We start from the raw sequence: 57,409 nt of genomic DNA on the forward strand, positions 1-57,409 counted from the left end.
AGCGGTGATCTTGCCGTCGAGACGGGCGCGTTCCGCCTCGATCTCGCGGCGTCCCATGATCTTCCTGGCACTGGCCACGGCGCGGAATTTCGACCCATCCAACGCCACCAGGCGGGCGCTGAACAAACCGGCATCGCGGCAAATCAGCACGAAAGCCCGGCAGGCACCGACGATCGCCGGCCCGTTGTCGCGGCGGAAATCGGCGATCGTCTTGAAATCCGGCGCAAGCTGACGCAGCAGCCACATCGTCTCCACATCACGCCGGCATTCCCGCTCCAGCCGCCGGGATGAGCGCACCTCGTTAAAATAGCCGCAGATGTAGAGCTTCAGCAGATCACGCCGATCGTAGGGCGGACGACCTGTCGAGGCCTCAACCGCTCGCCTGAAGCCGAGCTGCGCAACATCAAGCCCATCGACAAAGGCATCGATCACGCGCACCGCGGCATCTGCGGCAACGTAATCCTCGATCCGCGCTGGCAATAGCGACCTCTGACCCCGATCAGTCCCTGAAATATATCCCATGAAAATGGCCGCATCGTTTCCAATGCGGCCACTTTAATTGATTTGGCGGACTTCTCACACAGGCTGTCAGCGGGCCGCCTTTTCATGTCGTTCTATTCTTACTCAGTGAGCGCCGGCCTTGGCGTAGACGGAACGCTTGGTGAGATAGATCAGGATCGAGAAGATCAGCAGGAACACGATCACCATGAAGCCAAGATGCTTACGATCTTCCAGATGCGGTTCCGAGGTCCACATCAGGAATGCAGAAACGTCGCGCGCATACTGGTCCACCGTCTGCGGCGCACCGTCATCATAGGTCACCTGTCCGTCCGAAAGCGGCTTGGGCATGGCAAACGTCGCCGCCGCATCGAAATACGGATTGTAGTGCGAATTCTGCGGAACCTTGAAGCCAGCGGGCGGTTCTTCGTAGCCGGTCAGCAGCGAGTAGATATAATCCGGGCCGCCTTCCTGATACTGCGTGAAGATATCGAAGATGAACTGCGGGAAACCGCGCTCGACTTCGCGTGCCTTGGCAAGCAGCGACATGTCAGGCGGCACGGCACCGTTGTTCGAGGCCGCAGCCGCTTCGTCGTTCGGGAACGGCGAGTTGAAATGGTCGGACGGAACCGCCTTGCGGCTGAACATTTCACCCTGAGGGTTCGGTCCGTCCTGCACTTCGTAGTTGGCTGCGAATGCCTTAACCTGCGCCTCCGTATAGCCGAGATCTCCCAGCGTACGGTAGGCCACAAGCTTCATCGAGTGGCAGGCGGAACAGACTTCCGTATAGACTTTGAGACCACGCTGCAGCTGGGCCTTGTCATAGTAGCCGAACGGGCCGGAGAAGGACCAGTGCTGCTCGCGCGGTTCCTTCAGTGGATAATGCGGTGTCGCGGCTTCTGCGGCAGGCTTCGTTTCCTCGGCAACGGCAGCGACCGTAGCAGCGCCGCTGATAAGCGTGAGCGACAGAAGGCCAACAATAAGTTTCTTCATCGTTTTCTTCCTCTATCGCCGGTTATGCCTGAACCGGAGCGGCAGCTTTACCGCCCTGCTTCTCAAGAACCGCTTCCGTGATGGAATTCGGAACACGCTTCGGTGTCTCGACCAGGCCGAGCACCGGCATGATGACGAGGAAGAACAGGAAGTAGAACAGCGTCGCGAACTGTGCTGCCGTGGTGTAAATGCCCTCCGCCGGCTGAGAGCCGAGCCAGCCGAGAAGAACGGCATCGGCGACGAACAGCCAGAAGAACAGCTTGTACCAGGGACGATAGACGGCGGAGCGAACCTTCGACGTATCGAGCCAAGGCAGGAAGAACAGCACAATGATGGCGCCGAACATGGTCAGAACGCCACCGAGCTTCGAGTCGATCGGGCCGATGTTGAAGGTGATCGAGCGCAGCATCGCGTAGAACGGCAGGAAGTACCATTCCGGAACGATATGGGCCGGCGTCTTCAGCGGGTTGGCCGCGATGTAGTTGTCGGCGTGGCCGAGGAAGTTCGGCAGGTAGAAGACGAAATAGGCGAAGACCAGCAGGAAGATGGAAACGCCAAGCGCATCCTTCAGCGTCGCGTAGGGCGTGAAGGGCACGGTGTCGGTCTTCAGCTTGACTTCGACGCCGGTCGGGTTCGTCTGGCCGGTTACATGCAGCGCCCAGATGTGCAGGATCACGACACCGGCAATCATGAACGGCAGCAGGTAGTGCAGCGAGAAGAAGCGGTTGAGCGTCGGATCGTCAACGGCAAAGCCGCCGAGCAGGAAGGTCTGGATCCAGTCGCCGACCCATGGGAAGGCCGAGAAGAAGCCGGTGATGACGGTCGCGCCCCAGAAGGACATCTGACCCCAGGGCAGAACGTAGCCCATGAAGGCGGTTGCCATCATCAGGAGGTAGATGATCACGCCGAGGATCCAGAGAATTTCGCGCGGCGCCTTGTAGGAGCCGTAGTACAGGCCGCGAGCGATGTGCAGGTAGACGGCGACGAAGAAGAAGGACGCACCGTTGGCATGCATGTAGCGCAACAGCCAGCCATGGTTGACGTCGCGGACGATCTTTTCGACCGAGTTGAAGGCGATCGCGGTATTGGCCGCGTAGTGCATTGCAAGCACGACGCCGGTCAGGATCTGCAGGACCAGCATGACGGCCAGCATTGCGCCGAAGGTGTAGGCGTAGTTCAGATTGCGCGGGACCGGGTACGCGATGAAACTGTCATAGACCATACGCGGCAGCGGAAGCCGCGCGTCGACCCATTTTTCGAGCCCTGTCGATGGCTCGTAAGACGAATGACCACTCATGATTCAGCTCCCCCTCAACCGACCTTGATCTTCTTATCCGACGTGAACGCATATTGCGGTATGGAGAGGTTCTGCGGCGCAGGCCCATGGCGTATGCGACCGGCGGTATCGTAGACCGAACCATGGCAGGGACAGAACCACCCGCCATATTCCCCTGCCTGACCAAGCGGGATGCAACCGAGATGGGTGCAGACGCCGATCATGACGAGCCAGTTTTCCTTGCCCTCGCCCGCCGAACGGGCAACGTCTGTTGCCTGCGCATCAGCCGGGAGATTGGCATTGCGAGCAACCGGATCCTTCAGGTCCGAAAGCTGCGTGCCCTTGGCATCGTCGATTTCCTTTTGCGTGCGGTTACGGATAAAAACGGGCTTGCCGCGCCATTTCACCGTCAGGGACATGCCAGGCTCGAGGCTCGACACGTCGACTTCGATGGATGCAAGAGCAAGCGTCGATGCGTCCGGCCGCATCTGATCGATAAACGGCCATGCAACCGAAACCGCGCCAACTGCGCCGGCCATACCTGTCGTCAAATAAAGGAAATCGCGGCGCGTAGGCTCGCCTGTGGATTCACTTGTCGTACTATGCTCGCTCAACGCTGCACATCCTCTTCCCGCAAAACCACGGTGAAACCGCGGTACCCCTCTCACTAACGGCGAATCAATGCGACCATAATTCCGCCATAGATTCCTCCGTAACCCGCTGCGTTCTAAGCTTGATCGCAAATTATGTCCAGCCTTGGCAAGCTTAGAGGGCACAATGTCGCGGCAAAACTGCGCTATTGCGTCGCAGAGTGGCAACGCAAGCATTCCTGTCGTAGGAATGGGAAGCTAAGTTCATGAAAAACCATGAATTTCACTCCACACCAATTTTTCTCCACATCGCAAAATTGACAACACTTTCTGTGCTGCACCGCAGGAAATGTCGCGATAGTCGCGATTTTATCACTCCGCAGGGCTTAATTCTTACCTCTTAAAACCGAATGGATTTCCCCGGCGATTTGTGGAGGATTGCAGTCGGACCTTACGTCGGGAAAATATCGAAAATCAGCACGAGAACGTCCCATGAGGCACACGGTTTATTGCGTTCTTTGCGTTCTTGCCACGCTGGCTTTGGGCATCATTGCGGCACGTTATGTCGCCGATCTCTGGGTACTGGGCTTTTTCGAAAGCCTGCAGACCCATATAAGCCTGTTTGCGATCATACTGGCGCTGATCGCATTCCTCTTCAAACGCCACTGGTACGCGATGTTCCTGACGGTGGCAGGCGCCGTGCTGGCGATCCACTCGGTGTTCATGCTGCAGGAATACGCAACATCCTCCCTCGTCGCGTCGGCGGAGGCGGGCGGCGGGCACTTCAGGCTGCTATCCTTCAACATCGAGGACAGCAATTTTGAAAACGGCACCCGTATTACCGACCTCATCGTTGGCTCCAATGCCGATGTCGTGGAAATTTTCGAGGCAGGACCGATTTTCTCGGAAATGGATCGCATCCTCAAGGTCTATCCCTACCGCATTGGCTGCGGCGTGATGACCACCGATTGCGATTCCTTGATACTGTCAAAAAGACCGTTTCAGACCCAGATGATGCGCAGCCTTGGCAGCCTATGGGACAATCGCTTCATTCTGGCCACCATCAACATGGATGGCCAGCCGGTGAATTTTGCCTCGGCTCATCTGAGCAAGCCCTATTTTGACGAGTTCCATCAGGTCGAGCTTGGTCTCCTCGCGGCAGCCCTCGAGGATGTGAAGGGACCATTGCTTCTCGCAGGCGACTTCAACGCTTCCGTCATCACGCCCGACATGCGCGACTTTCTCGCCGCGACCGGTCTGCGTCATGCCTTTCCGGAGCCGGCAACCTGGCCGATCGCAGCAGGAGCCTATGGCATCACCATCGATCACGTCTTCGCCCGCGCCCCGCTGCGGCTGATATCCGTGACGCAGATCCGCGATGCGATGGGCTCGAACCATTTTGGTCTGATGACGGAATTCAGCGTTCCTCGCCATCAATAAACATGCATGCCGCGATCGAGTAGGGCGGATGCGATCAATCCGAATCCGCAGCAATGAAGCCGCCGGACTGGCGCGCCCATAGCTCGGAGTAAAGGCCGCCACGAGCGATCAGCTCTTCGTGGGTTCCCTCCTCGATGATTTCGCCCTTGTCGACGACGATCAGCCGGTCGAGCTTGGCAATGGTCGAAAGCCTGTGGGCGATCGCCAGAACGGTTTTGCCCTTCATCAACCCGTCGAGGTTGGATTGCAGCACGGCCTCAGCCTCGGAATCCAGCGCCGACGTCGCCTCGTCGAGCACGAGAATGGGCGCATCTTTCAACATGACGCGCGCAATGGCGATACGCTGACGCTGGCCGCCGGAGAGCTTGACGCCGCGCTCACCGACATGAGCTGCGTAAGCCACGCGTCCCTTCTGATCCTCCAGAGCAGTGATGAACTGGTCGGCCTCCGCCTGCCGCGCCGCTTCCACCATCTGCTCGTCGTTGGCATCCGGACGGCCGAAAAGAATGTTGTCGCGAATGGATCGATTGAGAAGAGCCGTATCCTGCGTCACCATGCCGATGGCGCCCCGCAGCGATTCTTGCCGCACGCCAGCAATATCCTGGCCATCGATCAGGATGCGGCCGCCTTCGAGATCGTAGAAGCGCAGGAGCAAGTTGACGAGCGTCGTCTTGCCCGCCCCGGAACGGCCGACGATGCCGACCTTCTCACCTGCGCGCACACTGAGAGAGAAATCATCGATGATGCCGCCGCCGCGCCCGTAATGGAAGCTCACATTCTCGAAACGGATTTCGGGACCGCTGATCGCCAGATCCTTGGCCGCAACCCGGTCAACTAGTCCGATGGGTTCGGAGATCATCTCGGCCGAGTTCTGGATCGTACCGAGATTGCGCATGATGGCGTTGAATTGAGACATCATGCGGCCGAAGAGCATGTTCAGTCTCAGAACCATGCTGAGGGTGAAGGCGACGCCGCCGGTTGAGATCTCGCCAGCCAGCCAGAGATGCACGGCGAGCGCGCCGATCGTGGTGATCATGACGCCGGAGAGCAACGCAAGCGACGAGCGCACGCCGGTCAGCAGCCGCGTAAACGGCATGACGGCGGCCTGGAAGCGGTCGAAACCCCGCCGGATATAGTCGTCGTTCTGCTCCTCCCGTCCGAAGAGCTTCAGCGTCTGGATATTGGCATAAGCGTCGACCATGCGCCCGTTCAGCATCGAGGATGCCTCAGCGGCGTTGCGCGCATGCTGCCGGATGCGCGGTACGAAGTGGCGGGCCAGCAGCGAAAAGACGCCGATCCACACCGCAATCACCAGCGCCAGCCGCCAGTCGAGCCCACCGACGAGCGCGATCGTGGAGGCGGCATAGATGATGATGAACCAGACCACCTGCAGTAGCGACACGACGAGATCGCCCGTCGCCTGCCCCGCCATCCAGACTTTGGTGACGACGCGGCCGGAGAAATCATTCTGGAAGAATTCGACCGACTGCCTCGCCACATGCCGGTAGGCCTGCCAGCGCACGAGATTGAGAAATCCGGGAACGACCACCTGCTCCTCGACCAACGCGCCGAGGCTGACGATCACGAAGCGCACCACGAGCACCACGAAGACCATGCCGAGAAGTGCGCCACCGTGACCGGCAAGCAGCCCGGTCCACCCCTCGTCCGGCTTCACCTTGTCGAGGATATCGACCAGATGACCGACAAACCAGAACAGTGCCGCCTCCAGCATGGCAACGGCTCCGCCGAGCGCCGCCATTGCCAGGAACGGCCCCTTCGCTTGGCCGACATAATACCAGATGAAAGCGCCAAGCGACCGCGGCGGGCGGAGATCGCCGCTGCGGTAGTAGGGATCAATCCACGTCTCGAACAGACGGAACACCGAACGAATGAACATGGAAGCGATATAGGGAATTTCCGGAGGCCCGGAAAGTAAAGGCAGGAGCCGCGGAAGGTTACATTTTCGTTAGAATGCCATGGCTGAGGGTTTCGATTGAAGCTCGGCGCGAGATGGCGGCGACGCGCAATTTCATTCAAGACCGAAGAACACGGCAGCTCGATATTGCTCGAAACGATCATCGAGTGAGAACCATGCCCGCCATTTCGTCTCAAGCTGACCCGACGTATTCACCTCACCCGTCGCCAATCCCCTGCTCTCCCGTGGGAGCAATCGTATGAGCATGGAGTTTTTGATAACGACTCTCATCATCGTGGCGTCTCCGGGCACCGGAGCAATCTACACCCTCGTTGCGGGATTATCGGGCGGCGCCAGAGCGAGTATCGTCGCCGCGTTCGGCTGCACGCTCGGCATAATCCCGCATTTGCTTGCCGCAATCAGCGGGCTTGCCGCGCTCCTGCACACCAGCGCCTTGGCGTTTCAAGCGCTCAAATGGCTCGGAGTCGCCTATCTGCTCTATATGGCATGGTCGATGTTTCTGGCGCGAGGCATGTTGCGCGTCGACGGCGCGCCGACTGACAAGGACAGTCGGCAAGTGATTGGCTCGGCAATCCTGATCAATCTCCTCAATCCGAAACTGTCGATCTTCTTCTTCGCCTTCCTGCCTCAATTCGTGACGCCGGATCAGCCTAACCCCGTTGCGCTGATGCTGAAGCTCAGCCTGATATTCATGGCGCTGACCTTCATCGTCTTCACAGGATACGGCGTGTTTGCCGCTTACCTGCGACGCCACATCGTCTCGAATCAGACCGTGCAGTCGTGGATGCGGCGAAGCTTCGCCACAGCGTTCGGGGCACTCGCACTACAACTCGCTCTTGCAAGCCGTTAGCCCGCAGCGTCGTCTTCCCGACGCCTTGGTTCCGTTTTGGATACTGGGAAAATAGCCGCTAAGGAAAAACGGTAACTGGGGCGCCAAAGCGCCCCAGTTGTTCAGTCCGTTATTGAGCAGCCGCTTCGGCCTCTTCGTGATCGGCGATGAAGCCGCCTGACTGGCGACTCCAGAGCTCGGCATAGATGCCGCCATTCTGGGCCAGCTCCTGGTGCGTGCCCATCTCGATGATCCGGCCCTTGTCGAGGACGACAAGGCGGTCCATCTCGGTCAGCGTCGACAGCCGGTGCGCAATCGCGATCACCGTCTTGCCATGCATCAGCGCGAAGAGGTTTTCCTGGATCGCCGCTTCCACTTCGGAATCGAGCGCCGAGGTCGCCTCGTCGAGCACCAGGATCGGCGCGTCCTTCAGGAAGACGCGGGCGATCGCGATACGCTGCCGCTGGCCGCCTGAGAGCTTGACGCCTCGCTCCCCGACCTGCGCATCGAGCCCCGTGCGGCCATGCATGTCGACCAGGCCCTCGATGAACTCCCACGCATTGGCGCGCTTGGCCGCCCGGATGACATCCTCATCAGTCGCGTCGGGGCGACCATAGGCGATGTTGTCGCGGATCGAGCGATGCAGCAATGACGTATCCTGCGTCACCACGCCGATCATCGAACGAAGGCTGTCCTGCGTGACGCCAGCAATATCGTGACCGTCGATTGTGATGCGGCCGCCTTCCAGATCGTAGAAGCGCAGCAAGAGGTTCATCAGGGTCGTCTTGCCGGCGCCGGAGCGGCCGACCAGACCAACCTTTTCACCCGCACGGATATCGAGGGACAGGTCTTCCATGACCCCCTTCGCCTTGCCGTAGTGGAAACGAATGTGATCGAACCGGATCGCACCCTGCTTGGCAATGATCGGCGATGCTGCCGGCTTGTCGATAATGTCGTGCGGCTTCGTCATCATGCCCATGCCGTCATAGACCGTGCCGATGTTTTCGAAGAGCGCCGAGACTTCCCACATCACCCACTGCGACATGCCGTTGACGCGCATGGCAAGGCCGATGGCAATGGCGATGGAGCCGACCGAAATCGTACCATTGAGCCAGAACCAGATCGACATGGCCGAGACGATGAACAGCGCCGCGCAGTTGTTGAAATAGACGCTCGCGTGGAACAGCGTCACCTTCCGCATCTGCTTGTGCACGGTATCGAGGAACTCCTCCATGCCGGCCCTGGCATAGGTCTCCTCGCGACCCGCATGCGAGAACAGCTTTACTGTAGCGATGTTGGTGTAGCTGTCGACCACGCGGCCCGTCATCATCGAGCGCGCATCGGCCTGCTGCGACGCGATCTTGCGCAGCACAGGCACGAAGTAGGAGACGATCGCCACATAGACGCCGAGCCAGAGCAGGATCGGGAACATCAGCCGCCAGTCCGCCGCCGCGATGACGAGGATCATCGAGAGGAAATAAGCGAACACATAGACGAAGACGTCGAGGATCTTCATCACCGTCTCGCGCACGGCAAGCGAGGTCTGCATCATCTTGGTGGCAACGCGGCCGGCAAACTCGTTGGCGAAAAAGGTCATGCTGTGGCGCAGCAGGAAGCGGTGCATCTGCCAGCGTGCGATCATCGGATAATTGCCGAGCAGCACTTGATGCATGATGAAGCTGTTGAGGATCGCCGCAAACGGCAAGCCGATCAGCACCATCGCGCCCATCCAGAACAGTTTGTGCCATTCCGTCTGCAGGAAGGTCGCCTTATCCGCCTTCGTCAGCCATTCGACGATATCGCCGAGGAACTTGAACAGCGCTACCTCGCCGACTGCGATCGACGTGGTGAGGATACTCATGGCGATCAGCCACGGCAGTGCAGGTTTGGAATAGTGCCAGCAGAATGCAAAGAGGCCCTGCGGAGGCGTATCCGGCACCTCGCTCGGAAATGGATTTAGTCGGCGTTCAAACCAGCCAAACATTGAAATGCTCCAAAGACTCGACCCTGTGACCACCCGTTGCGCCCAAAGGTCGCAGATTCATATGGTGGTCGGGCGATAAAACAACGAGGCTATGCCAGCCGCGCAATGACTCAAAAGGGGGGAATGCTTGCGAATTCGCGCCTTGTGGCGCTCTCAGCGGGTCCGAAAAAAGGCCGACAGGAGGCGCATCGTCACAAACAAGATATCCATCATGAGCCTCCTTCGTTCGCAAGTTGTAGAGCGCTTGTCTTTTAGCGCGGCTTTTCTTTTTTGAAAAGAGGAATATGCCTGAAAAATGGGCGAAGCCCTTCAATTCTGCTGATGGAACGCATCACGAAAATCGACAAATCAACAAAAATCGGAGACAAATCCCGGCGATTTCGCTAGAGCGGATGATCTTAGGCCGAATTGACCTAAGATCATCCGCTCTAGAATCAAAGAAGTAGAGCATGATCTCGTCCGAAAGCCGCGTGCACTTTTCGGCATCATGCTCTAGTTGCAGCACATGACCATGCTCCGCATCGCCCTATATCAGCCCGACATCCCCGGCAACACCGGCACGATCCTGCGGCTCGCCGCATGCCTCGGCCTCGGCGTCGACATCATCGAGCCGGCCGGCTTCGACATATCCGACCGCAACCTCAAGCGTGCCGGCATGGATTATCTATCAGCCGTCACCCTGACACGACATGTGAACTGGGAGCGTTTCGAGGCATGGCGCCTGGAAAGCGGTCGCCGGCTGGTGCTGGCCTCCACCAAAGCGGCGCAGCCCTATACCGGCTTTGCCTATCGCGATGACGACGTGCTTCTTTTCGGCCGCGAAAGCGCCGGCGTCCCCGATCACGTCCAAGAAAAGGCCGACGGCCGCGTCCTAATTCCGATGGTCGAGGGCCAACGCTCCATCAACGTCGCGATGTCCGCGGCGATGATATCGGGAGAAGCACTGCGACAGACGCAATGGTCGCCGCTGCCCCCGGGGTCGAATGTCGCACCCCAATAGGCGTTGGCACGCCGGATAAAGTGTGAGAAGCTTGGTTTTGGAATGCTCTAACTCAGGCAGCCTTGGCGAGGTGACCCCATGTTCCAGACGGCATTCACACTTTCCCTTACGCAGTTCGCACGCACATTGAGCCTCCCCGAGCGGCTGCAGCGTTCCCCTGCCCGCAATCTTGCGCTTGAAGGCCTCCGCCAGCGGAACCTTGCGCTGGATGCCCTATTCTACGACATCAAGGTGATCACGCCGGAAGAGGCCTTCTACATCAGCGACTCGCTGGCTGCCGAAGGCGCGATCATGATCGTTCCGCCAAGCGGCGGCGCGGCGATACGCCTTTGCGAAACGGTGGATGAGTTTGTGTTGAGAGGCGGTGACAAGGTGCGAGCGCTCGCTGTCGCCGGCATCGGCGGCTCGGCACTTGGCGCTGCCGCCTTCGCCCGCAATGTCGCCGATGCGGTGCAGGGACCTGTCGCTGTCGTCGTCTCCGGTTACGGCATCGCCGATGCCATTACCGAGGCATTCGGAGGGCATTTCTTCTTTGGCCACCTAAGGGGTCTGCGCCCGTTTCTGGAAACACTGGACGATCTCGCCGGACGGCCCAAAGTCGGGGCGTATGGCAAGGCATCGGCAAGCCGCACCAGCCTGGCGACGCGCACCGTGCAGGCGCTTCTTGCAGACGAGCGTCTCTCTTTCGATTTGTTGGTTGGTCACTCCAAAGGCAATCTGGTCCTCTCAGCCGCCCTGCACGACCTGTCCAAGCAGGCGGCAGCTCGAATAGCAGCGCACGCCGCGACTGTAAAAATCGTGACGATCGGCGCCCGCATCGCGATGCCACCGGCCTTCACCGATGTGGTCGACGTCATGGGCGCATGGGACTGGTTCGGCGAAATCAACTCGCGCCCGTTCATCGACGCCGATCGGCGCGTCCCCCATGCCTGGCATCATACGAATACTGACTTGAACGGGCATTTGCCCGTGACTGCGACACTCAAGGAAATCCTGGCAGCCTCCCCGTCTCTCGCCAAGCGGCAAGTCGAGGAACGCGGAACCGAAACTTCTCCGGAACTGCCGGCCACGGCGGCTGAGCCCGCCGCTTCACTCTCTTCGATCGGCCCCAAACCGCGACCCGCGACGATCGAAGAGGTCAAGCAGGCCTTTGCCGCCGGTGCTGGCGCGGCAGCGAACACATCGCAGATTGAATCAGGCTCCCCCGAAGAGTTGCGGCCGCCTCAACCGCACTGAAACGCGCAGTGCGCAAATATTGATCCAATATGTCGCAAGCGACTGTGGACTATGGCTTGAGCAGGCGTATAATATTTAGCCGGCAAGCAAAATCGCCTCGTATTAAAAAACAGAATTAAGCGCTGAAATTCATGCCTTTTCAGTAGGTTATTATCGCTTTCGGAATCACTTCGGCATGGTGGCATGAGAAAGACCTAGAAGAAAATGGAATCCACCATCGTCATGATCAATCTGTTCGGCGCCGTCGGCCTGCTGCTGTTCGGCCTTGCGCAGGTGAAGGATGGTGTGTCTCGGGCATTCGGCGCACGCCTGAGAACCGGTCTCGCCAAGGGAACGCGCAGCGGCCCGCGCTCGTTCGTATCTGGCTTCCTCGCGACGATCGCATTGCAAAGCTCCACCGCGACAGCGCTGATGATAGCCTCCTTCGTCGAACGCGACCTTGTTCTGCCGAGCATGGCGCAGATCGTCCTGCTCGGCGCCAATGTCGGCACGGCGGTCACGGCATGGATTGTCGCGACCGGCATCGAATGGCTCTCTCCCCTCATCATCCTGATCGGTATCGTCCTTTATCGACGCGCCTCCACCTCGCAGCAGGGCGCAGGAGCCGCGCTCATCGGCATCGGGCTCATGCTGCTGTCGCTGCAGCTTCTGAGCCTTGCCACGGCTCCGATGCGGCAATCGGCAGCACTCGGCGCCTTCATCGGGCTGCTCGACGGTGCGTTGCCCGTCGCGCTCATCTTCTCGGCGGTGCTGGCCTTCGTATCGTCGTCCAGCCTTGCCGTCGTCGTACTGATCCTCTCGCTTGCATCTACGGGGATATTGTCACCGGCCCTCACGGTCGTCCTCGTCCTCGGCGCCAATCTCGGGGGTGCCGTTCCGCCGCTCGTTGCGACGCTTTCCGGTCCTGCGACCGCCCGGCGCGTCACTCTGGGCAACCTGATCGTGCGCGCCATTGGCTGCCTCATCGTGCTTCCTCTCGCAGGCTATATCGGCGACTGGATGCAAAGCCTCCACTTCTCGCCGGCCAAACTGCCGGTGGATGTGCATCTGCTCTTCAATATAGCCCTGGCCATTTGCGCATGGCCCTTCTCCCGACTGCTGTCGAAGACCATGCTCAGGATCGTTCCCAATGATCCGCAGACCGACGATGGGCCGAAGTTCCTCGACCAGCAGGCCCTTCAGACGCCGGTCGTGGCGCTTGCCAGCGCCACGCGCGAGGTTCTCGCTGTCGGTGACCTTATCGAGCGCATGCTCATCCGCACGGAAAATGCCTTCAACAACAACGACCTGGTGCCATTGAAGGAAATTCCGGTTCTGGAAAAGCGCGTCGACCGCATCCAGCAGGAAGTGAAGATCTATCTCTCGAAACTCGGACGTGACGGACTGGACGATGAGAATGGCCGCCGCTCGATCGTCATTATCGACTATGCCATCAACCTCGAGCATATCGGCGACATCATCGAGAAAGGCCTTGCCGAACAGGTGACGAAGAAGATCGACAAGGGCCTGACCTTCTCGGAAGACGGATATCGGGAGCTTCGAAGCCTCTTCAGCCTGACAGTCGACAACCTGCGCATCGCCCAGACCATCCTCGTCACGCGCGACTTCAATCTTGCGAGACAGCTGATGGAAGTGAAGGTGGATGTGCGCAGGCTTGAGAAGCAATCGTCCGAGCGCCACCTCGAAAGACTGCGCGACGGTCGCGTCGACAGCCTGCAGACCAGCTCGCTGCATCTGGACATGCTGCGCGACCTGAAACGCATCAACGCCCACATCGTCTCGGTGGCTCATCCGATCCTGGATGAAAGCGGGCTGCTGATCGAAAGCCGGTTGAGGAACACGCAATAGTCATCGCGCAGGCTCATTGCCTGTCGCAGCAAACGATCACTTCGTCCGTTTCAATCCGCCGACGGCAAGCGCCGCATGGTGAATTCGATACGGTCGCCCTCGATCTGACGCCAGCTTTCGACTTCGGTCCAATAGGCGGCCTTCGGAAATTCGTCGAACCATTCGCGTGCCTTGGCACGTGCATCTGGACGACTGAGACAATAGGTCTCGCGAACGAAATCGCTCTTTCCTCCGGCTGGATGCTCCTGCCGGTAGCGGAATATTCTGCTTCTCAACCCATCAAGGGGCGGCGGTCCGGGTATCTTCATGATCAAACCTCGCCTTTGAGAGGGGGAACATAATACCGCACCGGGAATTTGGCGAGTCGATTCTCCTGCGACGTCGCTGCACTGGCTGCGCCGCAGAGTTGCTGTTATTCACGATCACGATACATAGGGTGCGAATCGTGAGCCGCCGGCCGCTCGCACCATCGGAGAGCATGAATGGAACGACCCAATCTTCCCAAAGGACTGCCTGAGGATATTGAAGCAAAGAAAGAGGCCGCCCGAGCCTGGTTCGAGAGCCTGCGCGATGCGATTTGCGCCGAGTTCGAGAAGCTGGAAGACGAGCTTGCCGGACCTCTTTCCGATCAGGAACCGGGAAGGTTCGTCGCGAAGGATTGGCTGAGGGAAAACGGCCAGGGCGGCGGCGGCCGTATGTCGATGATGGAAGGCCGCGTTTTCGAGAAGGTCGGCGTCCACACGTCGACGGTCTATGGCGAATTCTCTCCCGATTTCCGTAGCCAGATCCCGGGTGCAGAGGAAGATCCGCGCTTCTGGGCTTCCGGCCTGTCATTGATCGCCCACCCGGTTAACCCGAACGTGCCGGCCGTGCACATGAATACCCGCATGGTGGTCACGACGAGCCATTGGTTCGGCGGCGGTGCCGACCTGACGCCGGTGCTCGACCGTCGGCGCACCCAGGAAGATCCCGACAGCGTCCTTTTCCATCGCGCCATGCAGATCGTCTGTGATCGCCACGACGTCGCGGATTACCAGCGCTACAAGACCTGGTGCGATGAGTATTTCTTCCTGAAGCACCGCAACGAGGCCCGCGGCATCGGCGGCATCTTCTTCGACTGGCTGCATTCGCCGGAGGAAGCGGGCGGCTGGAACGCCGATTTTGCCTTTACTCGCGACGTCGGGCGCGCCTTTTCCATGGTCTACCCGCGCATTGTCCGCTCGAATTTCAACGAGACTTGGACCGAAGACGAGCGCGACGAACAATTAATCCGCCGCGGGCGTTATGTTGAGTTCAATTTGTTATATGATAGGGGTACAATCTTCGGGCTTAAGACGGGCGGCAATGTCGAGTCGATCTTGTCGTCCATGCCGCCGGTGGTGCGTTGGCCTTAGAGCGTATGCTTCCTTACGGAAGTGCAAAGGACGTTCTAAATCTCTTAGTCTACGCATCAGGCTTTCCGAAAATCGATTCCGATTTTCGGGCAGATGCTGTAGGGCGTTCAATATAAAATGATCAGATAAGCCCTGAAATCGGCGGAGTGAGTGCCTAGGTTACGTAATGCTCGTTTCAATCGGAGGAGGTTGTAATGGCAGTACAGAATCAAGTCACGGAAGTTTCCAAGGAAAAGAAGCTTTCGCGCACAGTCGATAGTCCGGAGTTCGTTGTCCGGCTAGCGGAGGATATGCGGGTCCGCAGTGGATCCGATTTACCCCTGTCCTGCTTCATCGAACAGGTGAGAATGCAGCTTGCAGGCAAGTCACCACGCGACATCGCTCGCATGGAGGCCGATCGTTCGGCCAGACAAGTGCCTATCACCGGGTATCAGTCGTCCGACTGCTTTAAATCCTGGGCCATGCCGGACTAACATCCGAAGGAGCGCGTCCGACAGGCCAAGGGCTATGCCGGACAAAGAAACCTTTCCCTGCCCGTTGCGTTTAACCTTCATGCCGAAAGACGTGAAGGTTAAACGCCGTAGAAGAATGAGGAGGAAGATATGCGACTGTTCGAATGCGGTACATTAGTTCCCGGCTGCACATGGCACACGCGGGCCAAGGACGATGCCGAAGTGGTTCGTCGCGCCGTCGAGCACTTGCGGGACGCGCATGGCGAAACAATCGTCCGGGAAAACATGATCGACAATATCAAGGCACGCATTCGCGACGAGGCAAATGCGGCCTGATCGGCACCTTGCCGTCAGGCGCTTGCCAGATCCTTCAGCCGGGCGAGAAGCTTCGCCCGGTCATCCGTAAAGTTTCCTTCGAGCCATTCCTGCTCAAGCTTGCCAAGCAACTCTCCGACACGCGGGCCGGCGGTGACGCCGGCGGCCAGCGCATCCGAGCCACGGAGCGGAAAGGCAGGCTTCTTCCATTTCGACGCGCGCTCTAGCAATTTGCCAAGCCTGGCAGAACGGGCCATTTCCTCAAAATCCCCTTCCGCCTTGCCGCGCGCAACAGCGAGCGCCAGCTTCAGCCGAACCGTGACGCCGATTGGATCGTGGCGATAGAGCAGCCGGTCGAATGCGGCCTCCGATATATCATCCTTGATAGCGGGCGCGCTTGCCCAGGCCTGCATATGGCCTGCTTCGGCCTTCGAAAGGCGCAGCCGCTCTGCCAACTTCGCAAGTCTGCCTGCGTCCGGCGGCACGATGGCGGCAAGCCGCAGCAACGGATCGGCGACCCAATCGAGCGCCTGCTCCGTGGCAATCAGGGCCGGAATGGCGTCGATGCCCCATTTTTCCGTTTCCGGCAGAACCTCGGTCAGCACACCCACCTGACGCATCCAGAGCAACGCTCGACCGGGATCCCCCGCCGAAAGCAGCTTCTTCATCTCTGACCAGACGCGCTCGGCCGACAATGTCGCGATCTTCGATCGGGCGGCGGCGCAGGCGCGCAGTCCGTCAGCATCCGGCCGGCCGTTGCCATAGTGGGCGAAGAAGCGGAAGAAGCGCAATATGCGCAGATAATCCTCGGCAATCCGCGTTGCGGCATCGCCGATGAAGCGGATATTGCGGCGCTCCAGATCGGCAAGCCCGTCAACGAGATCCACGACGCTACCATCAGCAGACGCATAGAGCGCGTTGATCGTCAGGTCGCGCCGTTCCGCATCCGCCTGCCAATCCTCGCTGAAAGCTACGATTGCGCGCCGTCCGTCGGTTTCAACATCGCGCCGCAAAGTGGTGATCTCGAACGGTGTGCCGTCGATGACGAGCGTGACCGTTCCATGAGCGATGCCGGTCGGCACGGCCTTGATTCCAGCCACCGCGGCTCTTTCGACCACAGTCTCCGGCAAGAGTGACGTCGCAATATCGATATCGGCGACAGGCAACCCCATGAGACTGTTGCGCACGGCTCCGCCGACGACGCGGCCTTCGCCGCCATCGGCATTCAGCAACGCCAGCACCCGCTGCAGCGCCTTATCACGAAACCAGGGCTCGGCGGCGACGGAGGTCATGTGTAAAGCCTTTCATAAAGCGTGCGGACGATGCCCGCCGTAATGCCCCAAATCATGCGCTGCCCATAGGGCATGCGATAGAAATGACGTTCGGTTCCCTGCCAGAGCATGGTGTCAGTCGTATGGTGGTTTGGATCCATCAGGAAGGAGAGCGGCACCTCGAAGGCGTCTTCCACCTCGGTCGGGTTCAGCGCCAGATCGAAACCCGGCTTCACCACCGCCAGGATCGGCGTGATGCGAAAACCGGTCGCCGCCAGATAATGCGGCAGGCGCGCTACGGGCTCGATGAAGATATCCGCAAGCCCGATCTCTTCGCCTGCCTCGCGCACGGCAGCCATTTCCGGCGAAGCATCCTCCGGGTCGATGGCACCACCCGGAAAGGCGATCTGGCCGGAATGCTTGCGCAGGGTCGAGGTTCGTAGCGTGAAGATCACCTTGGCGTCGGCGCCACTATCGACAACGGGAATGAGAACGGCGGCATCCTTCAGCTTCAGCCCCTCGACCTGCAATATGGTTTCGGGATTGAGGCGATGGTCGCCGTGATCGCGCCAGGCAAGCTCGACCGGGCCGCCGCTCTGCTGGAGCGCACGGCGCCGAAACTCATCTGCGGAATAGAGAGGGAATTCGCTCATCGCGTCAGCGCATCCAATTCGGCAACCGGCATGATCGGGAATATCGAGCCGCTGGAGCGCACGCAGAACATCTCGCGCCCGGCGATTTCGACGGGTTCACCGAGTTCGACGAGATCATACATGACCGCGCGCGTCACCAGCGCGTCAAGCCGCCCGCGAACATGCAGATAGGGCTTCAGCTCGTCGTTTTCGCCGCGGATGACGAAGCGGATCGGATGATCCCTGCCCGCTTCGACGACATCGCCGACATTGGTGCGGAAGGTCAGCACGCGCCGGCCGTCACGCTCGGTCACGCTCATCTCAACGGCGACGAAGGGCGCATCGACCACCCGGATGCCGACCTTTTCCACAGGCGTGACGAGATAGGTCTTTCCGTCCTCATCCTTGCGCAGGACGGTGGAAAACAGCCGCACCAATGGCGCACGTCCAATCGGCGTGCCAAGATAGAACCAGGTTCCGTCAGGCCGGATTTCCATGTCGATATCGCCGCAGAATGGCGGATTCCAGCGCTCGACGGGCGGCAGCCCCTTTTTGCGGCCGCCGCTATCACCGGCGGCGCGCGAAATCAGCGCTGCCAAGCTCGCTGCGTCGCCCGTTGCCCTGATTTCCTCGGTTGCCATTCTTCCGTCCCGGTTGGCGGTTAATCACGAATACGACAGTTTCTCACGAGATAGTCATTCGAAACGCGCTTGTCAGCCATGTTCGTGGCGATAAGCTGTATTGATTATGGGGCAAATGTGTAAGGTCTGCGAATCGCGCGCACCGTTTTTCTGCCACTGGAGACGCAAATGGGCATGATCAAATCGACCGAAACGAACCTCGACGAGCAGGCCATCGTCGCTGCAGCCGAAAAGGCGCTGGGCGATATTGCCGCCGTTCGCCAGGAGGTGTCGAAGGTCATTTTCGGTCAGGAAAGCGTGGTGGAGAATACCCTGCTTGCCGTGCTCGCCGGCGGTCATGCCCTGCTGGTCGGCGTGCCGGGCCTTGCGAAGACGAAGCTCGTCACCACGCTTGGCGCAGTCCTTGGCCTTGCCTCCAATCGCGTGCAGTTTACGCCGGATCTGATGCCTTCGGACATTCTCGGCTCCGAAGTCATGGACCAAGATGAAACCGGCCGCCGCTCCTTCCGCTTCGTCAAAGGTCCGGTCTTCGCGCAATTGCTGATGGCCGACGAAATCAACCGCGCCTCGCCGCGCACGCAGTCGGCGCTGCTGCAGTCGATGCAGGAATATCACGTCACCATCGCCGGCCAGCGCTACGATCTGCCCGCGCCCTTCCATGTGCTCGCGACCCAGAATCCGCTCGAGCAGGAAGGCACCTACCCACTGCCGGAAGCCCAGCTCGACCGCTTCCTCCTGCAGGTCGATGTCGGCTATCCGGAACTTGCCGATGAGCGCCGCATCCTGCTCGAAACCACAGGCCTGAGCGAAGCGACGCCGCAGGCCGTCATCGATGCTGCGCGCCTGCTGGAGATCCAGCAGCTGATCCGCCAGATGCCCGTCAGTGACGGCGTGGTCGATGCCATCCTGTCTCTCGTACGTTCCGCCCGTCCCGGCCAGGGCAATGCCTCGACCGACAAGCATGTCGCCTGGGGTCCCGGCCCGCGCGCAGGCCAGGCCATGATGCTTTGCGCCCGTGCCCGCGCGCTGTATGAAGGCCGCCTTGCACCGTCGATCGACGACGTGCATGCGCTTGCAGAACCGGTGCTCGAGCATCGCATGGCGCTGACCTTTGCTGCCCGCGCCGAAGGCATGTCCGTGCGCGATGTCATTGCAGGGCTGGTAAAGCAGTCGAGAACCTAAGCCGGATGTCGAGGAGAGTATAGCGCGTGGCATCCATCGGACAGATCGTCGGACCGACTTCGGGCAATGATGCGCTCTCCCGAGCCCGCAGCCGCGCCGCTCTCGTGCCGGATTGCCTTGTCGAAGCCAAGCGCATCGCCAATACCGTGATTGCCGGCTGGCACGGCCGGCGCAAACGGGGCATCGGCGAGAATTTCTGGCAGTTTCGCCCCTATACCGAAGGCGAGAGCCTTTCGCGCATCGACTGGCGACGCTCGGCCCGCGACGATCATACCTATATCCGCGATCATGAGTGGGAAGCCGCTCATACGATCTGGCTTTGGGCGGACCTCTCACCATCCATGATGTATAAATCGACCTACGGCCACGTTTCCAAGGAAGGCCGTGCGCTGGTGATCATGCTGGCACTTGCCGAGATCCTTTCCCGTTCGGGCGAACGGATCGGTTGCCCCGGCGTCATGGAGCCGGTTTCGACCCGCAATGCGGCCGAACGATTAGCTGCGGCCCTGATGCATACGCCGCTCGAAGGCGGCCTGCCGCAGACGGCGATGATCCGTGGCTGGAGCGATATCGTGCTCATCGGCGATTTTCTCGATGATGCCGACAGCGTCATGGGCAGGATCGGGCCGCTGGCACGCCGCGGACTGCGCGGCCACGTCATCGAGGTCGCAGATCCGGCCGAGGAAATCTTCCCCTATAACGGCCGCACCGAATTCAGCGATCCTGAAACCGGCTCGAAGCTGATGGCCGGTCGCGCCGAAAACCTGCGCGAGGATTATCAGCGCGCTTATCTCGCCCGCCGCAAAAATCTCGGCCAATCGCTGCGCAATCTCGGCTGGACCTTCATCAGCCATCGCACCGATCACCTGGCGTCGGAAGCGCTGGTGGCCGTGCACATGTATCTTTCCGGCATGCCTGCACGAGCAGCGTCGGGAGGGCAGCCATGAGCGGACTTTCCTTCGCCTTCGCTTCGCCCGCCATCCTCGCCGCTCTGATCCTGCTTCCCGCAATCTGGTGGCTTCTGCGGCTGACGCCGCCGCAGCCACGTGCCGAAGTCTTCCCGCCGCTGCGAATTCTGGCGTCCATCCTCAAGCGAGAGGAAACGCCGGCGCGCAGCCCCTGGTGGCTGACGCTGCTGCGTATGCTGCTCGCCGCCCTGGTGATCCTCGCCATCGCCAATCCGATGTTCAATCCGCGGACCAATACCCTGTCGAGCGGCGGCCCGCTGGTCCTGATGATCGACAACAGCTGGGCAAGCGCGTCGGACTGGGATCGCCGTGTCCGAACCGCGGATGCTCTGATCGACGATGCCGATGCCAAAGGCATTCCGGTATCGATCGCCTTTACCGCCGAGCAGAGCAATGACGCGACGCCCAGCGCCGCGACTGCCGCCCGCGACAAGCTTCATGCGATGAACCCGAGGCCGCTGGTGCCTGACAGGCAAAGAGCTGCCGACGCCGTCAAGGCCGCGCTCAATGGCGGCAAGCCCGGAACGATCGCCTTCATCTCCGATGGTATCGAGGCGAGGGAAAAGGACGATATCGTCAGCCAGCTTGCCGCCCTCCAGCCAAGCGAACTGCGGCTGATCGAGGGCAATGGTAACGACATTCTCGCAATCACCGGCGCCTCCAACAACGTCAACGACATGAGCGTCACTGCGACACGGTTGAATGGAGCCAGCCCGCTCCACCTGCAACTGACGGCGCAGGACAATCAAGGCCGGCCGATCGCTGCCGGAGCGCTGAATTTTGCCAGCGGCCAGACCGTCGCCACCGGCTCCATCACCGCTCCCTTCGAGATGCGCAACGATTTCGCCCGCATCGGTGTCGACCGCTATGCTAATGCCGGCACCGTTCACCTGCTCGACGACGGCTTCCGCCGCCGTCGCGTGGCGCTGCTCTCGGGCCAGGCGGCAGACGAATTCCAGCCGATCCTGTCGCCGCTCTATTATATCCAGCGCGCCCTGCAGCCCTACGCCGATCTGATCCAACCCAGCAGCGCGGATCTGGCGAAGGCCATTCCGCAATTGCTGGCCGGCAACCCCTCCGTGATCATCATGGCCGACGTCGGTCGCCTGCCGCAGGAAACCTACGCTCCGCTGCAGCGCTGGATCCAGAATGGCGGCACGCTGATCCGTTTCGCCGGCCCGCGCCTTGCCGCCGCACCCGCCGATGACCCGCTGGTCCCCGTGACACTGCGGCAAGGCGAACGCACGTTCGGCGGCGCTCTCTCCTGGGCCGAGCCGCAGCCGCTCGCCGATTTCCCGTCGTTCGGCCCCTTCGCCGGGATGCCGAAGCCGACCAACGTCCTTATCAAGCGTCAGGTTCTGGCCGAACCCACGCCGGATCTTGCTGAGCGAACCTGGGCAAGCCTTGCCGATGGGACGCCGCTCGTCACGGAAAAGCAGATGCAGGCCGGCCGCGTCGTCCTCTTCCATGTAAGCGCCGAGCCGCAATGGTCCGATCTGCCGATTTCTGGCGATTTCGTCGAAATGCTGCGCCGTATCGTCCAGCTGTCTCGCTCGGGCGGCGTCAACTCGGCGGAGACTGCAGCCAAGACGGCTGAAGCAATGCCGCCATACCGGCTTTTGACCGCCAAAGGCGTTCTGACCAGCGAAATCGGCAGCGCCCGCCCACTGGAGCGCAGTGTCAAGGGCGCACCCGCCGCCAGTTTCGACAATCCGCCCGGCCTGTACGGCACCGAAGAGGGCTTTGCCGCCGTCAACGTCCTCGGCCTCGGCACGGCGCTCAAGCCACTGGATGCGGCAGCCGGAACGGTCCTGCGCGAAGGCCTTATTGGTGGCGAAGCATGGTCTGCCAAGCCGATCCTCTTCACCCTCGCCTTCCTCGCCCTTCTGGCGGATAGCCTGATCGTGCTCTTCATGAATGGTGTTTTCTCACGCTTCGGCAGATCGACGAAGGCGGCCGCCGGTGGCGCCGCAATGCTGTTACTGGCTTTTTCCGTCGCAGCGTCCCTGCATCCTGCCAATGCCCTAGCAGACGATACGAAGCCGGGCGACGATACCATTTATTCGCGGCTCGACAAGACGCATCTAGCCTACGTCGTCACGGGCGAGTCCGAGGTCGACCGTGTTTCCGAACGCGGCCTTGCCGGTCTCTCGGACTATCTGACCTACCGCACGACGTTGGAACCAGGCCCTCCAGTTGGGCTGGACCTGGCGAAGGACGAACTCGCCTTCTATCCGCTGATCTACTGGCCGATATCTGCAACGGCGCCCATGCCGTCCAACGACGCGATCAACCGCATCGACGCCTATATGCGCAATGGCGGCACCGTGCTTTTCGATACGCGCGATGCCATCAACACGATGGGCGATACCTCATCGCCGGGACCGAACGGCCAGCGGCTGCAGCAGATCCTCGCCAATCTCGACATTCCCGCACTGGAGCCGGTGCCGGCGGGTCATGTGCTGACCAAGTCCTTCTATCTGCTCTCGAGCTTTCCCGGCCGCTATGCCGATAGCCCTCTCTGGGTGGAAGCGCGCCAGGATAGCCGCCGCGACAGCAATGCGGTCGCCTCATCGGACGGTGTGACGCCGATCATGATCACGGGGAACGACTTCGCCGGCGCATGGGCGATCGACCAGAACGGCTCGCCATTGCTGCCGACCGTTCCCCCGGACGAGACCCAGCGCGAATATGCCTACCGCAGCGGCGTCAACATCATGATGTATATGCTGACCGGCAACTATAAGTCAGACCAGGTGCACGTCGGCGACATTTTGCAACGGTTGGGGCAGTGAGATGAATATCGGTTTTGCCCCCTTCCTGCCCTGGCCGGTGCTATCGGCCCTTGCTGTCGTGACGCTTGCCATCGCAGCACTTGCCATCTACCGACGCCTGCGCGGCAGCTGGATCCGTGCGCTTGCTGGCCTCACGCTGCTGATCGCACTGGCCAATCCCGTGCTGATGCAGGAAGACCGCGACCAGTTGACAACGATCGTCCCGGTCATCATCGACCGAAGCCTCAGCCAGCAGACGCCCGAGCGCACCAAGATGACGGATGACGCGCTGGCGATGCTGAAGGACCGGCTGGCGCAGTTCCCGCGTATTGAGCCGCGCTTCGTCGATGTGCGGGACCCCGCCGAGTCGGACTCGCCGTCGACACGCCTGTTCACAGCCCTCTCCTCTGCCATTGCGGATGTGCCGCCCGCCCGCATCGGCGCCGCGATCTTCCTGACCGACGGACAGATCCACGACATCCCGGGCGTGAACCAGCAGCTCGGCTTCGACGCACCGATCCATGGCCTGATCACCGGCAAGCCCGATGAATTCGATCGCCGCATCGAAATCGTGCGCGCGCCGCGCTTCGGCATCGTCAACGACGAACAACAGCTCGTTTTCCATGTCGTGGACGACGGCAAGAGCCCCGGCAGCCTCGCCGATGTCACCATCAAGATGAACGGCGACGAGATCGCCACTCTGCAAGCGACGCCGGGCCAGGATACACCCTTCAGCTTCAAGGTGCCGCGTGCCGGCAACAACGTCCTCGAATTCTCCGTCGCGGAAGTCCCCGGCGAAGTCACGCCGACCAACAACCGCACGGTTCAGCTGATAGAAGGCATCCGCCAGAACATGCGCGTCCTGCTGGTTTCGGGCGAGCCGCACGCGGGCGAACGCGCCTGGCGTAACCTGTTGAAGTCGGATCCGTCTGTCGACCTGGTGCACTTCACTATTCTTCGCCCGCCGGATAAGCAGGACGGCACGCCGATCAACGAACTGTCGCTGATCGCCTTCCCGACACGCGAACTCTTCGTCGACAAGATCAGCTCCTTCGACCTGATTATCTTCGACCGTTACCAGGACCGTCAGAACGTCCTGCCGACGATCTATTATGATTACATGGCGCAGTACGTCGAAAATGGCGGGGCGTTGCTCGTGGCCGCCGGTCCCGAGCACGCGGCCGGCAATTCGATCGCGCTGACGCCGCTTGCCTCGGTTCTGCCCGCAGAGCCGACGGGCCAGATGATCGAGAAACCCTTCTATCCTCGCCTCTCTGACCAGGGCCGCAAGCACCCGGTGACGCGCGGCCTGGACGGATCGGACACCGAGCCACCGCATTGGGGACGCTGGTTCCGCACCGTCGATGTCGAAAAGCCCCAGGGCCAAACCGTCATGGTCGGCGCAGACAACAGTCCATTGCTGGTGCTCAATCGCGTCGGCCAGGGTCGCGTCGCCATGCTGCTCTCCGATGAAGGTTGGCTGTGGGCGCGTGGCTTCGAAGGCGGTGGTCCGCATGTATCGCTCTATCGCCGCATCGCTCATTGGCTGTTGAAGGAACCAGCTCTGGAGGAGGAAGCGCTGACGGCGAGTGCTTCCGGCCGCACGCTGCAAGTGACACGTCAGACGGTCGGGGACGATCCCGGCGCTGCCACGATCAAGTCGCCCTCCGGAAAGACGCTGACTTTGCATTTGAAGCAAGCGCAGCCCGGCCTCTATCAGGCTCAGAAGCATGTGGACGAGATCGGCCTCTACCAGATCAGCGATGGCAATCTTTCGACGCTAGTGCATATCGGCGCCATCGACGCTCCTGAGTTTAAGGCGATGATCTCGACCACCGAAACGCTGAAGCCGCTGGTGCAAAAGACCAAAGGCCTTGTCACCCGTGTCGCAAGCGCCAATGGCGGCGTCACGGTCCCGCAGATCCTGCCGGTTCGCGGCGCAGTGCGCGTCGCAGACGGCCAGCGACTAACCGTCCGCATGACCGACGAAACCGTGCTCAAGGGGATCAATTCCTTGCCCCTGTTCGCAGGCTTTGCCGGCCTTGCTCTACTCCTCTTTGCCTTCTCGGCCACATGGTGGCGTGAAGGACGGTAAGTATGATGACAGAATTCGATATCACGGACGCCCCCTCCGACGCCGACCTCGCCGCGATCAGCCAGGGCCTGACAGCCTTCAATGCCGCCGATATCGGCGTATCGCAACGCAGGGCGCTGGCCGTGCTCATTCGGGACGACGAAGGCAACACCATCGGCGGAATCTCCGGCTATACGGGTTGGGGATGGCTGTTCACGCAATGGCTGTTCGTGCCCGACACCCTGCGCGGCCAGGGTATGGCGGGCAAGCTACTGGATGCGGCGGAAGCCGAAGCGGCGGCACGCGGCTGTTTCGCTGCGTGGATCGATACCTTCAACCCACAGGCGCTACGCGCCTATCAGCGCCAGGGTTATACGATCTTCGGCGAGTTGCCGGATTTTCCGGTCGGCCGCAGCCGTTTCTTCCTGCAGAAAAAGCTACCGCAGCGCTGAACCCAGCGCGTCGATCATCGCCCATCTATTCCGGATCTTATACCGCGATCGCCGTCAAAGGCTCGATCTCGTCGAAATCCTCGTCCTCACCAGTCAGGATATCATCCCGCCAGGCGATGGTGCCCTGCAGCCGCTCATGTGTATCGGCGACAATCGGCACCACCAGAACACGGTTCGGATCGACCGGCCCCGGAAACGCCAGAGCATTATAGGCGACCTTTTCGAAGCCGAGCGGACAATAGTAAGGCGGATCGCCGACGAGGATGACGGCCTCCGACCCTTTCCGCTTGGCCGCTTCAACAGCAATCCGCACGAGCTCGCGGCCAATACCCTTGTTCTTGTGCGATGGCCGAACCGCAAGCGGTCCAAGCAGGTGCCCTTTGACGGTGCCGGCGAGCACCGGCGTCATCCGTACGGACGCAATCGTCTCGCCGTCATCGGCGCAGATGAAGGAAAGCGACAGATCATGCGGTCCCTGTTCGCGAATCCGCGCTGCGGCACGGGTAAACCGGCCAGGACCAAATGCTTCTTCGTTGATGATTTCGATGGCAGCGTCGTGCGACGCATCCTCAGTGAGGTAGATCAGATCGTGCTTGTACATTAGACCAAGAAAACCGGATAGACAGACGGAATTGTTCTCGAAGTCGCTCGTGGAGCGTTCGGGATCATCGGCGTCGTCGCAGGCTTCTGGTTACTTTCATGACAAGTGGTCCTCAAAGTGTGACAAGCCCGATAGCAGGAAATATCCAGCGCGTCCAATGCAAAATGCATGCTGCCATCAGTTGATGCAAGATCGTGTCCGCATGATGACAGCAGCGTAAAATACCGGCCTCTCGCATGCGTCTATATCGTAGATTGCGGTGGCTACGCAGTGTTCATCGTTTATCAGCTCGAAATTCCGCTGCTATGACGTATCTTCCGCACCATCCTCTCTAGAAATTCCGAAAGGGCAGAACAATGGGCATGTTGGTAGACGGCATCTGGCACGATGTCTGGTACGACACCAAGGAAACGAAGGGCCATTTCAAGCGCGCCGCCTCGCAATTCCGCAACTGGATTACCCCTGACGGAGCGGCCGGCCCGACCGGAACCGGCGGTTTCAAGGCCGAGGCCGGGCGTTACCATCTCTACGTTTCGCTTGCGTGCCCTTGGGCACATCGCACCTTGATCTTCCGCAAGCTGAAGAAGCTGGAAGATCTGATCTCGGTCTCGATCGTCGATCCCCTGATGCTGGAAAAAGGCTGGGAATTCAAGGGAACGGACGGCGGAACGATCGATCCTCTTTTCGGAGCGAAAACGCTCTGGGAGGTCTACGTCAAGGCCGATCCGCATTATTCCGGCCGGGTGACGGTTCCCGTTCTCTGGGACAAGCAGACCGGTACGATCGTCAACAACGAATCAGCCGAAATCATCCGCATGTTCAATAGCGCCTTCGACGAATTGACCGGCTCGCGCGAGGATTTCTATCCCGCCAATCTGCGCGCCGAAATCGATGCCCTGAACAGCGTCGTTTACGACACTGTCAACAACGGCGTCTACAAGGCCGGGTTTGCGACGACACAGGAAGCCTATGAGGACGGTGCCCGCAGCCTTTTCGAAACGCTCGATATGCTCGACAAGAGGCTATCGACGCAGCGCTACCTGTTTAGCGAACGTCTGACCGAAGCGGATTGGCGGCTCTTCACAACGCTGGTTCGCTTCGATGCCGTCTATGTCGGCCATTTCAAGTGCAATATCCGCCGCATTGCCGACTATGCGAACCTCTCCGCATATCTTCGTGATCTTTATCAGATCGCCGGCGTGGCGGAGACCGTGAACCTCGCTCACATCAAGAACCATTACTATCGCAGCCACAGGACAATCAACCCGACGGGCATCGTTCCGATCGGCCCCGAGCTGGATTTCCATCGCCCGCATGGCCGGGACCGGCTCGCAAAAGCGGCTTGATCGGGAAACAGGGACATCCCGCTGTCGAATGCGACTAGGCGGGATTACCAATAGTTGGAAGGGCGCGCAGTTCCTTCCAGCTCTTCCAGCCTGCGAAACGTCGCATTGGTCGTCCCCGGCGGGAGTGCATCGCGCGGGAAGAAACCGCTCTCGACGATTTCGCGGTCCGGTTTGCGCGGTGTAGTCTGCGTCACCTCGACACGATAGAAGACGACGTGATCGCGCTTGCTGGTGCGATTGTTGAAATAGACGTGGAAGAGCTGTGGCTCGCCCGAGATCACCAGATTGCCTTCCTCACGCAATTCCTTCTCAAGCGCCTGCTCCACCGCCTCGTGGCGCTCGACGCCGCCGCCGGGCATGTGCCAGCCGGCAATATAGGAATGGCGCACCAGAAAGATCCGCCCTTCAGCGTCGAAACATGCGGCACGCACGCCCAGAGTCATGCTTCGGGTCAACGCGAAATAGACGTGCAGAGCCCGGCCAAACAGCTTCGCCCATACGCTACTCTTTTCGTCTCGTGCAATCTTGTCGTTCATGCGCAAACCGTAACGCCCCACCCCTTATTCAAACCGGCGATCTATTTGTTTTGGCAGTAGAGTGGGCTATGTCTCACCCCATGTTCAAGCTCGCGCACATTTCCGACGTCCATCTGGGCCCCCTGCCACGCCTTTCGATCAGAGAGCTCGCCTCCAAACGCATTACCGGATTTGTGAACTGGCACCGAAACCGACGCAAGCATCTTTTTGGCAATACGCTGGATCTGCTTCTGGACGATATCAAGGCGAAAGAGGCAGATCATCTGGCGGTGACGGGCGATCTCGTCAACCTTGCAAGCGGTATCGAAATCGAGACGGCCGCCGCTTGGCTGAAAACGGTCGGCGATCCCTTGCACACCTCTGTCGTTCCCGGCAATCACGACGCCTATGTGCCCGGATCCTACGAGAGGGCCATGCGTGCATGGTATCCTTATGTCAAAGGGGACCGCGCCCCCACAGAGTGGCAGGAGGATCGGCATGTCTTCCCCTATCTGCGGATTCGGGATCAGGTTGCGCTGATCGGCTGCTCGACCGCCGTCGCCACCCCACCCTTCGCGGCCAGCGGATTTTATTCTGCCCGTCAAGCGCGCGAGACAGTCAACATGCTCCGCGCCGCCGGCGATGCCGGGCTCTTTCGCGTCGTCATGATCCACCATCCACCGATCCGCGGCGCCACCAGCTTCTACAAGCGCATGATCGGTATTCGTCGCTTTGCGGCAGCCATCTCGACTGGCGGCGCCGAGCTGGTTCTTCATGGCCATACCCACCTGAATACCCTGCACTGGCTGCGCAGCCACAACGGCCCGGTCCCGGTTGTGGGAATTGCTTCGGCGTCCCAGAATGTCGGCGGTTTCAAACCTCCCGCCGCCTACAACCTCTTCTCGATCGCCGGCCGGCCTGGTTCCTGGGAGTTGAGTGCCGAACGCTACAGCATCAATGCCGATGGCGACGGCGTGAACGCCACTGGCATCGATATTCTGGCCTCATAATGCGCCTCTCGCGGCCTTCGGCTGCGTGGTTGCGGTAGCGTTTTCCAAGATGCCGCGCTACAATTGAAGCCTCGGAATCCTGGAGGATGGCATGGGTCTCAAAGTCGCTGCGAAAAACTCCGCAATGAGCGCTCTGGTTGCGGGGGTCATGCTTGCTTCCAGCCTGCAGGCTTTTGCCGCCGGCTCGGAAAGTGATGAAACGGCCCCGCCGCCGAAGAGCAAGACCACGACCGAGTGCACAGACGGCAAGGTATGGGATAAGGACAAGAAGGAATGCGTGAAGCCGAAGGAAAGCGGCTTCAACGATGACCAGTTGTTTCAAGCCGCGCGGGAATTCGCCTATGCCGGTCAATACGACAATGCCATTACGGTCCTGAAGCTTGCCAAGGACGAGAATGATCCCCGGATCCTCAACTACCTCGGCTATTCCAATCGCAAGGCCGGCCGCATGCAGCTTGGCATGAGCTACTATCGCAAGGCCCTGCAGCATGATGCAAACTACATTCTGGCGCGCTCCTATATGGGGCAGGCCCTGCTCGAACAGGGCGATGTTCAGGGCGCGCGCATCCAGCTCGTGGAAATTCGTGATCGCGGCGGCGAAAACACCTGGGCCTACCGCTCGTTGCTGCAATCACTCAAGGGCCATGTCGTTTATTGAGGAGTGATCCATGGCATTCTGGCGCATCACCGACACAGTGACGGGCACGCACGCAGGCGTTTTTGAAGGCTTGCGAAGCAGCACGAAAATGGTTCATACCAACACAGGACGATCATTCCATTCGCATCGCCTTTCCCAAGGGAAAGGCCCAGGGGTGCGGGAAGAGATCGGCTACGCGACAACCTCCAACCTCTCTTCGGAAGACCAATGCCCACGCCGGTAGCTGCCATCGATATCAGACGAGATCTGGTCGGTCTTCTTCCAAAGCTCCGCCGTTTCGCGATAACGCTGACCGGCGACCTGACGGAGGCCGATGAACTCGTCCAGAGCATCTGTCAGCGCGGCATCGCCAAGTTCCATCTGTGGAATGGCGTCGGCAAGCTGGAAAGCTGGCTCTACACGATGGCCCGGAATCAATGGATCGATGAAGCCCGGCGCCACAAGATGCGCTCAACTGCTAAGGGCAATGCCCTTGAGCAGGGCGAATTGGCATCCGGCCTGCATCCAAATCCTGTGGAAGCCGGAGAAGCGCATCGCTTGGTCACATCTTTGCCCGAAGGACTTGCCAGTGTCTTCCTGCTGGTCGATGTCGAAGGGCACAACTACAAGCAGGCAGCCGATATTCTCGGCATCCCCCTGTCGGCATTGACGTCGCGACTCTCCAGCGCCCGCCTCTATCTCGCCGCTCAAGGTCACAGCCGCTCGTCTCGAAGGTTTTAAGCATTGCAGGACATGAAGAAATTGCCGCTCGAAATTCGCCTGTCCGCCTTCATGGACGGCGAAATGAGCCGTGACGAAAAGGAAGAGCTGGAAAAACTGATCGCCTCCGATCCAGAAGCACGGCGGATTCTCGATGAACTGAGGCACGGCTCAGACGTTGGGCGCAAGGCTTTCGACGAGGTTCTGAAGGAACCGGTGCCATTGGCACTGGTGCGATCGATCAAAAGCGCACAGCCTCCGAAGTCACGCGACGCCTCCCCTCGCCTCGCGCGCCCCTCGTTCAAGCTCGCGCCAACGGGCAGGCAGTCGCTTGCCGCAGCCCTCATCCTGTTCGTGCTCGGCGGCGGCATCGGCTATCTCTTCGGCATGCAGCCGGCGGATGTCCCCGCAGCCACGCCTCTTACTCCGGCGCAAGCAACGATGCGCAATTGGCTCGACGACATCGCGGCATATCATCGCATCTATTCGCGGCAACCGCGCCACATGGTCGAGATGCAAGCCAGCGAACTGGATGAAATCAGCAAATGGCTATCGGGCACGGTCGGCGTCAAATTCAACTTTCCGGACCTCGCCGCTGACGGGTTGGTCTTTCAAGGCGCGCGCATGTTCATCGCCGGCGGCAAGCCGGTGGGTCAGCTGATCTACAAGAACCTCGACGGTGATGTCGTCGCCGTCTGCTTTACCAGGACCGAGGGCGTCGCAAACAACAGCAATTTCGACGAAACCATCAAGGACGACGTCAGCATTGTCTCCTGGTACCGCGATGGTGCGACCTACGCCGTCGTCGGCCCATCCTCGGATGCCATGCTCGACCAGATCGCCAAGAGGGTATCCTCGGAAATCTGATAGAGCGTGATGCCGAAAAGTATAGGCGGTTTTCGGACGACATGACGCTCTACTTCTTTGATTCTAGAGCGGATTCAGATTCTAGGTCAAACAAGCCCAAAATCCTCCGGCTCTAGCAGTTCCCCTCGCTTTTGCAGCTTGCAGCCGCCGTCAGGCCGATGGATAATACCATGCGGTAATCGCACTGCATCGTCATCTTTGTTGGAGTTTCAACATGTCGGACGTACTGCTGACCATTCCGGAAATCGACAGACGCATAGCGGTCATCAAGGAAAATCTCCGCGAACTGATCGAACAGGCAACCGCCTTTTCCGGCGCAGCCGACGAAGAGCGGACATCGGAACGCATCGCCGATCAAGAAGAAGAGCTTGAGCGGCTGACGAAGCAGCGCGACGAGCTCGCCAACAAGAAATCATAAACGCAACAATCGCGAAGTTTCGTGCTTCGCCCGCGGTCGGTTTCGCCACCAGCCGCCCCTTCCCTATGTGAGCGAGAGACATGACCGATAATTTTCTTGTCCGGCCCTTGAAGCGGCAAGACTACGAGCAGTGGCTCTTCCTGTGGGAGGGTTACAACAGGTTTTACGGACGCTTCGATGCGACGGCGCTTCCCACTGCCATCACGCAGATGACCTGGGAGCGATTTTTCGATGCTTATGAACCGGTACACGCGCTAGTCGCCGAAAAAGACGGGCAGCTTCTCGGGTTGACGCATTATCTCTTTCACCGCAGCACCACGGCCATCGAGCCGAGCTGCTATCTGCAGGACCTGTTCACCAGCGAGGCCGCCCGCGGACTGGGCATCGGGTCGGCCTTGATCGAAGCCGTTTACGCACAGGCCCGGCAAGCGGGCTCCCCTCGCGTCTACTGGCAAACGCACGAAACGAACGCGACCGCGATGCGCGTTTACGACAAGATGGCCGAACGTTCCGGCTTTGTCGTCTACCGCAAGCTACTGTGACCGGCTGGCCCTCTCGCTGCGAAACTCCCCGATTACCAACAAAAATCCCCTCGACGATAATCGAGGGGATCGAATTTTATTGAACCTCTGCGGCTGAGTTCAGCCCTTTGAGGCCTTGATATCGAGCACGCGGTTGGCAGCCGAGACGATTGCCTCGAGAGAGGCGGCAACGATGTTCGTATTGATGCCGGCACCGAAGAGTTTGCCGCCCTCATAGGAAATCTCGACGTAGGAGATCGCTGCGGCGTTGGAACCGTGCTGCAGTGAATGCTCGGAGTAATCCTCAACCGACATCGGCACGCCGAGATAGATCGAGAGCGCGTTGATGAAGCCGTCGATCGGACCATTGCCGCGGCCTTCGATGCGCTTTACCTCGCCATTGTCGGAAATCTCGGCCGCGACGATGCGCTGACCCTTGTGTTCGGGATCGGCGAAGGTGTGGTGGTCGATGAACCGGATCCGGGCGTTCGGCTGCGTGACGTAGCGCTCGATAAAATGCTCGTAGATGCGCTTGGACGGCAATTCCTTGCCTTCCTCGTCGGTAATGCGCTGGATCTCCTCGCGATACTCCACCTGCAGATTACGCGGCAGGTTCAGGCCGTAGTCCTGCTGCATGATGTAGGCGATGCCGCCCTTGCCGGACTGCGAGTTGATGCGGATGATCGCCTCATAGGTGCGGCCGACATCCTGCGGGTCGATCGGCAGATAAGGCACTTCCCAAACCGGATCGTTGGCAACCTTGGAGGCCTTCATGCCCTTGTTGATCGCATCCTGGTGCGAACCGGAGAAGGCCGTGTAGACGAGTTCACCGACGTAAGGATGACGCTCACCGATCGCCATCTGGTTGGAATACTCGAAGACTTCCTTCATGCGCTCGATGTTCGAGCAATCCAGCTCCGGATCGACCCCTTGCGTGAACATGTTCAGCGCCATGGTGACGACGTCGACATTGCCGGTGCGTTCGCCATTGCCGAACAAGGTGCCTTCGACGCGGTCGGCGCCGGCCATCAAGGCCAATTCGGCGGCAGCGATGCCAGTACCGCGGTCATTGTGCGGATGCAGGGAGATGATCAGGTTTTCGCGGTTGTCGAGATTGCGGCACATCCATTCGATCTGATCGGCATAGATGTTCGGCGTCGCCATCTCGACCGTCGACGGCAGGTTGATGATCAGCTTGTTATCAGGCGTCGGCTTCATGACGTCGATGACGGCGTTGCAGATTTCCAGCGCCACATCCAGCTCGGTGCCGGTGAAGCTCTCGGGCGAATATTCGAAACGATAACCGCCGCCGGCCTTGGCCGCCATGTCGGTGATCATCTTGGCCGCATCGACGGCGATCTGCTTGATACCCTGCACGTCCTTGGCAAACACCACGCGGCGCTGCAATTCGCTGGTGGAATTGTAGAAATGCACAATCGGCTTGTTGGCACCTTCCAGAGCTTCGAAGGTACGGGTGATCAATTCCGGGCGGCACTGGACGAGAACCTGCAGCGACACATCATCAGGCACGTTCCCGTGCTCGATGCACCAGCGGGCGAAGTCGAAGTCGGTCTGCGAAGCAGAGGGGAAGCCGATCTCGATTTCCTTGAAGCCCATATCCAGCAGCAGCTGGAACATGCGTGCCTTGCGATCGTGACCCATCGGATCGACCAGCGCCTGATTGCCGTCGCGCAGGTCGACGGAGCACCAGATCGGCGCCTTGGTGATCACTTTGGACGGCCATGTCCGGTCGGGAATGTTAATCTGGGGATAGGCGCGGTATTTCACCGTTGCTTCGGGCATGCCTTTGGGGGAATGGCTGTTCGCGTCCATGGTCTCGTCTCTTCCTTTCCCGTCATTTTATCCCGCGTCTTAACCGATCGGATGCGGCTTGGCGATGACAAATACGGACCCTTTGCGGGTATGCTGTCGATTTTAGGGTAAGTCGCGAGGAGCGATGGCCAGCGGGCTTTTCGGCCGCCGGGCGCTCCTCAAAGGACCCGGCAACCGCGCGTAAGGCCGAGAAGGAGAAGCGAAGTGAGGGCGCGCGTATTGTCGCGCAAGGCTACTCGCCCACGTGCAATATGCTCGGAAATCTTTGCGCCAGTCAACTTCATGGCCGCGCTTATAGCCGCCGGATGAGAAAGACGCAACCCCCTGCTCACTTCTTCAGCATCTGCACGCCGCGCGACAGCGCCATCATCAGGCCGCCCGCAACTAGGCCCCAGAAGGCGCCGGAGATTCCGCCGAAGGAAACACCCGATGCCGTTACAAGAAAAGTAATGGCCGCAGCCTCCCGCGAATCCGGCTGCTGGAAGGCATTGAGCGCCGAATTCGACAACGCACCGACGAGTGCCAGGCCAGCAACGGCCTCGATCAGAATCCGTGGCGCAAGCGCAACGAAAGCCGTCACTGCGCTCGCGAGCAATCCGAGGATGACATAGCCTAAACCAGCAATGATCGCCGCCCAATAGCGCCGCTTCGGATCAGCATGAGCATCCTGCCCGGCGCACATCGCGGCGGTGATGGCAGCGAGATTGACGGCGTGGCCGCCTAAGGGAACGGCGAGAAGCGAGAAGACGCCTGTTACGGCAAACAGCGGACCCGGATTCGGATCGTAGTGATGCACCTTGAGCACGACGATGCCCGGTATGTTCTGCGACGCCATCGTCACGATGAACAGCGGCAGTGCAATGGAAACAATGCCGGCCAGAGTAAACACCGGCTTTACGAACTCCACTGTCGGCAGCAACGAGTGCTCGATCGAACCAAGTGCGCCGTCCGGTATCTTCACGCCGAAGGCCAGCACCAGCGCAAAGGCGGCAAGGGCCGCCGGCACCGCCCAAAGCCTCTTGAACGAGCCGACGACGATCCAGGCCAGGATGATCGGCAGGCCGAAGGCAGGATTGAAAGCGATCGCCTTCACCGGTGCAAAGCACAGGCCAATCAACACGCCGGCAAGCATGGCGTTGGCAAGCGGTGCCGGGATCGAGGCCACCGCGCGGCCAAACGGGCGAAAGAGCCCGGCAACGACAATCAATATTCCGCAGATGAGGAAGGCCCCGACCGCCGCCGAAAATCCGCCCTCGATCGCCCCACCACTTGCCAGCAAGGCAGCACCAGGCGTGGACCACGCGATACTGATCGGCAGTCTGGTGGCTATGCTGAGCACGATAGCGCAAAGACCCATTGCGACCGAGAGCGCCATCAGGCCCGAGGCCGCCTGTGCGTCCGTGGCACCGACAACCTGAAGGCCATGAAGAACGACGGCAAAGGAGCTGGCGAAACCGACGAAAGCCGTGAGGCAGCCCATGAACAGGCTTTGAACGGAGAAATCTTTGAGCATGACAGCGGAGACTCGGACGATAGATGATTGAAATCGCATGGAGCATTACGCGCGTCGGGCGTGCAAGTGCAGTTTCGCGACAAAATGGCAGTGCCAATCGTCATATCGATCGCCGCATGTTTCGAGGTCGGCACCAATCGTGCATAACCATGCATATTGACTCTCTTGTTCATGCACGATATTGCAAATTCATGAGCACTTCACTTCCGCTGTCCCGACGCGACATCATAGCGGCCCGCCTTGCCGAGGGACGGCAGGTGGTCGCCACCTCGCTCGCAGCCGAGTTCGATGTCTCCGAGGACGCCGTGCGCAGGGATCTGCGAGCCCTTGCGGCAGAGGGAAAATGCCGGCGTGTCTATGGCGGCGCACTTCCACTTTTCACGCCCTCCCAACCCATCTCAGCCCGGATCGGCAAGGAATCCGCTCGAAAGAGGATATTGGCGCAGGCGGCTGTGACGATGATCGAGCGCGGGGAGTTCGTATTCCTCGATAGTAGCAGCACCAACCTTGAAATGGTGGAGCTGCTGCCGAAGAACCTCGACATGACGATTGCTACCAATTCCGTCGAGATCGCCAGCGCCATCATGAAGCGTGGCGATATCCCCCTCGTTGTTATCGGTGGTGCGGTCAATCCTGTCGTGGGCGGATGCGTCGACGCCTCGGCCGTTGCCGCAATCGCCGCTCTGAACATCGACCGCTGCTTCCTCGGTGTCTGCGCGATTTCGGCAAGAACCGGCATCAGCGTGTACGAACATGCGGACGCGATCTTCAAGCGGATGCTGCTGGAAAGAAGTGCGTCACGGATCGGACTGATCACATCTGAAAAATTCCACGAACGCGCGCCGCACCGCATCGGCGGCGTTGCCAATATTGATTGGCTTATTGTCGAGGACGACCTGCCTGACGATGACGAGAGGGCGGCGATGGACGCCGGTTTCTCGCTCGTGAAGCCGCGAGACGTGACGTCATCCTCCTGATTTCGAAGGACAAGCAATGACCACGCAATCAACGAACCGGCCGGAAACCCGGCTGGCAACAAGACTGGCCTTCCTGGTGGGAGGCTTCAGTCTCGCCTGCTGGGCTCCTCTCGTACCCTTCGCCAAGGCTCGGCTCGGGGTCGACGACGGCGTGCTCGGCATGCTCTTGCTTTGCCTGGGTCTCGGCTCAGTCGCTGCTATGCTTGCCACGGGCGTGTTAAGCGCGCGCTATGGTAGCAAGCCGATCATCATTGTCGGCGGACTGGGGCTGGCGCTCACGCTGCCGCTCCTGACCATAGCCAGCACGCCGTTTACGCTCGGCATTGCCCTGGCCGCCTTCGGTGCCTTTCTGGGATCGCTCGACGTCGCCATGAATATTCACGCCGTCGAAGTCGAGAAGAGTTCGGACCAACCGCTAATGTCCGGCTTTCACGCGCTTTTCAGCATTGGCGGCTTTATCGGCTCCTTGCTGGTCACGCTGCTGCTATCCGTCGGCGTCGGCCCCTTCGTCGCAACAGTGCTATGTGCTGTTCTGATGATAATCGCCATTGTCGTAGCTCGGCCCAGACTGCTGAAGACGGTTCAGTCCGAGGATGCACCACTCTTTGCGATTCCTCGCAGCTTCGTCCTGCTGCTTGCCATCCTCGCCGCCATCACCTTCCTTGTCGAAGGCGCCATTCTCGATTGGAGTGCGCTGCTCCTCACCACCCAGGGCCTGGTCGATGCGAGCCACGGCGGCCTCGGCTACATGCTGTTCGCAATCGCCATGACCATAGGACGTCTCGGCGGAGACCGGATCACGGCAAAGCTCGGTGACAAGGCAATGATGCTATGGGGCGGGCTTGTCGCCGTGATCGGCTTTGTCGTGCTGTTGCTCAGCCCTATCGCGATCCTTGCCATGAGCGGCTTCCTCTTGATCGGCTTCGGCGCTTCCAACATCGTGCCGGTACTCTTCCGCAAGGGAGGAACACAGACAGTGATGCCGGCGGGATTGGCCATCGCCGCGATCACCATGACCGGTTATGCCGGCGTGCTGATCGGACCCGCTAGCGTCGGCTTCGTCGCGGATCATGTCGGCCTGCCCGGTGCTTTCTGGATGCTCGCCCTCTTGTTCTGCGCCGCACCTTTTTGCGCCGGCATCGTCACCCGCAATCGAGATCAGGGCGAAGCAGGAACGGAGACTCATGCTTCATACCGCTCCGTGGACACCTGATATCTCGAGCGGATGTCAGCCAGCCGGATCGAACCGGCAACGGCAAACGGTTCGCCACCTCTGGAAACGTTGCACCCTCTCAAGTGGCGAAGGCTGGCGGCGGGGTTCTCCCGCCGCCAGTACCCTTTCTCAGCCGAAACGACCATCTCCATCAAACGAAAGCGCCCCCGCCTGCCTTCCGGCAAAACGAGGGCGCTATGTGTAAGCAAAATCCGCTAGATCAGATGTCTGCCTGCGAGGTAACGATGCGCGAGACCAGACCGTAAGCCTTGGCTTCCTCGGCGGAGAGCCAGTAATCACGATCCGTATCCTTGGCGATGCGCTCGACCGGCTGACCGGTGGCTTCCGAGAAGATCTTGTTTAGGCGCTCGTTCATCTTGATGATTTCGCGTGCCTGGATCTCGATATCGGATGCCATGCCGCGCGTGCCGCCAGACGGTTGGTGCAACAGGAAGCGCGTATTCGGCAGGCAAAGGCGGCGCTCCTTTGGAGCGGCGACGTAGATCAGCGCACCGGCGGAAGCGACCCAACCCGTGCCGATCACCCAAACCTTCGGCTTGATGAACTTGATCATGTCGTGAATGGAATCGCCAGATTCGACGTGGCCGCCGGGCGAATTCACATAGATGCGGATATCGTCATCGCTGGCGGCGGAAAGCGCCACGAGCTGCGAGCAGACCTTCTGCGCCAGTTCCTGCGTGATGCCGCCATAGATGAAGATCGAACGCGACTTGAAAAGATTCGCCTCCGCGTCCTTGCCCAAAGGCTGCTCGGTCTTCTTGTCTTCCTGTTCGTCTTCGTCGTTCATTCAACTCTCCAGCATGATGCGTCGTTCACCGCACATAGTGCGACTCAATGCGTAAAACAATGCTGGAAAAAGACAAGGCGGGAATAGCGACTGACAACATGGTGTTACGATTACGAATTACCGAAATGTAACTTGAACGGCTTTGAAAAGCCGAGATTGGATCCTACGTCAGGTCAGCGCGAGAAGAATCGCGCGCCGAAATTTACAGCAACAGATCGCCAAGGAGGCCATCATGTCGCCTGAAGAACGTCAATTGCTCGCCTCTCTCTTCGATCGCGTTCGCTCGGCCGGAAGTGCCCAGCGTGATGCCGATGCGGAAGCTTTCATCAACCAGTCGGTCCGCGACCAGCCCTATGCACCTTATTTGCTGGCACAAGCTGTCATCATGCAGGAACAGGGCATGAAGGCCGCGGCCGATCGCATCCAGCAGCTTGAGGCGCGCGTGCATGAACTCGAGCAGCAGGGCGCTACCGCCAATCAATCGCAAGGCCAGAGCGGTGGTTTCCTCGGTGGCATCGGCTCGCTCTTCGGTGGCGGTCAGCAACAGCAGCGTGCACCCGCGCCGCAGGCCGCAAGCCCGCAGCAGCAAGGTCGCTCCTATGACGATTATGCCCGCAATGCGCCGCAGCAACAGCAGCCCGGCCCATGGGGTGGCCAGCCACAACCGCAGCCATCCGGCCCCTGGACCCAACAGGCAGCAGCACCTTCAGCGGGCGGCAGTTTCCTGCGCGGTGCACTTGGCACGGCAGCCGGTGTCGCCGGCGGCGTAATGCTGGCGGAATCGCTCTCTAGCCTCTTCAGCCCCCATACCGGCGGCACAGGCGGCGGTCTCTTCGGCGGCAACGCCGGCAGCGGCCTCTTCGGAGCCACGACAGCAAACGCAGCCGAGCAGCCGGTGCAGGAAACCATCATCAACAACAACTATTTCGGCAATGACGGTAATAGCGATCAGAATGATCAGAGCGCCGCCGATTACGCCCAGGATGCTGCTCAGGACGCTCTGGACGACGCCGATGACGATTCGTTCGACAACAGCGACGACGACAGCTCGTTTGCCTGAGCCGAAGCCGGTATCAGCCCAAAAAAAGCCGCCATCCCCGGATGGCGGCTTTTTCATTCAACCTCGGCCGCGATAGGGTTGAACGCCCTGATCCGGAAGCCAGACACCCTCCGGCGGTGTGCCGGTCTGCCAGAAGACGTCGATCGGAATGCCGCCGCGCGGATACCAGTAGGCACCGATCCGCAGCCATTTCGGCTCCAGCAGCTCCACGAGCCGCTTGGCGATATAGATCGAGCAATCCTCGTGAAATGCGCCGTGATTGCGGAAGGAGTGCAGGAAGAGTTTCAGTGACTTCGATTCCACCAGCCATTCGTTCGGCACATAGTCGATGACGATATGAGCGAAATCCGGCTGTCCCGTCATCGGACACAGCGAGGTGAACTCCGGTGCGGTGAAGCGCACGACATAGTCCGTGCCGGCATGGCCGGACGGCACCTTTTCCAGAGCGGCGGATTCGGGGTTGGCAGCCGTTTCCGTCTGGCTGCCGAGCATCGACAGGCCGGACACATCGGTTGTTGGCATCTCAGGTCTCCTTGATCATTCGACGCGGATTCCACGGGCTTCCCTGCCCTCCGGCTCCACATGAATATTTATTCGGCCCCCACATGGATCGCCCTTGTGGCACCTTCAAGGCGACTAAAGCATGTCGCGTGAAAGTGCGCAGCGGTTTTGCGACAAGGACATGCACGAAATCGAAAACCTAAACCGAGGAACGCGTATCTGAGAGATCGCGACGCACTTTGGGCCGCCTCTACGTGCCGGCCCAACAAAAGCCGCAGTCCAAATGCCGTTTGCAATCCGACACTCAGCTGCGCCTCAGCCCGATATGCGAGAACGGACAGTAATGACCACCGTACCATAACAAACCAAGAAACAATGGTTGAACATGCCCGTCTTTGAGAATCTCGCCGGCACCTCTCCATCTTCACCAGCCAAGGCGCCCGCCCAAACAGCAGATCATCTAGTCGCAGCCGGCGCCTTTGCCGAAGAAGAACGCAACGCCGTCTATCGCGCCATAGAGACGCGCCGCGACGTGCGCGATCAGTTCCGGCCCGATCCCCTGCCCGACGATCTCGTCAGACGCTTGCTCGAGGCGGCCCATTCCGCTCCATCCGTCGGGTTCATGCAACCATGGAATTTCATCCTCGTCCACCAATCGCAGACGCGCGAACGCGTTTGGCAGGCGTTTCATCAGGCCAATGAAGAAGCTTGCGCGATGTTCGAAGGCGACCGTCGCGCGCAATATCAGCGGCTGAAGCTGGAGGGCATCCGCAAGGCGCCGCTCAGCATCTGCATCACCTGCGATACCAAGCGCGGCGGCCCGGTCGTGCTCGGCCGCACGCACAATCCGGATACGGATGTCTATTCGACCGTATGCGCCGTGCAAAATCTCTGGCTCGCCGCCCGCGCCGAAGGTGTCGGCGTCGGCTGGGTCAGCATCTTCCATGAAGACGCCATTAAGGAGATCCTCGGCATTCCAGGCCACGTGAAGATCGTCGCCTGGCTCTGCGTCGGCTATGTCGACGAACTCTACGACATGCCGGAGCTTGCGGTGAAGGGATGGCGCGAGCGATTGCCGCTCGACAAGCTTGTCTTCGAGGAAGGCTGGCAGAATTGCGATGATAAGTGAGAGCAGCCCGCCTGCCGCAACCCTCGACAGATCAGAGCGTTACGATCTGAACGTAACAAAAGAGATCACATTGCCATCGGGGTCGCGTACATGAAAGTCCGTCCCGCCCCAGGCCTGTTTGGCGAGCGGTTGAGCGAACTCGACATCCTTCACCTTGAACTCCTCGAACAATCCCTGGACATTCGAAACCTCGACAGAGGCGAGAATAAGCGATTTTTCCTTGGCCGCCGCCGCTGCAAAATACGGCTCGTAAACGAGCCGCAAGTGGATCCAGATTCCATCGCGTGACACCGCTCCATAAAATGGCGGCGACCCATGCAGGAATTCCACTGCAAAGCTGAGCTTCTCTCTAAAGAAGGCCGCACTCGCAGCCACATCCCGCACGAAAAGGATCGGTATAACGCTCTTGAAAACCGGCGGCTCGGGTAAAGCGGCGGGCGTCTTCGGCGCATCCACCGCCGCGGCCTTCAACTCGGCCCAGTTCCTGTGGCCGGCCTCAACCGCAACGATCTCTTGCGCCAGCGCCAGAGGGAATTTCATCGCCAGGATCTCGCGATCCGTGGACGCCTTGAAGCGGTCGAGCACGCGAACTCTTCCACCGATGGAATAGTCACGATCACGGTGCCAGCGCATCAGCAACTTGGCTTGCTTGCGATAGGTATCAAGGGTGGGCATGGACGGACTCCTGCTGAGTGATATCAGCGGGCGGGCCTAGCCCTTTCGGCCCAATGCCGATGTGCCCCACGGGAACGCTCAAAGCGTAATTTGCGGCCAGCCATAAGTCAAACAAAGCTAAGGCAAAGCGTGGCTTGCAGCGAAACGCTCATCCTCGTTATGCAGCTCGAGCGACCAGTGCAGCAGGAAAGGCAATGACGTCCAGAGACCGGAGGTCAATCCTGCCTGCCTCAGCGCGGCCGCAGTCCAGGTATTGCATCCCATGAACGCGTTGAAATATCCCCGTGCCTCGAAGAACGCATCGTTCTCACCATAATTGCTGCCGATCAACGCACTCGGCTGGCCGTTCGTTTGCTCGAAGCTGCCAAGAACGAACTGCTTGAGCCGCTCCAGCCCCTCGGCATCGAGGCTGATCGTCTCCACACCTGGCGCACTCGGGGGGATAGCGCCCGCCAGCTCCACATGCATGACCGAACGATCCAGAGCAAAGCTCTTCAACACGGGACCAGCCTTCAGATCGGCCCATGTTCGCGTCTCGATGTAGAAACTCCGGCCGCCCCAGCCGAAGACGATATAACGCAGGTTCGGATTGTCGAGATCGAGCCCGGACGTTCGCAGGAAGGCGAAACGGGCGAGAAGATCGCCATCGACGGGAATGGCAATATCCGTATGGATAGGGTTGCTGAGCATGAGGACTTGTTGCGAGCGCTCGGCTTTTCCAACCGGTGCGGCATGCCAGAGCGGGCGAGGCACGACAATGCCGAGGCCGACGAGAAGCGCGAGGGCAAATACGGCGAAAAAAACGCCCCTGAATATCCTTGAAATCACTGACCGAGAGCCCCCGCCAACAATCAATCTCTTTAGTGGTTTATTGGCTGTTTCAAGGCAGAAAAATACCCCCATTGCACTTTTTCCGAGTGCATGGGGGTATCAACTTTCATGGCTATGAGCTCTCGGCTCAGGCCGCTTTCGTTTTCGCCCGCCGCGCCAAATGGGCGACAACATTCTCGATCATCCGCATACCGGCGTCGCCGCCGAGCGTCATGATTGATTCCGGGTGGAACTGTACGGCCGCGATCGGCTCCTTCACATGCTCGATACCCATGATCGTACCATCCTCGCTTTCGGCAGTGATGGTGAACTCCGGCGGTAGGCTCGAGGGATCGGCAAAGATCGAATGATAGCGGCCAACCGTCACTTCGCGGCCGAGTCCGGAGAAGACAAGACCTGGCTCCAGCACGCGGATGCGCGAGGGCTTGCCATGCATCGGGATCGCCAGATGGCGCAGCTCGCCGCCATAGGCCTCGGCGATCGCCTGCAAGCCCAGGCAGACGCCGAAGATCGGCAGGTTGCGCGCCCTCGCCTTCTTGATTGTTGCCTTGCAATCGAAATCCTTCGGATTGCCGGGGCCTGGCGACAGCACGAGCAGATCCGGATCGAGCCGGTCGAAAACTTCTTCCGGCACCGGCGTACGTACGGTCGAGACCGTCGCGCCCGTCTGGCGGAAGTAGTTGGCAAGCGTATGGACGAAGCTGTCTTCATGGTCGACGAGCAGGATCTTCACGCCCTTGCCGACCGAAGCGACGTCACGTTGCTGTTTGCCGGAATTGCCGGTCTTGGCATCACGGATGGCGGAAAGCATGGCGGAGGCCTTCAGTTCGGTTTCGGCTTCTTCTTCCTCGGGGATCGAGTCGTTGAGCAGCGTCGCGCCAGCCCGCACCTCGGCAATACCATCCTTGATGCGGACGGTGCGCAGCGTCAGGCCGGTGTTCATGTCGCCGTTGAAGCCGACCATGCCAATCGCGCCGCCATACCAGGCGCGCGGGCTCTTCTCGTGGTTCTCGATGAAACGCATGGCCCAAAGCTTCGGCGCGCCGGTGACGGTGACGGCCCAGGCGTGGCTGAGGAAGCCGTCGAAAGCGTCCATATCGTCGCGCAGACGGCCTTCGATATGGTCGACCGTATGGATCAGGCGCGAATACATCTCGATCTGACGGCGGCCGATGACCTTGACCGAACCTGGCTCGCAGACGCGGCTCTTGTCGTTGCGGTCGACGTCCGAGCACATTGTGAGTTCCGACTCGTCCTTCTTGGAGTTCAGCAGCTTCAGGATCTGCTCGCTATCGGCGATCGGATCGTCGCCGCGCTTGATCGTGCCCGAGATCGGGCAGGTCTCGATGCGGCGGCCGGATACGCGCACGAACATCTCAGGCGATGCGCCGATCAGATATTCCTGGTTGCCGAGATTGATGAAGAAGGAATAGGGCGACGGGTTGATCGCCTTCAGGCGCTTGGAAATATCGGACGGCTTGCTGTCGCAGCGTTCCATGAACTTCTGGCCGGGCACCACTTCGAAAAGATCGCCCTTGCGGAAGCTCTCCTTCGCCTTGACCACCAGCTCGGCATATTCGCCGGGGCGATGGTCGCTCTTCGGCGGGATGGTGTCGGTGTGGTGGAAGGGCTCAGGCGCAATCTCGCCAGACTTGCCTTCGGTCGATTGACCATCCTTGGCAAAGTCATAACGGTCGATCCAGGCCTTGGCGGAATAGTTGTCGACCACCAGAATTTCATCCGGCAGGTAGAGCACCATGTCGCGCTGGTCGCTGGGGCGTTCGAGCTTGAGGTTGATCGCGTCGAACTGGAATGCCAGATCGTAGCCGAAGGCGCCGTAGAAGCCGATGCTTGCATCGGCCTGTGAATAGAAGAGTTCGGTGACGGCGCGTAGCACGGTGAAGACCGTCGGCATCTTCGAGCGCTCTTCCTCGGTGAAAACACGATCCGGCGTCTTGACGGTGAGGTCGAGCCGGCGCGGCGTCGAAGCGCCGAGGACGACTTCGGAAACCGTCTTCAGCTTTTCCGCGATGAAGCCGAGAATGACCTCGCCCCGCCCATTATAGGCTTCGATCCAAACATTGCGGCCATTGCAGGAAAGACCGAGCGGCGGGTCGACGATGGCGGTATCCCAACGCGTATAGCGGCCCGGATATTCGTAGTTGGAGGAGAAGACGGCGCCGCGGCGCTCGTCGAGCTTGTCGATGTAGGACGATACGGCGTCCGCATAAGGCGTCGGCCGGCGCTGCCGGGTGACGGTAATGCCGCCTTTCGTCTCGTAGATTTCCGCACCATCATCCCGAAGGATCGTTACCATTGTTCCTCACTCCGTTGTCAGGCCCGGATGACAGGCGGCCAATATAACAAAAAAGCCGCCTCGAAATCTCGGGCGGCTCACTCGTCGTCTTTGAACACGATTGGTCGAGGCCGCCTCAGCGTGCCCACCACCAAACTGCAATGTTGTTCAAGGACATGTTCATGGCGGAATTGTTAGCGTGAGATGCCGCGATGCGCAAGCCGCAATCTCGGCAATGGGCAGAAACGATTTTTCGTCCCTGCCCATCCCCTATTCCTAGTCCCGCGTCCTGGCCGCTTCGAAAAACGCCTCCGGACTATCGACTTCGACCAGCCGCTTCCGGTCGATCAGCCAGAAGCGATTGCCGACCGAGCGCACGAAACTGCGATCGTGCGAGACGAGCAGGCAGCTCGCCTCGCTTTCCGTCAACTCGCCCTCCAGCGCCTCCTGACCATCGATGTCCAGATGGTTAGTGGGTTCGTCCAACAGGTAGAAGTTCGGATTGGTGAGCCTCAGCACCAGCATCGCCAAGCGCGCCTTCTGTCCACCGGAAAGCCTGCCGACCGGGCGACCCTGCATCTCGATGTTCATGCCGGCACCGGCAAGCAAAGTGCGCGCCCGTTGCTCGCCAAGCTCGAACAGCCGCGTAACCACGCCGAGCGGCGTGTCGTCCTGGCCGAGATTGGATAGCGACTGGTCGCTGTAGCCAAGCACCAGCGAAGGCGTCACCTTGATGGCCCCAACAGCGAATTGATCCGCGATGGCAGAGCGGATCATCTCGACAAGGCGCGTCTTGCCGGCACCGTTGGCTCCCAGCAGGACGATGCGATCCCCCTGGCAAATCCAGCGCCTGCCCGTCTTGAACAACAGCATCCCATCGGGCGTTTCGACGGAAGCGTCCTCGAGCGTTACCAATATCTTCGCCTGCGTGCCGCGATTGGCAAGCTTGATGGCACCCGCCGAACGCTCCTGATAGCCCGGCCGCGCCGCATCCTCCAGGCGTTCGGCGCGCGCCTTCAGCTGCTTCGTCTTCACCGTCAGCAGGTCGCTACCGGAATTGACGCCAAGATTGTAGAGCTTGGCCGCCTGTTTGCGCAGCTGTTGTGCCGTCTTCATATCCTTCTGATAGCGCCGCTCTTCCGAGGCATCCGCCTCGTCCAGCGCCGCCCGCGCCCGGCTATAGGGCAACGCATAAACCTGCGACTGCTCCTGACGCAGGAAGAGCGTACGGTTGCTGACGGCATCGAGAAACGCGCGGTCGTGGCTGGCGATTATCACCGACACATCGCGCGGCAACGCGTTCAGCCAGTCCTCCAGTAGTGCGATCTTGGCGAGATCGAGATGGTTGGTCGGCTCGTCGAGCATCAACACGTCGGGCTCGGTCACCCAGACGCGGGCAAGCATGGCGAGCCTTTGCCAGCCGCCGCTGAGTTGGGCCAGCGTCCTCTCCCGCATCTCTGCGGGCACCGCCAATGAATCGAGCGTGACATCGACGCGCCAGCTTTCGCTCGCGATCTGCTCCTTCGGCAGCGCGCGCAGAACGGCATCATAGAAGGAAACATCGAGAAGATTGGCAGGCACATACTGCTCGACATAACCAACACGGAGGCCGCGTGCCCGCGTGATATCGCCGGTCGTCGGCTCCAGCTTGCCTGCTATGCAGTTGAGCAGCGTGGTTTTCCCGCGTCCGTTCGCAGCAACGATACCGAGACGATCGCCTGCATCGACGGTGAGATTGAGATTGGCAAACAGCGGCGCGCCGAGAGTGGCGCCAAAATTGCGGAGATTGATCAGAGTCATGGTCTTATCCGGTCTTGCACGAGCATTCCCGAAGCATCGCCGCCGGCTCCTTTCGCCGTGCTGCAGATGTGGCTGGCCATATGTCGGCCAATGCTCGAAAACATGTCATGACGAAGCCGCACAAGAACGCGCGAGCTTGCGTCTCCCAAAAGGGCAGACCAGAAGAAATGAGTGAGTTACAGCCTCTGATCAGCCCTGCAAACGCGTCTGCAGGGCACGAGTCGGGCCGAACTGGCGAATATGCCAGACTATCTTTGTCATACGGTCCTCCTCTCTTTTCTCTCAATAGGTTTGAAGACTGCGTGCTTCAGATAGCATCGAACGATACGATTTACAATTGCGCCAATGCCTCGATACGTCACCAAAAGGGCAAAAAAAGAGGCGACGCCGAAGCATCGCCCGAGTTTGCTGCGTCGATGAGACGGCTTAGAACCTTTGCGTCAGCGTCAGCTTGAAGGTCCGGCCGGGCTCGGAATAGTAGGATGCAGGCTGCGTCTGCGCACCGCTGTATGACGGTGAATTGAGCGCGTCGTAATAGGTCTTGTTGAAGAGGTTGTAGATACCGCCGCGGATGCTGAGCCCCTTCACCTGTTCCGGCTCCCACCAACCCGTCAGGTCGAAGATGCCGTAGCCAGGCGTGCGCAGGGTGTCGCCCGTCTTCTTCGGCTCGCTGGTCGCAGTGATGAAGGTCAGGTCGGTTCCCCAGACTTCGGTGGCGTAGCCGACCGTGAAGGCCGCCTTGGCGGGAGCAACGGAGTTGATCCATTGATCGGTGTCGGAGTCCTTGCCGTTCACATAGGCAAGCGCGCCCTTGATGTGGAAGCCATTGTCGAACTTCTTGTGCGCGTTCACTTCGACGCCATACATGCGGACATTGGCACGGTTGAAATACTCGGTGATGCCGAGCGGATAGGTGCCTGTCGGGTCGCGGCGGTTCGACGTGTCAATGAAGTTCTTGTATTTGTTGTAGAAAGCGCCGACATGGCCGCCGAAGTCGTCGTCACCGAGGTTGGTGCCGATTTCGACGCCGTTGCTGGTTTCGGGCTTCAGGTTGGGATTGCCGTAGTTTACGTAGCCGCCAGGCACGCCGTAATTCACGTAAAGCTCGCTGGCGCTCGGCGCGCGGAAGGCCATGGCCCATTGCGCGTAGATCTCGACATTGTCCTGCGGCTGGTACGAGGCGCGCAGCTTCGGCGAGATGCGGCTGTCCGACTGACCTGCGGGCAGACCGCGATAGTTGGCGCTGTCGCGATAAGCGGCCGTATTCTTCGGCGAGTAATCATACCATTCGAAGCCCAGACCCGGCGTCAGCGAGAAGCCGCTGGAGCCGAACTCGATCTTGTCGTCGATGAAGGCCCGAACGCGCCTGCCATCAACATCGGGCATGTCGGACTGGTTGGTGTGCAGGAACGAGCAGGAGAAAGCCCAACGCGGATTGGCGCAGGCGTCCTTGCCCGCCGAATACTGATGGATCTTGTTGAATGCGGTATCGAGACCGAAGGTGACCTTGTGATGCAGGCTGCCGGTATCGAACGCCTTGGAGGCGTTGCCGCTGAAACCGACGCTGCGATCCCTCATCTCGTTGCTGCGCCAATAGTCGCCGATGACGGAAGTGTAGCGATAGCCGTCGACGCCGCCTTCACGCAGGAGGTTCTGCCAATAGAAAACGGCGTTGGCGGTATCAAGCAGCGAATCGGCGCTCTCGGCCTCATACTTGTAATCGAGCGAAACACGATTGCGCTCGACATTATCAGTCGCATTGTAGTTGCCGGGCCGGAAGTTCCCGGTCGAGCTCTGCAGCGTCATCAGATCGGTGGTCTTATCCTTGTTGTAGTGCTCCGCCGTGACGCCGAAGGTGCCGATGTCGGTATACTGGCGGATCTTAAACAGGCCGCTTCTCTGATTGTAGTCGGCCGGATTCGCCTCGGTACGCTTGGTCGAATAGCCGCCGACATCGCCATTGTTCTCAAGCTCATGACCACGCGTGTAGCCACCCTGGAAGAGAACGGCGGTATTGTCGATGCGCTTGGCTACAGCCGCGGCACCGCCGATGCTGCGATCGTCGCCATTGTAGCCGAACTTGAAGACGCCGCCCCAGGTGGAACCGGGTGCGATCAGATCTTCCGGCTCCAGGGTCCGCAGAACGAAGGCTCCACCGAGCGCGCCTGAACCCGCACGGCTGGAATCGGCGCCACGCACGACATCGACGCTGGAAAGCGCGTTGAAATCGAAGCTGTTCACACCGCCATTGGCACCGTTGGAGGAACCACGCGAAGCATCAAGAAGATAAGGAATTTCGATGCCGTCAACCGTGGTCAGCACGCGGTCATCGCCAAGACCGCGAATATTGACGCCGCCGCTGGCGCGATTGAAGCCGATGCCAACCTCGGTGCTTCGGCCGAGATCTTCGATGCGGGTGATCTGCTTGTCGTCAATCTCCTTGGCGCTCGTCTCGCTCGCAGTCGGGGAATCGGCAAGCACATCCTTGCTCGCCTTGCTTTTGCCGCTGACGACGATCGGCTTCAGGCTCGTGACCCGATCGCCTCTGGCGGCTTCACCAGTCGCCTCTTCATTCTGAACCGCCGTCTGCGCTAGAGATGCTGTCGTCAACCCAAGGGTCAGAAACGCTGTGCATGCCAAAAGAGCCGAGCGTGAGCGCCGAACAACCATAACCATTCCTTTCGAACTGCTTGACCGGGCTGGCTGGTTGCTGCGTCGAAGGCAGGCAAGGGGCTGGCTAGGTTAGTCGTGTTAACGAGACGGAAATATTCCGCCTTCTTTCTGCCGCATAAAAAACATGACTATTATTGTCAATATATTCGCTGCCAATAATCATGAATAAAATCATCATGTTTACGTGAAGCCGCAAAGAGTTGCTGATTTGCAACGAAACAGCCACCTCGGGCGTTCTATCAGCACCACCATTAGAATTGGCTGTTTTACTTGATGCTGTTTAGAATTGTTTCACTCACATCTGCGCTTGTTTGGCTCATGGCCGCAGCCCTCCCGCAAACCGGTCCGATCCCGGAGCGGAAACCCGCCCAAACGCCGCCGGTCCCGATGGAGAAGCCGCCCACTCCCTTGGATAAGTCAGCAGTTCCTGCCGGCAAGCCGGACATCCCGGCTCCAACACCGGCGACCGGAGAAATTCAGGGGCCGCCTCGCCCGTCTCCGACGATCGCCCTGGAATCGGACGAGGAGCACCAGGCCTGTCTGAAGGAGCTGAGCGCCATCGGTGCGATCTTCAAGGAGATCCCCCGCATCGATGACGGCAACGGCTGCGGCATCGACAAGCCCATCACCCTCACCTCGCCGCTGCCTGAGATAGAACTCAAACCCGAGGGCAAGATGCGTTGCGAAACCGCGCTGGCGCTGGCGCAATGGATGAATGGAAGCGTCATCCCCTCCACCGCCGCCTTGGAGAATGGCAAGATCGTCACGATCAACCAGGCATCAACCTACATCTGCCGCCTGCGCAACAATGCATCCACGGGAAAGATCTCCGAGCATGCTCGCGGCAACGCCATCGATGTCGCAAGCTTTACCTTCGAGAACGGCAACACCATCGGCATCGAGCCCAGACGCGAAGACCCGACCCTGACAGGCGCATTCCAACGCGCGGCAAGCGCCTCAGCTTGCCTCTATTTCACGACCGTCCTCGATCCTGCAAGCGACGCTGCCCAYGAGACCCATTTCCATCTGGACGTGCTCGAAAGGAATGGCGGCTTCCGATACTGCCATTAGAGCATTTCCAGGAAAAGTACTCAGCGGTTTTCCGTCCGGAATGCGCAAGAGAACAGCAAGATAGAGCGTTTTCGCGGCTCAAAAAAAAGCGGAAACGCTTTAGACATGGGAATTTGAGAACCAGACATCCCGGTAGATCGCGACTGCCGTCTCATCCGGCTCCCGATCGTGTCTCAGCCAGACCGAACGGATGGTCCAGGCGGCGCCGACGCTGGGGATCATGCTGCATTGGGCCGGATCGGACGCGCCGATGCAGGGGATGAAAAAAGCGGGCATCAGAGCTCTGGCAGCATATCCCTCGTCCGTGCGTTTGATCAGAACAGCAAGGCCTATCCTGTCATTGGCCTGCCATGGCATGATGATCCGGCCGCCGGGCCGCAGTGCCTGAAGCCACGAGAGCGGCGGCGCCAGGACACCGGCATTGACATAGATCACATCGGCGGTCGGCAGTTCGAGCGCAGTCGCATCGCCGCAGAGGACGGAAACATCCTCGAAGGTGGCGAGATTTTCGCGTGTCCGGCTTGCCAAAGCCTCATCGATTTCGATCGCGTGGACATGGCCGCCCGGTGCGACGAGCGTCGACAGGAGCGCGGTATAGTATCCAGTACCAGTCCCGACATGAATGACCGTCTCGCCGGGCATCGGGGCGACCACGCCCAGGAAGGCGGCATGAAGAAACGGCTCGCCGTTGTTGATGCCCTTCGCTTTGTCCAGCGCAACGAGCACATTCTGGTAAAGAAAAGCAGGATCGTCATTCGGCGTTTCGAGATAGTGCCGGTTGACCACGATCTGCCACGGTCCCGGCCCCATGAAAGCTTCGCGCCTGACGGCATTGAAAGCGCGCTCCAGCCGTTCGTCCCTGGAGTTTGCGGCAGCCGCCATCATCCTCGCATGGAAAGCGCGTATCTTGTCCAGACTGGCTCGCTTGCCTGCGGTCACGGCCGACCTCCATCGTCACATGCGACGATATCGATGCATCGTGTCGATCTTGCCGGCAATTTTCGCAGCGTCAATACGGTGGGTGGCCGATAGCGACGTTGAATCAGAATCAGAACTTAAAACAATCCTTCGATGTAGCCCTGATCATTGAGGAAAATCCGTTCCGCTGCCGGTGATTTGGGAAGGCCGGGCATGGTCATAATCTCGCCGGTGATGGCGACGATGAAACCGGCGCCAGCCGACAACCGCACCTCGCGAACGGACACGATATGGCCTTCCGGCGCGCCGCGAATGTTCGGATCGGTCGAGAAGGAGTATTGGGTTTTCGCCATGCAGACCGGTAGATGGCCATATCCCTGGTCCTCCCAAGAGCGCAACTGGTCGCGCACGGCCTTGTCGGCGGTGACTTCGCCGGCATGATAGATCCTCGAGGCGACGGCCTCGATCTTCTCGAGCAGGGAAAGATTGTCGGGATAGAGCGGATGAAACTTCGCCATGCCGGATTCGGCAAGTTCGACGACCTTATGCGCGAGATCGACGATCCCGGCCGAACCTTCGGCCCAATGGCGGCAGAGGATGGCTTCTGCTCCCAGCCGGGCGACATAATCCTGCAGCGCTTCGATTTCGGCTTCCGTATCCGAGACGAAATGATTGATGGCCACCACGACAGGCACGCCGAACTTGCGGACATTGGCGACATGCCGGCCGAGATTGGCGCAGCCCTTGACGAGCGCCTCGACATTCTCATGGCCGAGATCGTCCTTCTTGACACCGCCGTTCATCTTCAGCGCACGAACTGTCGCCACGATGACGGCCGCATCCGGCGAAAGCCCTGCCTTGCGGCATTTGATGTCGAAGAATTTCTCTGCGCCGAGATCCGCACCGAAGCCGGCTTCCGTCACCACGTAATCGGCAAGCTTCAACGCCGTGCGCGTGGCGATGACCGAATTGCAGCCATGGGCGATATTGGCGAAGGGGCCGCCATGCACCAGCGCCGGATTGTTTTCCAGCGTCTGCACGAGGTTCGGTTGCATCGCATCCTTCAAGAGCACGGCCATAGCGCCGTCGGCCTTCAAGTCGCGTGCATGGACCGGCGTGCGATCGCGGCGATAACCGATGATGATATCGCCGAGCCGTTTTTCCAGATCCTTGAGATCGGATGCCAGGCAGAGGATTGCCATGACCTCGGAAGCGACGGTGATGTCGAAACCGCCTTCGCGAGGGAAGCCATTGGAAACGCCGCCAAGGGAGGACACGATATCGCGCAAAGCCCGATCATTCATATCCATCGCGCGGCGCCAGGTGATACGCCGGATATCAATATTCTGCTCGTTGCCCCAATAAATATGGTTGTCGATCAACGCGGCGAGCAGGTTATGGGCCGAGGTGATCGCGTGGAAATCGCCGGTGAAGTGCAGATTGATGTCTTCCATCGGCACGACCTGCGCATAGCCGCCGCCGGCCGCCCCGCCTTTGACGCCGAAGCACGGACCGAGCGACGCCTCGCGTACGCAAACCACCGCCTTTTTGCCGATGCGGTTGAGGCCATCTCCGAGACCGACCGTCGTCGTCGTCTTCCCCTCGCCTGCCGGCGTCGGGTTGATGGCCGTGACAAGGATAAGCTTGCCGTCTTTCCTGCCGGCCTGAGCGGCAATGAAATCGGCACCGATCTTTGCCTTGTCGTAGCCGTAGGGTGCAAGATCCTTCGCAGGAATGCCGAGTTTGGCGCCAATCTCGATGATAGGCAGTTTCTTTGCCGCACGCGCGATTTCGATATCGGATGCCACTGTCGCCATTAAACTTGCCCCCAACACACGGTCATTTGCCTGTCGGGATAAACCAATATGTTTACGGTGTGAATAGGAACGGCGGCGTCTCCCCTTGGAAACGAACCGGCTTGTCCCGGGACATCCGGATGCCTATTTTCGGGATCCGATTCCGAAGCGAGAACAAAGGAAAACATATGAAGTCCCTGGAATTGCTGGTCGAGCGCATCATCCTCTCCAGTCGCTGGCTCCTGGTGATCTTCTATCTCGGCCTGGCCGCCTCGCTCGCCGTCTACGCCGTTTCGTTCATTTACAAGTTCTACAAGGTCGCCATCAACGCGCTCGTCTATGACGAAGCCGATATGATCTTGGCTATCCTCGGCCTGATCGACGCCGCCCTGGTAGCAAGCCTGATCGTCATGGTGATGATTTCCGGCTATGAGAATTTCGTCAGCCGCTTCGACGAAGCCGAAGGTCAGGTATCCTTCCTCGGCAAGCTCGATTCAGGCAGCCTCAAGATCAAGGTCGCGTCTTCGATTGTCGCGATCTCGTCTATCCACTTGCTACAGATCTTCCTCAACGCCACGCAATATGACAATGCCAAGCTGATGTGGTTCACCATCATCCATCTGGCTTTCGTCGTCTCGGCGCTGCTTCTCGGCTTCCTCGAAAAGATCATGGCGAAGGCCAAAAGCAAGAATAGCTGAGAGCAGTTATTTTCTGGGTGGGATGCGGGCCTTTGTGGCGCAAGTCGCAAGCGCTTCATTGCCCCGACAATTGCGTGCCGCCACGAGATCCTCAACGGTCGCTAGCTCCGTCGTGAGATTGAGCGATCTTGCCTCCGTTTGCGACACATTACGCAATTGGTTTGGTTTCGCCTCAAGCAAGATATCGAAGAGGCTTTTGTCGACGCCCATTTCGCCTATAGTCTCGATAACCATCTTCTTCAGGTCTGCCGGAAGCCCCACTTTCTCGACGTGAGCAGACATGTCGAATGATCTAGCCTGATGCACGCCAAGCCAGGCCCACTGACCACAAACACGATTGATGTCACCGGCGAAAAACAGGGTGCATGCGGAGCTGCAGAAAGCGCCACCTGTATAGACTTCACCTTTCCTTGCGCCATCTGGTGTGTATACGGCGCACGTTGGATTGGCTAAGGGACAGGTACGCCACCGCGTTTGCCCGACGCCGATCGAGAGCTTATGCTTGCGCATAATCCATGCCATCTCCAGCGCTGCGCGGATATTGCCGCCCAAACGGGATGACGGGACACAATCGCAAAGATTGCAGCGATCACGACCATTGGCAGAGAAAAGGCGTTTCTAGGATATCGGAAGAGCAGCATCGTGACGGAACAGCATGGCAGGAACGTGCAAACAAATGGGATCCGCAATTCTGGCAACAGTCATTTTTCACCCGAAGAAGCCCGTCGGACCTCCTGGGAGCTTGAGCTGACGGCAACCGGCGAATCGGATCTTGTCTGTTCCACGCAATCGGCGACCAGCTGATGAGAACGACAATCATACAGGGTTACAAGCGCAAGCGCATCCACTGGCTCCGTCGTCAGCTTCAATTTGAGAGCATCCATCTGCGAGATTAGATGGATACCGTTCGGGTCGGTCCCGAGCATCAGATCGACAAGTGCGTTATCGACGCCCATCTTGCCGAGAAATCCGACCAGCCTCGCCTTCTGCGCCTTATCGAGCTTGGTCGTATCGTACTTGCCGACGAATTTGCGTCCGATTTCCTTTTTCGAAATGATCTTCCGCTTGCCATCAACCATTTCATATTCAGTACGGTATTGGACGCGCACCTCGCTATAGGTGGTCGTGATCTGATGAACACCCATGAGCGCAAAGGGGCTGAATACCCGCTGGATGCCGCCCGTGAAAAATAACGGGCAGGCCGAAAAACAGATCGCTCCGGCGGAATACGGCTCTCCCTTGATCGAGCCGTCCTTAGCGACCGCGGCCGGGCAGATCGGCTCGGCATACGGGCATGCCCGCGAGCGGGTACGTCCAACCGCGATCGAGAGCTTCTGCTTCCGGATGGTATGAGCCATTTCCATCGCGGCCTTCACATCCCCGCCGGGTGAGCTCACGACGATCGGCAACTTACGATTGCCAAGCTTTTTCAGCAGCTTTTGCAGCTTCCTTGGCGAATCCGCCATGATCTGCCCTTCTGCCGAAATCCAGTCTGGGCAGATGCTGTCGCCGCGGCATTGCCCCATATCGCCATGGACGAGCCGGAATTGCATCGGCTGGCCACCAGTGACCTCGGCCGCTCCGGCAGACGCGGGCGACAGCACCAGAAGCGAAATGACCGTCAGTAGCCACAGCGCCATTTGACAACACCGCATTGCCAGCTGCGGCAGGAAGCGAAAATTCATGAGATACACGCCTGAGAAAGCGATTGCTTTGGCATGACCGATAGCAACCGCTTTGGGCCTTCGCAAGGCAGGGCTTTGCAGCGCAACATCATTTCAGAAAAGGCAGACCCATTCTCAGCCCGGAAGGCGGTTTCCCACGAACAACAGCCTCAAGCTTTCCAGCGTGAAATTTCATTCGCAGCAGGCGGTTGGAGCAAGCCATCTATCTTACCATATGATCAGACGATCACTCAACCATAGGCATGCAACAGCGCAGGCATAGAGCCCTTGAAGCAAGCCGAAGATTATTCGACGGGTCCACCAAATCCGCATCGGGCAAGGCCTGAAGATATGAGATTTTTCACCACCGCCATCGTGGGAATATATGACGCATATCGGCACCGCATTTGCGGATACCGAAGGTAAAAATTTCGCTCTTAGGCGTCTCTTTGGCAAAAAGTCATACAATTCCGTACGTTCGTATATTAAAATATATGAAAATGAATTTATTTCTGGTCCTGTGGTATTTTTGCGTCTAGCATTCACCCATAGATCGGGTATTTGATAACGATAATACGCTGTGGGCGCCTTTACCATATGTCCTATATCATTGCTGCCGAGAGACAATTGCTGCTTTCTGCCGAGTTGGCCGCTGCTCGGACACAGACGGCATTTGCAGAGGCGCTGGAACGCTCGGCAACAGCCTTTGGCTTCAGCCATGTGGCTTTCTTGAACGCGCCGCTCCCGGACGATTCGATGATGACGCCGCTGCTGATCCAGGGCTCCGTGCCGGCCCAGTTCGTGCGCGAATTCGATCGTCAGCAACTTGTTCGGCGTTGCCACACATTGCTCCGCGTTCGCGATTCGGTGATGCCGCGCACCTGGCATCTGCTGGAAAAAGATAATGCACCAGAGGTTGAGTTGTCGCGCGAGCTGCAGACGCTGCTGATCAATTACAATTGCCCGGCGAACGTCATTATTCCGATCAATTCCGCCGATGGGCAGCGTCTGATTTTCTGGTTCATGGGCAATCGCAGCAGCCTCAGCCAGAGCGAGCTCAACGAGCTCTCCATGATCATGCTGCAGGCGCTCGATGCCTATAGCTGCCTGAAGCGCAACGATGGCTCGGCACCGCATACGCTTTCTGCCCGCGAACTCGAAGTCGTTCGCTGGACAGCGCAGGGCAAGACGTCAGTGGAGATTGGCCAGATCCTCTCCCTCTCCGACCATACCGTCAACGCATACATGACGAATGCGATCAAGAAGCTCGATTGCGTTAACCGCACGCAGCTCGTTGCAAAAGCCATTCGGCTCAAGCTGATCAGCTAAGCTCTCCCGAGGTCGACCGCTTTAGAGCCAGAAGCATGGCTGCACGCTGTCCCGACGGACAAACGCGCGCGCAGACATGCGCGCGATCAGCCCGACGATCAACGGCCACCCAGAACCGTACGGATTTCGACGAGATTCGACCGCACCCGCAGGACATGGAAGCCCATCGTGGCAAGATGGCTTGGCATGAAGGAGCTGTCTTCG

At 59.6% G+C, this 57,409-nt stretch carries 53 protein-coding genes (1 of these 53 cut by a window edge); 27 read left to right on the forward strand and 26 right to left on the reverse strand.

Annotation, left to right across the window (positions count from 1 at the left end):
* The 4 genes from QD461_RS00005 to petA all read right to left on the reverse strand — a co-directional run.
* The coding region (locus QD461_RS00005) for a transposase (RefSeq protein ID WP_414085921.1) at window positions 1-522 on the reverse strand (522 nt) is incomplete at its 3' end.
* A 102-nt stretch (window positions 523-624) separates the two neighbouring features.
* On the reverse strand, window positions 625-1,491 hold the full coding sequence (locus QD461_RS00010) for a cytochrome c1 (protein ID WP_414085922.1): 867 nt from the start codon (window positions 1,489-1,491) through the stop codon (window positions 625-627).
* A 22-nt stretch (window positions 1,492-1,513) separates the two neighbouring features.
* Entirely contained in the window at window positions 1,514-2,788 is a 1,275-nt protein-coding gene (locus tag QD461_RS00015) for a cytochrome b (RefSeq protein WP_184703129.1), read from the reverse strand.
* A 14-nt stretch (window positions 2,789-2,802) separates the two neighbouring features.
* Entirely contained in the window at window positions 2,803-3,381 is a 579-nt protein-coding gene (gene petA, locus QD461_RS00020; protein WP_184703128.1) for a ubiquinol-cytochrome c reductase iron-sulfur subunit, read from the reverse strand.
* Between the two features lie 468 nt (window positions 3,382-3,849).
* Here petA and QD461_RS00025 point away from each other — a divergent pair, with 468 nt between their 5' ends.
* Complete coding sequence (locus QD461_RS00025) at window positions 3,850-4,797, forward strand: endonuclease/exonuclease/phosphatase family protein (protein ID WP_414085923.1); 948 nt, start codon at window positions 3,850-3,852, stop codon at window positions 4,795-4,797.
* Between the two features lie 34 nt (window positions 4,798-4,831).
* Here the strand turns inward: QD461_RS00025 and QD461_RS00030 are convergent, their stop codons facing one another.
* Window positions 4,832-6,694 (reverse strand): ABC transporter ATP-binding protein, encoded by a 1,863-nt coding sequence (locus tag QD461_RS00030; RefSeq protein ID WP_414085924.1) that lies wholly within the window; start codon window positions 6,692-6,694, stop codon window positions 4,832-4,834.
* 277 nt (window positions 6,695-6,971) lie between these two features.
* Between QD461_RS00030 and QD461_RS00035 the strand changes: the two genes are divergently transcribed.
* Entirely contained in the window at window positions 6,972-7,583 is a 612-nt protein-coding gene (locus QD461_RS00035; RefSeq protein WP_414085925.1) for a LysE family translocator, read from the forward strand.
* Window positions 7,584-7,692: 109 nt separating this feature from the next.
* Here the strand turns inward: QD461_RS00035 and QD461_RS00040 are convergent, their stop codons facing one another.
* On the reverse strand, window positions 7,693-9,546 hold the full coding sequence (locus QD461_RS00040) for an ABC transporter ATP-binding protein (protein ID WP_414085926.1): 1,854 nt from the start codon (window positions 9,544-9,546) through the stop codon (window positions 7,693-7,695).
* A gap of 505 nt (window positions 9,547-10,051) precedes the next feature.
* Between QD461_RS00040 and QD461_RS00045 the strand changes: the two genes are divergently transcribed.
* The 3 genes from QD461_RS00045 (at window position 10,052) to QD461_RS00055 (ending at window position 13,630) form a co-directional block, all read left to right on the forward strand.
* Window positions 10,052-10,546: a tRNA (cytidine(34)-2'-O)-methyltransferase gene (locus tag QD461_RS00045; RefSeq protein ID WP_414085927.1), complete on the forward strand. Its 495-nt coding sequence runs from the start codon at window positions 10,052-10,054 to the stop codon at window positions 10,544-10,546.
* 78 nt (window positions 10,547-10,624) lie between these two features.
* Window positions 10,625-11,782, forward strand: a complete 1,158-nt coding sequence (locus QD461_RS00050) for a hypothetical protein (RefSeq protein ID WP_414085928.1) — start codon at window positions 10,625-10,627, stop codon at window positions 11,780-11,782.
* A 204-nt stretch (window positions 11,783-11,986) separates the two neighbouring features.
* A complete protein-coding gene (locus QD461_RS00055; RefSeq protein WP_184703121.1) occupies window positions 11,987-13,630 on the forward strand; it encodes a Na/Pi cotransporter family protein in 1,644 nt (547 codons plus the stop codon).
* A 50-nt stretch (window positions 13,631-13,680) separates the two neighbouring features.
* Here the strand turns inward: QD461_RS00055 and QD461_RS00060 are convergent, their stop codons facing one another.
* Complete coding sequence (locus QD461_RS00060; protein WP_184703242.1) at window positions 13,681-13,941, reverse strand: hypothetical protein; 261 nt, start codon at window positions 13,939-13,941, stop codon at window positions 13,681-13,683.
* Window positions 13,942-14,112: 171 nt separating this feature from the next.
* Here QD461_RS00060 and hemF point away from each other — a divergent pair, with 171 nt between their 5' ends.
* The 3 genes from hemF (at window position 14,113) to QD461_RS00075 (ending at window position 15,812) form a co-directional block, all read left to right on the forward strand.
* Entirely contained in the window at window positions 14,113-15,024 is a 912-nt protein-coding gene (hemF, locus tag QD461_RS00065; protein ID WP_414085929.1) for an oxygen-dependent coproporphyrinogen oxidase, read from the forward strand.
* Window positions 15,025-15,218: 194 nt separating this feature from the next.
* The gene (locus tag QD461_RS00070) at window positions 15,219-15,497 is read left to right on the forward strand and encodes a hypothetical protein (protein WP_184703119.1); all 279 of its coding nucleotides are present in this window, start codon (window positions 15,219-15,221) and stop codon (window positions 15,495-15,497) included.
* A 129-nt stretch (window positions 15,498-15,626) separates the two neighbouring features.
* A complete protein-coding gene (locus QD461_RS00075; protein WP_414085930.1) occupies window positions 15,627-15,812 on the forward strand; it encodes a DUF1059 domain-containing protein in 186 nt (61 codons plus the stop codon).
* 14 nt (window positions 15,813-15,826) lie between these two features.
* On the opposite strand, the gene QD461_RS00080 is transcribed toward QD461_RS00075, so the two are convergent.
* The 3 genes from QD461_RS00080 to QD461_RS00090 are packed head-to-tail and all read right to left on the reverse strand — an operon-like array spanning window position 15,827 to window position 18,335.
* On the reverse strand, window positions 15,827-17,083 hold the full coding sequence (locus QD461_RS00080) for a CCA tRNA nucleotidyltransferase (RefSeq protein ID WP_414085931.1): 1,257 nt from the start codon (window positions 17,081-17,083) through the stop codon (window positions 15,827-15,829).
* Complete coding sequence (locus tag QD461_RS00085; protein ID WP_184703116.1) at window positions 17,080-17,715, reverse strand: NUDIX hydrolase; 636 nt, start codon at window positions 17,713-17,715, stop codon at window positions 17,080-17,082. The genes QD461_RS00080 and QD461_RS00085 overlap by 4 nt, the downstream gene beginning before the upstream one ends.
* Window positions 17,712-18,335 carry a DUF1285 domain-containing protein gene (locus QD461_RS00090; RefSeq protein ID WP_414085932.1) on the reverse strand — a complete coding sequence of 208 codons (624 nt, stop codon included), beginning with the start codon at window positions 18,333-18,335 and terminating at the stop codon, window positions 17,712-17,714. The genes QD461_RS00085 and QD461_RS00090 overlap by 4 nt, the downstream gene beginning before the upstream one ends.
* 168 nt (window positions 18,336-18,503) lie before the next feature.
* On the opposite strand from QD461_RS00090, the gene QD461_RS00095 reads away from it, so the two are divergent.
* Genes QD461_RS00095 through QD461_RS00115 form a run of 5 tightly spaced genes read left to right on the forward strand, consistent with a single transcriptional unit; the run spans window position 18,504 to window position 25,785 of the window.
* Window positions 18,504-19,517 (forward strand): AAA family ATPase, encoded by a 1,014-nt coding sequence (locus QD461_RS00095; RefSeq protein WP_414085933.1) that lies wholly within the window; start codon window positions 18,504-18,506, stop codon window positions 19,515-19,517.
* Window positions 19,518-19,543: 26 nt separating this feature from the next.
* Window positions 19,544-20,464, forward strand: coding sequence for a DUF58 domain-containing protein (locus QD461_RS00100; RefSeq protein ID WP_414085934.1), 921 nt, complete (start codon window positions 19,544-19,546; stop codon window positions 20,462-20,464).
* Window positions 20,461-23,280 carry a DUF4159 domain-containing protein gene (locus QD461_RS00105; protein ID WP_414085935.1) on the forward strand — a complete coding sequence of 940 codons (2,820 nt, stop codon included), beginning with the start codon at window positions 20,461-20,463 and terminating at the stop codon, window positions 23,278-23,280. Before QD461_RS00100 ends, QD461_RS00105 begins: the two co-directional genes overlap by 4 nt.
* Window position 23,281: 1 nt before the next feature.
* A complete protein-coding gene (locus QD461_RS00110; RefSeq protein ID WP_414085936.1) occupies window positions 23,282-25,354 on the forward strand; it encodes a hypothetical protein in 2,073 nt (690 codons plus the stop codon).
* 5 nt (window positions 25,355-25,359) lie between these two features.
* On the forward strand, window positions 25,360-25,785 hold the full coding sequence (locus tag QD461_RS00115) for a GNAT family N-acetyltransferase (protein WP_414086320.1): 426 nt from the start codon (window positions 25,360-25,362) through the stop codon (window positions 25,783-25,785).
* Between the two features lie 37 nt (window positions 25,786-25,822).
* Here the strand turns inward: QD461_RS00115 and QD461_RS00120 are convergent, their stop codons facing one another.
* Entirely contained in the window at window positions 25,823-26,386 is a 564-nt protein-coding gene (locus QD461_RS00120; protein WP_414085937.1) for a GNAT family N-acetyltransferase, read from the reverse strand.
* 356 nt (window positions 26,387-26,742) lie between these two features.
* On the opposite strand from QD461_RS00120, the gene QD461_RS00125 reads away from it, so the two are divergent.
* Window positions 26,743-27,732, forward strand: coding sequence for a glutathione S-transferase family protein (locus QD461_RS00125; RefSeq protein ID WP_184703109.1), 990 nt, complete (start codon window positions 26,743-26,745; stop codon window positions 27,730-27,732).
* 44 nt (window positions 27,733-27,776) lie between these two features.
* On the opposite strand, the gene QD461_RS00130 is transcribed toward QD461_RS00125, so the two are convergent.
* Window positions 27,777-28,268 (reverse strand): NUDIX domain-containing protein, encoded by a 492-nt coding sequence (locus QD461_RS00130; protein ID WP_414085938.1) that lies wholly within the window; start codon window positions 28,266-28,268, stop codon window positions 27,777-27,779.
* 50 nt (window positions 28,269-28,318) lie between these two features.
* Between QD461_RS00130 and QD461_RS00135 the strand changes: the two genes are divergently transcribed.
* The 6 genes from QD461_RS00135 to QD461_RS00160 all read left to right on the forward strand — a co-directional run bounded on the left by QD461_RS00135 (window position 28,319) and on the right by QD461_RS00160 (window position 32,441).
* Complete coding sequence (locus QD461_RS00135) at window positions 28,319-29,257, forward strand: metallophosphoesterase family protein (protein ID WP_414085939.1); 939 nt, start codon at window positions 28,319-28,321, stop codon at window positions 29,255-29,257.
* A 124-nt stretch (window positions 29,258-29,381) separates the two neighbouring features.
* Complete coding sequence (locus QD461_RS00140) at window positions 29,382-29,915, forward strand: tetratricopeptide repeat protein (RefSeq protein ID WP_414086321.1); 534 nt, start codon at window positions 29,382-29,384, stop codon at window positions 29,913-29,915.
* 207 nt (window positions 29,916-30,122) lie between these two features.
* On the forward strand, window positions 30,123-30,635 hold the full coding sequence (locus QD461_RS00145; protein WP_414085940.1) for an RNA polymerase sigma factor: 513 nt from the start codon (window positions 30,123-30,125) through the stop codon (window positions 30,633-30,635).
* 3 nt (window positions 30,636-30,638) lie between these two features.
* On the forward strand, window positions 30,639-31,481 hold the full coding sequence (locus QD461_RS00150) for an anti-sigma factor family protein (RefSeq protein WP_184703104.1): 843 nt from the start codon (window positions 30,639-30,641) through the stop codon (window positions 31,479-31,481).
* 214 nt (window positions 31,482-31,695) lie between these two features.
* Window positions 31,696-31,899, forward strand: a complete 204-nt coding sequence (locus tag QD461_RS00155) for a hypothetical protein (RefSeq protein ID WP_184703103.1) — start codon at window positions 31,696-31,698, stop codon at window positions 31,897-31,899.
* Window positions 31,900-31,979: 80 nt separating this feature from the next.
* A complete protein-coding gene (locus QD461_RS00160; protein ID WP_414085941.1) occupies window positions 31,980-32,441 on the forward strand; it encodes an N-acetyltransferase family protein in 462 nt (153 codons plus the stop codon).
* A 99-nt stretch (window positions 32,442-32,540) separates the two neighbouring features.
* Here the strand turns inward: QD461_RS00160 and leuA are convergent, their stop codons facing one another.
* Window positions 32,541-34,253, reverse strand: a complete 1,713-nt coding sequence (leuA, locus tag QD461_RS00165) for a 2-isopropylmalate synthase (RefSeq protein WP_414085942.1) — start codon at window positions 34,251-34,253, stop codon at window positions 32,541-32,543.
* A 328-nt stretch (window positions 34,254-34,581) separates the two neighbouring features.
* Window positions 34,582-35,766 (reverse strand): benzoate/H(+) symporter BenE family transporter, encoded by a 1,185-nt coding sequence (locus tag QD461_RS00170; protein WP_414085943.1) that lies wholly within the window; start codon window positions 35,764-35,766, stop codon window positions 34,582-34,584.
* 191 nt (window positions 35,767-35,957) lie between these two features.
* Between QD461_RS00170 and QD461_RS00175 the strand changes: the two genes are divergently transcribed.
* Complete coding sequence (locus QD461_RS00175; RefSeq protein WP_414085944.1) at window positions 35,958-36,743, forward strand: DeoR/GlpR family DNA-binding transcription regulator; 786 nt, start codon at window positions 35,958-35,960, stop codon at window positions 36,741-36,743.
* Window positions 36,744-36,759: 16 nt separating this feature from the next.
* Complete coding sequence (locus QD461_RS00180) at window positions 36,760-37,956, forward strand: MFS transporter (protein WP_414085945.1); 1,197 nt, start codon at window positions 36,760-36,762, stop codon at window positions 37,954-37,956.
* 220 nt (window positions 37,957-38,176) lie between these two features.
* Here the strand turns inward: QD461_RS00180 and QD461_RS00185 are convergent, their stop codons facing one another.
* On the reverse strand, window positions 38,177-38,764 hold the full coding sequence (locus QD461_RS00185) for an ATP-dependent Clp protease proteolytic subunit (RefSeq protein ID WP_184703097.1): 588 nt from the start codon (window positions 38,762-38,764) through the stop codon (window positions 38,177-38,179).
* A 232-nt stretch (window positions 38,765-38,996) separates the two neighbouring features.
* Between QD461_RS00185 and QD461_RS00190 the strand changes: the two genes are divergently transcribed.
* Window positions 38,997-39,824, forward strand: a complete 828-nt coding sequence (locus QD461_RS00190) for a DUF2076 domain-containing protein (protein WP_414085946.1) — start codon at window positions 38,997-38,999, stop codon at window positions 39,822-39,824.
* Window positions 39,825-39,881: 57 nt separating this feature from the next.
* On the opposite strand, the gene queF is transcribed toward QD461_RS00190, so the two are convergent.
* The gene (queF, locus tag QD461_RS00195) at window positions 39,882-40,346 is read right to left on the reverse strand and encodes a preQ(1) synthase (RefSeq protein ID WP_414085947.1); all 465 of its coding nucleotides are present in this window, start codon (window positions 40,344-40,346) and stop codon (window positions 39,882-39,884) included.
* Between the two features lie 364 nt (window positions 40,347-40,710).
* Here queF and bluB point away from each other — a divergent pair, with 364 nt between their 5' ends.
* Entirely contained in the window at window positions 40,711-41,454 is a 744-nt protein-coding gene (gene bluB / locus QD461_RS00200; RefSeq protein WP_414086322.1) for a 5,6-dimethylbenzimidazole synthase, read from the forward strand.
* A 39-nt stretch (window positions 41,455-41,493) separates the two neighbouring features.
* On the opposite strand, the gene QD461_RS00205 is transcribed toward bluB, so the two are convergent.
* From QD461_RS00205 to QD461_RS00225, 5 genes are all read right to left on the reverse strand, one after another.
* Window positions 41,494-42,129 (reverse strand): glyoxalase superfamily protein, encoded by a 636-nt coding sequence (locus tag QD461_RS00205; protein ID WP_414085948.1) that lies wholly within the window; start codon window positions 42,127-42,129, stop codon window positions 41,494-41,496.
* 117 nt (window positions 42,130-42,246) lie between these two features.
* Complete coding sequence (locus tag QD461_RS00210; protein ID WP_414085949.1) at window positions 42,247-42,957, reverse strand: TIGR02117 family protein; 711 nt, start codon at window positions 42,955-42,957, stop codon at window positions 42,247-42,249.
* A 130-nt stretch (window positions 42,958-43,087) separates the two neighbouring features.
* A complete protein-coding gene (locus tag QD461_RS00215) occupies window positions 43,088-45,277 on the reverse strand; it encodes an anthranilate synthase (protein ID WP_414085950.1) in 2,190 nt (729 codons plus the stop codon).
* Window positions 45,278-45,532: 255 nt separating this feature from the next.
* A complete protein-coding gene (locus QD461_RS00220; RefSeq protein ID WP_414085951.1) occupies window positions 45,533-47,056 on the reverse strand; it encodes an ABC-F family ATP-binding cassette domain-containing protein in 1,524 nt (507 codons plus the stop codon).
* A 426-nt stretch (window positions 47,057-47,482) separates the two neighbouring features.
* Window positions 47,483-49,726, reverse strand: coding sequence for a TonB-dependent hemoglobin/transferrin/lactoferrin family receptor (locus tag QD461_RS00225; RefSeq protein ID WP_414086323.1), 2,244 nt, complete (start codon window positions 49,724-49,726; stop codon window positions 47,483-47,485).
* A gap of 276 nt (window positions 49,727-50,002) precedes the next feature.
* On the opposite strand from QD461_RS00225, the gene QD461_RS00230 reads away from it, so the two are divergent.
* The gene (locus QD461_RS00230) at window positions 50,003-50,800 is read left to right on the forward strand and encodes an extensin family protein (protein ID WP_414085952.1); all 798 of its coding nucleotides are present in this window, start codon (window positions 50,003-50,005) and stop codon (window positions 50,798-50,800) included.
* Between the two features lie 99 nt (window positions 50,801-50,899).
* On the opposite strand, the gene QD461_RS00235 is transcribed toward QD461_RS00230, so the two are convergent.
* A complete protein-coding gene (locus QD461_RS00235; RefSeq protein WP_414085953.1) occupies window positions 50,900-51,739 on the reverse strand; it encodes a protein-L-isoaspartate O-methyltransferase family protein in 840 nt (279 codons plus the stop codon).
* 116 nt (window positions 51,740-51,855) lie between these two features.
* Window positions 51,856-53,535 (reverse strand): formate--tetrahydrofolate ligase, encoded by a 1,680-nt coding sequence (locus QD461_RS00240; protein ID WP_414085954.1) that lies wholly within the window; start codon window positions 53,533-53,535, stop codon window positions 51,856-51,858.
* 167 nt (window positions 53,536-53,702) lie between these two features.
* Between QD461_RS00240 and QD461_RS00245 the strand changes: the two genes are divergently transcribed.
* Complete coding sequence (locus QD461_RS00245; RefSeq protein WP_414085955.1) at window positions 53,703-54,212, forward strand: TIGR00645 family protein; 510 nt, start codon at window positions 53,703-53,705, stop codon at window positions 54,210-54,212.
* A gap of 6 nt (window positions 54,213-54,218) precedes the next feature.
* Here the strand turns inward: QD461_RS00245 and QD461_RS00250 are convergent, their stop codons facing one another.
* On the reverse strand, window positions 54,219-54,722 hold the full coding sequence (locus QD461_RS00250; RefSeq protein WP_414085956.1) for a hypothetical protein: 504 nt from the start codon (window positions 54,720-54,722) through the stop codon (window positions 54,219-54,221).
* A 191-nt stretch (window positions 54,723-54,913) separates the two neighbouring features.
* A complete protein-coding gene (locus QD461_RS00255) occupies window positions 54,914-55,852 on the reverse strand; it encodes a hypothetical protein (RefSeq protein WP_414085957.1) in 939 nt (312 codons plus the stop codon).
* 621 nt (window positions 55,853-56,473) lie between these two features.
* On the opposite strand from QD461_RS00255, the gene QD461_RS00260 reads away from it, so the two are divergent.
* Window positions 56,474-57,205, forward strand: coding sequence for a LuxR C-terminal-related transcriptional regulator (locus QD461_RS00260; RefSeq protein WP_414085958.1), 732 nt, complete (start codon window positions 56,474-56,476; stop codon window positions 57,203-57,205).
* Between the two features lie 98 nt (window positions 57,206-57,303).
* On the opposite strand, the gene QD461_RS00265 is transcribed toward QD461_RS00260, so the two are convergent.
* A protein-coding gene (locus tag QD461_RS00265) for a DUF2333 family protein (RefSeq protein WP_414085959.1) crosses the window boundary here: on the reverse strand, window positions 57,304-57,409 show its end. It continues 1,034 nt past the right edge of the window; 106 of the gene's 1,140 nt are visible here — the last part of the coding sequence; the start codon falls outside the window, past its right edge — the gene reads right to left on this strand; it ends in the stop codon at window positions 57,304-57,306.

The organism is Rhizobium sp. BR 314 (assembly GCF_047445805.1).
GTDB classification, from domain to species: Bacteria; Pseudomonadota; Alphaproteobacteria; order Rhizobiales; family Rhizobiaceae; genus Rhizobium; species Rhizobium lusitanum_B.

What these genes read in the sequence shown, in the direction of transcription:
- bluB (WP_414086322.1), top strand. Translation starts at nt 40,711, where the DNA reads ATGCCCGTCTTTGAGAATCTCGCCGGCACCTCTCCATCTTCACCAGCC.
- QD461_RS00190 (WP_414085946.1), top strand. Translation starts at nt 38,997, where the DNA reads ATGTCGCCTGAAGAACGTCAATTGCTCGCCTCTCTCTTCGATCGCGTT.
- QD461_RS00070 (WP_184703119.1), top strand. Translation starts at nt 15,219, where the DNA reads ATGGCAGTACAGAATCAAGTCACGGAAGTTTCCAAGGAAAAGAAGCTT.
- QD461_RS00225 (WP_414086323.1), bottom strand. Translation starts at nt 49,726, where the DNA reads ATGGTTGTTCGGCGCTCACGCTCGGCTCTTTTGGCATGCACAGCGTTT.
- QD461_RS00095 (WP_414085933.1), top strand. Translation starts at nt 18,504, where the DNA reads ATGGGCATGATCAAATCGACCGAAACGAACCTCGACGAGCAGGCCATC.
- QD461_RS00090 (WP_414085932.1), bottom strand. Translation starts at nt 18,335, where the DNA reads ATGGCAACCGAGGAAATCAGGGCAACGGGCGACGCAGCGAGCTTGGCA.
- QD461_RS00035 (WP_414085925.1), top strand. Translation starts at nt 6,972, where the DNA reads ATGAGCATGGAGTTTTTGATAACGACTCTCATCATCGTGGCGTCTCCG.
- QD461_RS00215 (WP_414085950.1), bottom strand. Translation starts at nt 45,277, where the DNA reads ATGGTAACGATCCTTCGGGATGATGGTGCGGAAATCTACGAGACGAAA.
- hemF (WP_414085929.1), top strand. Translation starts at nt 14,113, where the DNA reads ATGGAACGACCCAATCTTCCCAAAGGACTGCCTGAGGATATTGAAGCA.
- QD461_RS00045 (WP_414085927.1), top strand. Translation starts at nt 10,052, where the DNA reads ATGACCATGCTCCGCATCGCCCTATATCAGCCCGACATCCCCGGCAAC.
- QD461_RS00080 (WP_414085931.1), bottom strand. Translation starts at nt 17,083, where the DNA reads ATGACCTCCGTCGCCGCCGAGCCCTGGTTTCGTGATAAGGCGCTGCAG.
- QD461_RS00155 (WP_184703103.1), top strand. Translation starts at nt 31,696, where the DNA reads ATGTCGGACGTACTGCTGACCATTCCGGAAATCGACAGACGCATAGCG.
- QD461_RS00030 (WP_414085924.1), bottom strand. Translation starts at nt 6,694, where the DNA reads ATGTTCATTCGTTCGGTGTTCCGTCTGTTCGAGACGTGGATTGATCCC.
- QD461_RS00025 (WP_414085923.1), top strand. Translation starts at nt 3,850, where the DNA reads ATGAGGCACACGGTTTATTGCGTTCTTTGCGTTCTTGCCACGCTGGCT.
- QD461_RS00120 (WP_414085937.1), bottom strand. Translation starts at nt 26,386, where the DNA reads ATGTACAAGCACGATCTGATCTACCTCACTGAGGATGCGTCGCACGAC.
- QD461_RS00130 (WP_414085938.1), bottom strand. Translation starts at nt 28,268, where the DNA reads ATGAACGACAAGATTGCACGAGACGAAAAGAGTAGCGTATGGGCGAAG.
- QD461_RS00220 (WP_414085951.1), bottom strand. Translation starts at nt 47,056, where the DNA reads ATGACTCTGATCAATCTCCGCAATTTTGGCGCCACTCTCGGCGCGCCG.
- QD461_RS00145 (WP_414085940.1), top strand. Translation starts at nt 30,123, where the DNA reads ATGCCCACGCCGGTAGCTGCCATCGATATCAGACGAGATCTGGTCGGT.
- QD461_RS00240 (WP_414085954.1), bottom strand. Translation starts at nt 53,535, where the DNA reads ATGGCGACAGTGGCATCCGATATCGAAATCGCGCGTGCGGCAAAGAAA.
- QD461_RS00105 (WP_414085935.1), top strand. Translation starts at nt 20,461, where the DNA reads ATGAGCGGACTTTCCTTCGCCTTCGCTTCGCCCGCCATCCTCGCCGCT.
- QD461_RS00245 (WP_414085955.1), top strand. Translation starts at nt 53,703, where the DNA reads ATGAAGTCCCTGGAATTGCTGGTCGAGCGCATCATCCTCTCCAGTCGC.
- QD461_RS00255 (WP_414085957.1), bottom strand. Translation starts at nt 55,852, where the DNA reads ATGGCGCTGTGGCTACTGACGGTCATTTCGCTTCTGGTGCTGTCGCCC.
- QD461_RS00160 (WP_414085941.1), top strand. Translation starts at nt 31,980, where the DNA reads ATGACCGATAATTTTCTTGTCCGGCCCTTGAAGCGGCAAGACTACGAG.
- QD461_RS00175 (WP_414085944.1), top strand. Translation starts at nt 35,958, where the DNA reads ATGAGCACTTCACTTCCGCTGTCCCGACGCGACATCATAGCGGCCCGC.
- QD461_RS00125 (WP_184703109.1), top strand. Translation starts at nt 26,743, where the DNA reads ATGGGCATGTTGGTAGACGGCATCTGGCACGATGTCTGGTACGACACC.
- QD461_RS00040 (WP_414085926.1), bottom strand. Translation starts at nt 9,546, where the DNA reads ATGTTTGGCTGGTTTGAACGCCGACTAAATCCATTTCCGAGCGAGGTG.
- QD461_RS00050 (WP_414085928.1), top strand. Translation starts at nt 10,625, where the DNA reads ATGTTCCAGACGGCATTCACACTTTCCCTTACGCAGTTCGCACGCACA.
- queF (WP_414085947.1), bottom strand. Translation starts at nt 40,346, where the DNA reads ATGCCAACAACCGATGTGTCCGGCCTGTCGATGCTCGGCAGCCAGACG.
- QD461_RS00115 (WP_414086320.1), top strand. Translation starts at nt 25,360, where the DNA reads ATGACAGAATTCGATATCACGGACGCCCCCTCCGACGCCGACCTCGCC.
- QD461_RS00110 (WP_414085936.1), top strand. Translation starts at nt 23,282, where the DNA reads ATGAATATCGGTTTTGCCCCCTTCCTGCCCTGGCCGGTGCTATCGGCC.
- QD461_RS00180 (WP_414085945.1), top strand. Translation starts at nt 36,760, where the DNA reads ATGACCACGCAATCAACGAACCGGCCGGAAACCCGGCTGGCAACAAGA.
- QD461_RS00185 (WP_184703097.1), bottom strand. Translation starts at nt 38,764, where the DNA reads ATGAACGACGAAGACGAACAGGAAGACAAGAAGACCGAGCAGCCTTTG.
- QD461_RS00015 (WP_184703129.1), bottom strand. Translation starts at nt 2,788, where the DNA reads ATGAGTGGTCATTCGTCTTACGAGCCATCGACAGGGCTCGAAAAATGG.
- QD461_RS00140 (WP_414086321.1), top strand. Translation starts at nt 29,382, where the DNA reads ATGAGCGCTCTGGTTGCGGGGGTCATGCTTGCTTCCAGCCTGCAGGCT.
- QD461_RS00075 (WP_414085930.1), top strand. Translation starts at nt 15,627, where the DNA reads ATGCGACTGTTCGAATGCGGTACATTAGTTCCCGGCTGCACATGGCAC.
- QD461_RS00205 (WP_414085948.1), bottom strand. Translation starts at nt 42,129, where the DNA reads ATGCCCACCCTTGATACCTATCGCAAGCAAGCCAAGTTGCTGATGCGC.
- QD461_RS00055 (WP_184703121.1), top strand. Translation starts at nt 11,987, where the DNA reads ATGGAATCCACCATCGTCATGATCAATCTGTTCGGCGCCGTCGGCCTG.
- QD461_RS00085 (WP_184703116.1), bottom strand. Translation starts at nt 17,715, where the DNA reads ATGAGCGAATTCCCTCTCTATTCCGCAGATGAGTTTCGGCGCCGTGCG.
- QD461_RS00010 (WP_414085922.1), bottom strand. Translation starts at nt 1,491, where the DNA reads ATGAAGAAACTTATTGTTGGCCTTCTGTCGCTCACGCTTATCAGCGGC.
- QD461_RS00260 (WP_414085958.1), top strand. Translation starts at nt 56,474, where the DNA reads ATGTCCTATATCATTGCTGCCGAGAGACAATTGCTGCTTTCTGCCGAG.
- QD461_RS00170 (WP_414085943.1), bottom strand. Translation starts at nt 35,766, where the DNA reads ATGCTCAAAGATTTCTCCGTTCAAAGCCTGTTCATGGGCTGCCTCACG.
- leuA (WP_414085942.1), bottom strand. Translation starts at nt 34,253, where the DNA reads ATGGACGCGAACAGCCATTCCCCCAAAGGCATGCCCGAAGCAACGGTG.
- QD461_RS00250 (WP_414085956.1), bottom strand. Translation starts at nt 54,722, where the DNA reads ATGCGCAAGCATAAGCTCTCGATCGGCGTCGGGCAAACGCGGTGGCGT.